Source organism: Providencia sp. 6390 (genome assembly GCF_058148425.1).
In genome coordinates, this window is sequence record NZ_JBYVYL010000002.1 from 284997 (window position 1) to 342667 (window position 57671).

A 57671-nucleotide genomic window follows, 5' to 3' on the forward strand; every position below is an offset into this window, starting at 1 on the left:
AGAAAACGGCGGGGATCTGATCCCCGCCACCTACGGAGGTGAATATGTTTTTTTCAGTGGGTGTAGAAATACCACAAGATGAAAACACGGCATTTGGTATGGTTGTTCCTGCATTTGAAGCCTATGGTTATGGCTGCTTTTCAGCAGCGGATAGCCAAAAAGAGATCCCATCGATAGTACGTGAGGCCATTCTATTGACTGTCGAAGATATGGTTATTAATGGGAAAGCTTTGGTGGAACAAATAGAAGATGCAGGATATTTAACCTATTCAGCCAACCCTGACTACTCAGATTTTACTAGCTGGTTTGTCATTGATATTGATTTGTCTGACTTTGAGGGAAAACAGCAAAGGATCAATATTGCATTACCAGACACATTGATAAAAAGAATTGATATTCAGGTCAAAGGGCATCCATCAAAATACCGTGATCGTAGCCACTTTCTAGCTCAAGCCGCACGACATGAGTTGGTAGCAGAGTAATTTGCTGTACGCGGGGAACGATACCGTTCCCCTAACTCAATTAGTTATTAGCTAATTTTAAACTGGTATTCCTTGCTTTTAGCGCAATCACACAACCTAATAGCATCAAAACCGCCAATGCCCATTTTGCAGGTAGCATTGAATAAATCGCTAGCAAACTTAATGCAGCTCCCACCGCCATTTGAATAAAGCCGACTAATGCAGAAGCGGTTCCTGCTTCCTTTTCAAAAGGTTCTAAAGCATAACTGGTTGCCGTTCCCATCATAAATGCAAGGCCAGTGCAGGCACAAGCGACAGGTAAAATATAGGCTAGCCAGTGATTTTGTAGTGAAGCAGGCAATAAGGTTAAACCGAATAATAACCCTAAGCACCCCAGCCCCATAAAAATACTGCCTGCTTTTAAGCAGTTTGGGCGACCAATCTTAGGAATGAAATAATTCGCTACATAACTGGCAAACATGATCCAAAAACCATTTGCGCCAAATGCTAAAGAAAACTGTAATGGTGTGAGACCTGAATCCCCCATTAATACTACGGGAGAAAAGGAAACATAGGTCAATACCATCCCCATACTGCCTGCATTGACTAACGCAAATATCAGGAAGTTTTTATGGCGTAAGATATGCAGGTAATGATTCAGTTGCAGTTTTTTAACGTCTTTTAAACTTTCAGGGCGGGTTTCAGGTAAAAATGCCACTACCAATACTAAAATAAGTAACGCGTATAGCGCTAAGAACCAAAAAGGTGCTCGCCATCCCCAATATTCAGCAAGAAATCCACCCAAAAGTGGTGCTAACGCTGGAACAATATTCAATGTACCGTTTAAGAAACCGAATGCACGAGCCGCTTCAGTGCCATTTAATCGGTCACGTACGCCACTAAAGGCCACCACACCAGTACAACAAACAGCAACGCCTTGTAGTACCCTTGCAGCAATAAAAATCTCTGCCGTCGTTGATAACGCAGCAACAGATGAGCCAATGATATAAATTAAAATACCAATTACTGCGATAGGTTTACGACCATAACGATCAATCAATGGCCCTGAAATTAACTGTCCTAACCCAAAAATTAAAATAAACAGTGCAATGGTTGATTGGATCAGTGACTCAGGAGACCCTAATGCGATGGCAATCGCAGGGATTGTCGGTAAGTATAGATCAATCGCTAGCGGACTAAGCAGTACCAGCAACAATAAGAGAACAAGAAATTTCCGCATAGGCATCTACAAAAAATAATTTAAGTGTATTTTAACTACCTATAAATAGAGGGTGCTGTATTAATTAACAGCACCCTCTATCACTGTTTAATATCACAGTAATACTTTAAATATTACTCCATCCACTCAGTGTGGAATACGCCATCTTTATCGGTGCGCTTATAAGTGTGAGCACCAAAGTAGTCACGCTGTGCTTGGATCAAGTTAGCAGGCAATACCGCCGCACGATAGCTATCATAGTAAGAAATCGCCGCAGAGAACGTCGGTGTTGGGATCCCATTTTGCACGCCATAGCACACCACATCACGCAGAGCTTGCTGATATTCATCAGCGATTTGCTTGAAGTAAGGCGCTAACAACAGGTTCGCAATTTGCGCATTGTCGTTGTAAGCATCAGTGATTTTTTGCAGGAACTGAGCACGAATGATACAGCCTGCACGGAAGATTTTAGCAATCTCACCGTAGTTTAGATCCCAATTGTATTCATCTGATGCCGCTTTCAGCTGTTGGAAGCCTTGTGCGTAAGAAACAATTTTACCTAAGTACAGAGCGCGACGAACCTTCTCAATAAATTGTTTTTTATCGCCTTCAACAGGTTTCAACACTGGGCCAGTGAGTACTTTAGATGCCGCAACGCGTTGGTCTTTCAGGAAAGAGATATAACGTGCGAATACAGATTCAGTGATCAGGGTCACTGGGATACCTAAATCCAATGAACTTTGGCTAGTCCATTTACCTGTACCTTTGTTTGCTGCTTCATCTAAAATCACATCAACCAAATATTTTCCATCTTCATCTTTTTTCTTGAAGATGTCAGCGGTGATTTCGATCAGGTAGCTACTCAGCTCACCTTGGTTCCAATCAGCAAAAATTTCTGCCAATTCTTCATTGCTGAGGTTTAAAGAGCCTTTCAGTAATGAATAAGCTTCTGCGATCAGCTGCATATCGCCGTATTCGATACCATTGTGAACCATTTTCACATAGTGGCCTGCGCCATCTGGACCGATATAGGTTACGCAAGGCTCGCCTTCCGCTTTTGCAGCAATTTCTTTCAAAATTGGCGCGACTAGCTCGTAAGCTTCTTTTTGACCACCCGGCATGATAGATGGGCCTTTCAGAGCGCCTTCTTCACCACCAGAAACACCGGTACCAATAAAATTGAAGCCTTGTTCAGACAATTCACGGTTACGACGAATAGTATCTTTGTACAGCGTGTTGCCGCCATCAATCAGGATATCACCTTTGTCTAAATGCGGAGTCAATGCAGCAATCGTTTTATCCGTTGCTTCACCCGCTTTCACCATCAACAGGATACGGCGTGGTTTTTCCAGAGAGTCGACAAACTCTTCAATTGTGTAGCTGGGAACTAATTTTTTCCCTGGATTTTCGGCAATAACTTCATCCGTTTTATCTTTTGAACGGTTGAAAATAGAGACTGAATAACCACGGCTTTCAATATTCAGCGCTAAGTTGCGCCCCATGACAGCCATACCGACAACGCCAATCTGTTGCTTTGACATGAAAAACTCCTGTCTGATTAAGACCTACGCCAACAATCTTATTGCTGACAATTCTGTTAACAGGATCACATGTTAACTCAGGTTTGTTCCTCTGGGTAGTTATTGATGCAATCGTTGGCGCAAACGAAACATAATTTGTAGATTATCGTCTCTTCAGCGTGAATTCTTATTGAAATTTGCGACAACAAACCGCATTATTCACCAGTCGGTATAAGCCGTCATATTAGAAGGTAAAACAAACTGTATGGAATGGATCGCAGATCCTTCGATTTGGGCGGGGCTTGCCACCCTAATCGTTCTAGAAATCGTTCTTGGTATTGATAACCTCGTTTTTATCGCCATTTTGGCCGATAAGCTACCGCAAAAGCTGCGTGATCGCGCCCGCGTAACGGGTCTGATGCTTGCACTGATTATGCGTGTCATCTTGTTATTTAGCTTGTCTTGGCTCATCACGCTCACCAAGCCATTAATTACACTCTTTGATCACCCATTTAGCGCCCGAGATCTTATCATGCTAGTCGGGGGGCTATTCTTGCTGTTTAAAGCCACAATGGAGTTAAACGAACGGCTAGAGGGTGCGGACGAACACACCAATACCCAACGAAAAACATCGAATTTCTGGGCTGTGGTTGCACAAATCATTGTCCTAGATGCGGTATTCTCTCTTGATTCCGTTATTACTGCTGTCGGTATGGTTGACCATATAGGTGTTATGGTTGCAGCTGTCACCATCGCAATGGCTCTAATGATTTGGGCAAGTAAGCCGTTAACTAGCTTTGTAAACAATCACCCGACCATCGTTATATTGTGTCTTAGCTTCTTACTGATGATCGGCTTTAGCTTGGTGGCTGAAGGTTTCGGTTACGCTATACCGAAAGGCTACCTGTACGCAGCAATTGGTTTCTCAATTATGATTGAGGTACTGAACCAATTTGCCCAGTTCAATCGCCGTAAATTCTTAAAAGGCAGCCGCCCACTACGTGAACGTACCGCTGAAGCAGTATTGCGTATTTTGAGTGGTAAACATGAAAGTGCCGAGTTGGATGCACGTACTTCAAGCTTAATTGCTGACAACCAATCTGTATTTGATCCGCAAGAGCGCCAAATGATTGCCCGTGTTTTAGGGATGGCGCAGCGTAACGTTGAAAGTATCATGACCTCTCGTCACGATGTGGAATATTTAGACATCAATAAATCTGCTAGTGATTTATTGCAATTAATGGAAAAAAATCCGCATTCACGTTTTGTGGTGATTGATGAAACGATCAGTGATGAACCTGTTGGTGTCGTTCATATCCTTGATTTGGTTAAGCAGCAGCTAAGCGGAAAACCATTGAACTTACGTGCACTGATTTCACAGCCACTGATCTTCCCTGAAGGCTTATCACTGCTAAAAGCCCTTGAACAGTTCCGTAAGGCACAAACTCACTTTGCGTTTGTGGTTGATGAGTTTGGTACCGTTGAAGGTGTGGTGACATTGACCGACGTAATGGAAACTATCGCAGGTAACCTACCTGAGGGCTCGGAAGACAACGACTCACGCCACGATATTCAAAAATTGGAAGATGGCAATTGGGTTGCTAATGGCTTTATGCCATTAGAAGACCTTATTTTGTTTGTGCCAATTCACTTAGAAGACAAACGTGAGTATGAAACGATTGCGGGCCTATTGATGGAACACCTTCAGCGTATCCCTGAAGAAGGTGAAAAAATTGAAATCAATGGCTGTATTTTCCAAGCGTTGGAAGTCAATAGCCACCGTATTAGCAAAGTACTGATTATTCCACCCAAAAGACATACTGACGATGAAGAATAATCATTGTTGATGATGTACTCATAACATACACAATACCGGTCAATTGGCCGGTATTTTTTTGCTGTTTTATTGGTCGATTTGTATTTATTGATAAAATATTCAGCCAATATTGATAAGCTGAAGGCGTTTTTTGAAAGAGTTTATTATTGGGATATTCAATAATTTGGGCAACTTAATAATGTTATTCGAGGTTAGAATGGTTCAGTCAGTCAATAATTCCCAATTAAATAAAGTCAATTCGTTGCAATATGCACAAAACACAGCTAAGAACTCAGGTATCACTGGAGGCATAAAAAGTGCATCAAATAGCTCTTCATCAAATCCAGTAATAAGTCAGCAAAATACTAACAAAGTTGACAGTGGAATATTTAAGCTTAAAGAATTAAAAGGAATAGAAAAAGATGTCAACTCTATTTTAAAAAGTATGAGCAGCTTGCTAAATAGTATAAATAATGAACATGGGGCTATAGATGGGGAAAAAAATGAAAATCAGTTTAAACAGCTGTCAGCTCAATTAAATGATTTACAAGAAAAAACATCCAATTATAAAAAAAGATTAGATGATGTAGGTTACAAAAGCGACTCTAAAAAACGAGAAACCCTTACAAAATTTGAACAAAAATTAAATAGCGCAGACGGCGTTAAAAATAAGATTGAAGCCAAAAAAGGTTATCAAGATAACCAAGCTATAAAAGAAGCAGCTAAAAAAGTAGATGCTAACAGACCTCAATATCAACACGCACCTAACGTACTCTAATAAGCTTATGCAAATAAATGGCATCTTGTGCTGATGATGCCATTTATTAATGAAAAGCTTACAACGCATTCAATAAATCACTGAGCCCTTGTTTCTCTTCTTTTTTCAAGAAATTACCAATGGCTTCTTTAGCCTGACTTCTTAGCTCATTACGCAGCAGTTTTTCAACATTCAGTTGATATTGCAGATTATTCCATCCGCCATAAATACGTAACGGAATGGTCATCGCTTGCAATTGTTGGATAAAGCGTGAATCGCCCCCCCACCCCTTAGTAATTTGTACACCTAAGTTAACATCTAAGCTTTCCGCTGGCACATTAGCCCAACCTTGGCCTGAAATTGAAATCAACGGTGAAGTCGCTTGCATCGAAGCAATATTAATAATGCCTTTATTTAAGCGGCCATTAACCGTAAATAATTCTACTTCGGTATAATTACCGGTATTCACAGGAGCATTAATTTTATTAGTCACTCGTGAAATCGATTGTTGGATCAATAATGGAATATTCAGACCCGCTAAGCGTGCATTACGCAGGCTAAAATTAACGGGGCCTTGCCATAAGTTCTTCACCGCATGGTCATCATAGCCCGGCCCAGACAAATCGGCGTTAATAGTGACAATACCGCTCAGTTTCTCAGGCATATTAAAGGCTTTTAATAACGGCGTGAGATCGATATTTTGAATATTCGGTTTAGCTGTTAATTGTGCAGGAACATTAGCATAATCAATAGTGACAGGAAGTGAGAACTGCCCACCAAACGCCTTACCTTCAAGCTGTGAAATCACTAGTTGTGGTGCTTGATTTTGTGCTGCAAATTTGACGGCATTGACCGCCATTCCGCGGTACACCAAATTATCGATATTCAAGTTAATATTGGCAGTAAATGATTTCAAATTCGATAAATCATATTTTTTCACTTGTTTGCCAGATATAACGGGTTTCACACCAACTCGTGCGGGGTTCTCTGTTTCATTCGTTGCATTAGTGTTAGTGCTGCTATTCGTATTATCTTGTGCATGCGGAGCACCTAGCAGCTTATCAAGGTTCAATGTGGTTGAGGAAAGCTGCACATTGACATCAGGAATATTTCCCAACTTGGCATCAATTTTACCTGTTAGTTCGCTATCATTCGCTTTGATCACAATATTACTTAAACTGGCTGCGGCAATATCATCTTTAATATAGGCAAAGTCAGCGGTAAATTGCCCCGTAATACCACCTTCAGGCAAATCAACACCCGTAAAAGTATAATCAAATTGGCTTAATTGTCCGCTAATTTGATGCGATAGCTGCGAAAGATCTAACTCAGCTTGTGCATCAAAGCGCAACTCTTGCTGGTTCTTATTTAAGTTACCACTAAATTTAGCTTTAATTTTACGCTCATCACCTTTTTTTAGTGAGAGATCAATATTGCGTAAATTGTATTCGTCGTTTTTAGTTTTCCAAATCACCAAGCTATTCGATACTTCAACTTGATTAATATCGAGCAACCATTGGCTTTTTTCTGTGGAGGTTGGTGTACGTTGATGCCCTTCAGGCGCTATTGGCGAGTTAGCATTGATTTGCGGTTCACTTTCAGGGGTTTGGCGAATAACAGCGCCGTCTAAAACGATTTGTTCAACGGATAAGCGATGAGAAAGCAAAGGCCATAGTTCCACATCAAGGCGCATATTCTCCGCACTTAAAACAGGTTGGCTGGCATTTGGTGCAGTTACCGAGACAGGGCCAGTAATAATGCTGAGTGTCGGCCAAACATGCCAACGCATATCACCTTTGAAATCGAGCTGATAGCCGCTCTTTTTCTCCACTTTTTCGACCAAATATTGCCTGAAGTCATTTGGATTAACGAGCATCACTAACGCGGTTAGCCCTACTACAACCACAACCAATAAAATGACCAGTGTCGTCAGAAACCGTTTCATTCTTCCCTCGCTTAAATTATGTCTGCTACGCCAAAAAAGGCCTGTCCCTGCAATTTACGGATTTACGATAAGTATATATATAGTAAATCCGTCATACATCTTTAGTCTTCGCTAATGCGACTACCTACCGCCCCTTGCTGATTTTTATATTTAGCATCTTGTCGGCTATTATAAGGGCGATCTGCACTACCTGATAATGGCTCAAAGCTTAACGCTCCGATCACCATACCCGGACGCAGGGCTAATGGCAATTTACCTGAGTTATAGAACTCTAGCACAATTTGCCCACACCAACCGGGATCAATTCTATGCGCTGTGACATGCACCATTAAACCTAACCGTGCTAATGATGAACGCCCATCCAACCACCCAACCACGTTATCAGGCAGGGTAACGGACTCAAGAGTGACTGCAAGTGCCAATTCGCCTGGGTGAAGGAAAAATGGCTCATCATCTTTAAGAATAATTTCATCACTCATCACGCGATCTAATGCCGCGTTAACTTCATCTTTTGGGCCACTTAAGTCAATAAACGCAGCGGTATGCCCTCGGAAAACACGAAACTGATTTCCCAGGCACACATCAGCAGTAGCGCCATTGATCCTTTCAATTGGTGGGCGTGGGTTGATGACTAATTTTCCTTCATCCAACCATTGAATAATATCGCGGTCACAGAGACGCATGACGGTATCCCCCTTCTTCATTTTTCATCGCCTTAAAGCCTCTGGGCTAGTCTTGGCAAAATTCGCCGATTTTCGCTTTTAAGATATCAATGGCAACGCGGTTCTTACCACCGCGTGGAACAATAATATCGGCGTATTGCTTAGACGGCTCAATAAATTGTAAGAACATAGGACGAACAGTTTTATTATATTGTTCAATAACTGAGTCTAATGTTCTACCTCTCTCATTTACATCACGTTTTATCCGGCGCATCAAGCAAATATCGAGCGGAGTATCCACAAAAATTGAAAAGTCCATCTCTTCACGCAAGCGTTTATCAGTTAACAACAAGATCCCTTCGATAATAATCACTTTTTTAGGTCTGAAGTGGATAGTGGTGTCTTTACGGGTATGAGCGACATAGTCATATTGGGGAATTTCAACGGATTGGCCGTTTTTTAGAGCTTTGAGGTGTTGATAGAGCAGACTGTGATCCATTGAATTTGGGTGGTCGTAATTCACTTTTAACCGTTCTTCCATGGGGATATCAGTTTGGTCTTTATAATAACAATCTTCTGGTATAACACCGATATTGTGATCACCGACCTTTTCCCTGAGTTCCCGATATAGGGTACTCGCGATAAGGCTTTTTCCGGATGCAGAAGCTCCCGATATACCTACAATGGTACAGTGATGCGCTATGTCAGTCATAAAATGGTAACCTGGTTAAATGAAAATCTGAAATGAAATGCATAACTTCATAAAGTTACGGTTGCCGAATTATAGAAGCTAATGGCGCAGGGTTCCAGCGCCACAAAGCAAACAAGCTAAAAAAAACGCCAGATATCAACAAAAATTCACTTAAGAGGTATGTATACTCTAAATAATTCGAGGTGCAGCTAGGCGACAAATGAGCGAGTCGCAAGGAGCATAGATGACTATGTGACTGGCGCGAGTGAGTGTAGTCAACAACGCTGCAACTTGAAGTATGACGAGTATATATTTAAAACTTCTTACGTCCTTCTAATGCCGCAATACGATTTTCAATTGAAGGATGCGTTGAAAATACCGAATCCCCTTTATTAAAAATATAAGCGGCACTACGATAAGCATCACCAGTACTGGAATGGTCATACTCTGTTTTTTCATGTTTCCCTGAAATCTTTCTCAGTGCACTGATCATCGCTTGGTTATCTGTGGTTAAATCAACCGCCGCCGCATCTGCCATATATTCGCGGGTTCGTGAAAGGTAAAAATAAAGAATTTGCGTGATCCACGGCAACACAAAATTGAGCGCTAATAAAATAATTTGCGCCTTATTTGAGGCACTATTGCGGCTCCGCCCAGCAGTACGAATAAATAACTGGCTAAATATATTAGTGATAGTGAGAATGACATTCGCCAAAATTCCCACATACAGGGTCAACTTAGAATCACCATGAATAATATGACCGACTTCATGTGCCATAACGGCTTGGACTTCTTGGCGATTCAACGTCTCTAATAAGCCACGAGTGACACCGACTAATGCATTTTTTGATGTCCAACCGGCAGCAAAAGCATTTGGCTCATCACTTTCTAAAATATATAAACGGGGAACATAGCGTAAAGTAGCACTTAAACTGAGTTCTTCTAATATATTACATAGCTGCCTTTCTTCAGGGGTGCTAGCATTTTCAGCAGTAATTTCTTTTGCATTCATACCCGCTAACATCATTTTATGACCACGATAATGAATATAAATTAGCCCTAAAAAGGTGAGCCCTAAAATAATTAAAGTCGCCACGGGTAGTTGTTGAAAAGTGACAAACATCAGTAGATTATCAAAAAAACCAATTCGCTCATCAGGGTGTGTTGCAGTATCTGCCAATAAACCAACAATAAGCATGATAAAAATATAGCTAATCACCACCAAACGGGTACGAATATTGTTTTTGCGTATGACGTCTCTAAAATCCATAAAATTCCCTGTATGACTAGCTCGCTTAGGGCAATATACCCTAAGCGACATATCAATAACGACGATATTTAATCAAAATTAATGCGGCGAGACTCTTCGCTTTTAATCGTTTCTTCATCAAGACGCCAATAATCTTTATCGATTTTTAGGCTAGGAATAATACCAACAATAAATACCGCTGGCATGGAGGCAATATAAGCTTTATAGGCTTCTAATGCACGGTTATAGCCACGCTTTGCAAATGAAAGTTTGTTTTCTGTTGAAACAATCTCTTCTTGCAGGTTCGCCATAATCGCATCAGATTTCAGCTCAGGGTAAGCTTCCACCGCAACGTTAATTGCTCCACTGCTCACCATTTTAGACAATGCATCTTCTGCTTCACGTGCCTGTGCACCTGTTGCGGTTTGTGCTTGTGTTCTCAGCTCAGTAATTTTGCTGAAAACTTCAGATTCGTGGCTTAAATACTTTTTGACCGTTGCCAGCAAACTATCAAATACTTTTCCGCGGCGATCTAATTGTACTGAAATCTCCGTTTCACTTGAGATAACAGCCTCACGCATTGCGACAATACGGTTATAAAAGTAAATAACAATCAGTACTAATACGACAATCAAAATTAAAAATTTCATAGTCACCTTTTAGGCTTCCGCCAAAAATAAAATCGAATACGCAACACTGGTATCGAGCTATTCTACGCTATCACAGTAAAATAACGAAACAAGCAGACGATAAATAAGAAAAGGCTGAAGAAAAAAGAATTTGAAAAGAAATGATAATTAAAGGATCTACTTAAGCAGATCCTTTAATATTACTGGGTTTTATACTGCACGGAATGAAATCTCGGTTGGGATTTTATCGCCTTCCCAATACATCAATGAAGAGATGTTGGAAGCAATTTCACGATAAATATCAGCAAACTCGCCTTCAGGATCACGCATTACAGTAGGTTGACCACGGTCTAAATCTTCACGCAATGAAATATGCAGTGGGATTTGCCCTAACAGCTGAGTATTGTATTTTTCAGCCAGCTTTTCAGCACCACCAGTACCAAAAATAGGCTCAACATGACCGCAGTTACTACAAATATGCGCACTCATGTTTTCAACAATACCAAGTACAGGAACGTTAACCTTCTTGAACATTACGATCCCTTTCATCGCATCAACCAATGCAATATCTTGTGGCGTTGTTACCACAACAGCTCCTGTAACAGGGATATTTTGTGAAAGGGTTAATTGAATATCACCTGTTCCCGGTGGCATATCGATCACCAGATAATCCAAGTCAGGCCATAAGGTGTCTTGCAGCATTTGCATCAACGCCTTACTTGCCATAGGGCCACGCCATACCATCGCATTGTCATCAGTGACTAAGTAACCAATTGAGTTAGTTGCAAGACCATAGGCCATAATCGGTGCCATGTGCTGACCATCTGGAGAAGTTGGTCGCTCCATGGTGGTACCCAACATGTTTGGAATCGATGGGCCATAAATATCAGCATCAAGAATACCGACTTTCGCCCCTTCTTGTGCCAAAGCCAACGCTAAGTTGACAGAGGTACTGGATTTACCCACACCACCTTTACCTGAGCTCACCGCTAAAATATTACGAACACCGTTAATGCCCGCTAAATCATTAGCACGTTTTAGTGTCGTGATATCATGGCGTAGTTTCCACTCAACTGCATGAGCACCAGTGATTTTTTTCAGTTCTGCTGTTTTTTCGTTGATCAGTGCCTGAAATGGCCCTTTCCAAACAAACGGCATCACTAATTCGACATGCAACACATTGTCCAACATTGCACAATGATGTAATGCTTTGATAGAAATCAGATTACGTTTCAGTGTTGGGTGTGTAAATGAAGCCAAAACAGTGGAGACTTTTTCAGTCAGCAGTTCTGGATTGTTCTGCTCGGGGGATTTATCGTTCATCCCGGCTCCTTTATTTTATATTTTTAACACTATGGTACTTTGACTATTATTCATCATACCAGAAACCACCAAAATAGTGAGCGCCTTACCAATTAAAAGACACTCAACAGCAAAAAAATGCTTTTTTGCCTGATTTGGCAATTAATATCCTATTACCCTAGCAGCGAAAGTTGTGATCGGGTAACATCAAAGTCCCTTTTTAATAATGGAAGTAAGATCATTACTATGTCTCAAGTCGCGAATAAACTATTGGTAACCTGTGCGTTACCGTATGCTAACGGTTCAATCCATCTCGGTCATATTCTGGAGCACATTCAGGCTGATATTTGGGTCCGTTATCAGCGAATGCGCGGCAAAGAGGTTCATTTTATCTGTGCAGATGATGCACACGGCACACCAATCATGTTGAAAGCTCAACAGTTGGGGATTTCACCTGAAGAAATGATTGCTGCAATGAACCTAGAGCATCAGGAAGATTTTGCGGGTTTTGCTATCAGTTACGATAACTATCACTCGACTCACAGTGAAGAAAACAAACAGTTATCAGAGCTTATCTACAGCAAATTAAAAAATAACGGTTTTATTAAAAACCGTACTATTTCACAACTGTACGATCCTGAAAAAGGCATGTTCTTACCAGATCGCTTTGTCAAAGGCACTTGTCCTACCTGTAAAGCAGAAGATCAGTATGGTGATAACTGTGAAGTGTGCGGCGCAACTTATAGCCCAACAGAACTGATTAACCCGCGTTCGGTCGTTTCTGGCGCAACCCCAGTAATGCGTGAAACGGAACACTTTTTCTTCGATCTGCCTGCATTTAGCGACATGCTACAAGCGTGGACTCGTTCCGGTGCTCTGCAAGAGCAAGTAGCGAATAAAATGCAAGAGTGGTTCGAATCAGGTTTACAGCAGTGGGATATTACTCGTGATGCACCGTATTTCGGTTTCGAGATCCCTGATGCACCGGGTAAATACTTCTATGTCTGGCTAGACGCACCTATTGGTTACATGGGCTCATTTAAAAACCTGTGTGATAAACGTGGCAACCTCAACTTTGATGAATTTTGGAATAAAGATTCAAAAACCGATCTGTATCACTTTATCGGTAAAGATATTGTTTACTTCCACAGCTTGTTCTGGCCTGCAATGCTTGAAGGCAGCGAATACCGCAAGCCAACCAATCTGTTTGTTCATGGTTATGTCACCGTGAATGGTGCAAAAATGTCTAAATCACGCGGTACTTTTATTACTGCTCGCTCCTATTTAGATCATCTTGATGCAGATTGCTTACGTTACTATTATGCTGCTAAGCTTTCATCACGCATCGATGATATCGACTTGAATTTAGAAGATTTTGTTCAACGCGTAAACAGCGATATTGTCAATAAAGTGGTTAACTTAGCATCACGCAATGCTGGTTTTATCGCTAAGCGTTTTGGCGGTAAATTATCCGCGACCTTAGCTGATCCTAAGCTGTACCAGCAATTTATTGATGCTGCACAATCAATTGGTGACGCCTATACAAGCCGCGAATATGGTAAAGCTGTCCGTGAAATTATGGCATTAGCTGATATTGCTAACCGCTATGTCGATGAAAAAGCACCGTGGGTTGTTGCAAAGCAAGAAGGCAAAGACCAAGAGCTACAAGATATCTGCTCAATGGGTATCAATCTGTTCCGTGTGTTAATGACTTACTTGAAACCTATTCTACCGGGTCTTGCACAACGTACTGAAGCATTCTTAAATGTCGAACTGGCATGGAACTCAATCGCAACACCATTAACTAACCATGAAGTCGCACCATTTAAAGCGTTGTTCTCACGCATTGAAATGGCAAAAGTTGATGCGATGGTTGAAGCCTCTAAAGAAAGTATCAAACCTGCGAAAGTCTTAACTGGTCCACTTGCAGATGATCCTCTCCAAGAAACCATCAGCTTTGATGATTTTGCAAAGGTTGATCTGCGCATCGCGTTGATCAAACAAGCTGATTTTGTTGAGGGTTCTGACAAATTGCTAAAACTGCAATTAGATATTGGTGGTGAAACTCGCCAAGTTTTCTCAGGTATTCGTAGCGCCTATCCAGATCCAAAAGCACTTGAAGGCCGCTTAACGGTGATGGTCGCAAACTTGGCTCCTCGCAAAATGCGTTTTGGTATGTCAGAAGGCATGGTGATGGCTGCGGGCCCTGGCGGAAAAGATATTTTCTTGCTTAGCCCAGACAGCGGTGCTCAACCGGGTATGCAAGTAAAATAAAATAGCCCATCCAATAAAAGCTATTTATAAATCGACCAGCGGGGATCATAGATCACCCGCTTGAGCAGAGGATCTTTGGTCCTCTGCTTTTTTTTCATTCTTTTAACTGTGATCTCTAGCACAATAATAAAGTTAATTGTATGATGAATGCACTTAGCGTAATAGGACGAGTCTCATGTCATTAAAACATGTGCTGATAACCGGATGGCAGTATTTACGCGCTTTTGCGATCCTTTACCTCTGCCTGATCATTGGGAACCTGTTATCAACACTTCTGCCATTTTCTGTTCCCGGTAGTATCATTGGTATGCTCATACTGTTTGTACTACTTGCTCTACAAATTGTGCCAGCACATTGGGCACAACCCGGCTGTTCGATACTATTAAAAAATATGACGTTATTATTCGTCCCTATTGGTATCGGCATTATGAATTATTATAGCCAATTGAGTGAGCAGTTGGTTCCGATCCTCGTTGCCTGCTTTATCAGTACGTTAGTTGTGATGGTAGTGGTTGCTTTCAGTTCAAACTACATCCACAAAGAACGCCAAATCGTCGGAGTCAAACCCGATGAGGTTCCCCTTCCTCCTGAAGAGCCAACCAATATACCAACTGATAATCAGCAAGATAAAGGGGATGATAAATGTTAGAGCATATTTGGTGGTCACTACCATTGACCATTGCTGTTTTTTATCTAGCACGTTTTTTGTCGGTAAAATTAAAACTACCACTATTAAATCCATTGTTAGTGGCGATCGCGATTATTGTGCCATTACTGATTTTTACTAACACGCCTTATGAACACTACTTTGCAGGCAGTAAAATTCTAAATGATCTGCTACAACCTGCCGTTGTCGCGCTCGCCTTTCCTCTCTACGAGCAAATGCATCAAATTCGTGCACAATGGAAATCGCTATTTAGTATCTGTTTAGCAGGTAGCTTAGTTGCCATGTTTACAGGTACATCGATAGCTCTTTGGCTGGGTGCAACACCCGATATTGCAGCCTCTATCCTACCTAAATCAGTCACCACCCCCATTGCCATGGCGGTTGCTGATTCGATTGGTGGTGTTCCCGCAATTAGTGCTGCCTGTGTGATTTTTGTTGGCATGTTGGGTGCAATGTTTGGCCATTCATTGTTTGATGCTTTACGTATCCGAACTCACGCTTCAAGGGGTTTAGCAATGGGTACTGCATCTCACGCATTGGGTACAGCCCGTTGTGCAGAAGTCAACTACATCGAAGGTGCATATAGTTCATTAGCATTAATGACCTGCGGGATTATTACCTCTTTGCTCGCCCCGTTTATCTTCCCTGTCATACTTCATCTTTTCGGCTAGACTCAATATGATGAGGAGAGGCTTATCACCTCTCCTAAATTTGTTGGCGGAGCGGGATAAAACTTGAGATACATCTCTCAATTACATAACTTGTTTCATTTATTTCATAAAAAAAGAGACATTAATCACACATGAGGTGGTAATTTATTACATATACTCTAAACACTCGAGATGCAGCTAAGCGAGAAATCGCGAACAGTGTAGATACTTAGCTTCAATACAAAGCGCTACAATTGAGTATAGAGAAATGTCAGTAAGTCACTAGGAGAGCAACTCATGCATTCAAGATTTAAGTCCGCTTGGTCTCAACTTCCCGAAAAGTTACAAGCTGCGCTCAGACCCATTATTGATATACCTGATTTCCAAGCAATGCTGAGTGCCGAACAAGTTAATCAAATCAAAACTGATTGTGGTTATAGTGACAGCGAGCTAGCATTTTTACTATTACCCTTTGCCGCAGCCTATGCGGTCACGCCAATTTCACACTTTAACGTAGGCGCAATCGCCCGTGGTGTGAGTGGTAATCTCTACTTTGGCGCTAATATGGAATTCAGCGGCGTGGCAATTGCTCAAACCATCCATGCTGAGCAATGTGCTGTAACTCATGCATGGTTGAAAGGCGAAAAACAGTTGGCTTCGATCACGGTAAACTATACGCCATGCGGTCACTGCCGACAGTTTATGAATGAGTTACGTGGCGGAGGCAAAATTGAAGTCCACCTTCCAGAACGCCAGCCAGCAACATTACATGATTATCTGCCTGATTCATTTGGTCCATCCGATTTAGAGATCACCACATTGCTGATGGATACGGTAGATCATGGCTATAGCACCGCAAGCCGTAGCCGTTTATTGTGCGCTGCGATCGAGGCTGCGAACCAATCACATGCACCTTATAGCCAATCCCACTCAGGTATCGCACTACAGTTGAAAGATGGCTCCTTATTTACTGGCCGTTATGCTGAAAACGCAGCTTTCAACCCAAGTCTGCCACCATTACAAGCCGCATTGATTATGATTAATCTAGCAGGTAAAGATATGCATTCTATCGAGCAAGCGGTATTAGTTGAAAAGCAAGATGCGATTGTAAAACAATGGTGTATTACTGAAAATACCTTGCAAGCACTTGGTTGCCAGCAAAAAGAAGTGACCTATTTAGATTAATTTGTTAAACATTTAATTGCCGCCCAATAATGGCGGCAATTTTTATTAAAATAATTGAGTATGAAGAAAAGAAACGTTTGATTTAGCGAAACTCAACTCTTCGTAAGGTAAGAGCTGCGGATTAAGCACACTCGTGCAAATATCAAATATTGATATTTGTTCAGCTAGTTGGCTGTCAATCTCACTTTTCGTCTCTATATTGCCTTCTTTTATAGATATTTTTTCAAATTCAGTAATATCGAATTCCAACGTTGAAGAGCAACTATCAAAACTCATATTTTTCAGCACACTATTGGACTCTGAACTATTCTTATCCTCTGAGATAACTCCATTTATTTTAATTAATAAATCTTCCATTTTAGGATGACTAAAAAATGACTGTAATCGTTGAGCACCGATAGAGCCTGAATCTATTTCGGATTTAATATCGATAATCCGTTGAAAGAAATATTGCGCGGATATTTTTTCTTCTGTTGTCCCCGTTTCAACGACACCAAGCATGGTTTCAATGAGTTCTATACTAAGGGAGGTTTCTTTCTCAACATCACCCATAACATCCAAGCTCTTCTGCCAAAAAGATTCTCGCTGTTCTTCAGGAAGTACAGAGAATACATTGTTAAACAGCCATGAATCAGCAGATAATTGATGACGACTAAATACATTCTGATGAATTTGTATTGCCTCTTGATGATTAATATTAATGTCAATCACCTCCTTGCCTGCCGCAGTAAATCGTTTTTCTAGCCATAAAAGATATTGCTCTGCCAAATCATAATAAATATTTTCATAATCCCTAAAAATCAATCCTAAATTATTCTCTTTTGCAGCGCTCGCTAAATAATTAGCGGTAAAAGAACCAAGAGTTGCATTTCTGTTCAGAAATCTTTTGGCATAAACAGCATAGCGTTCACCTTTAGTAATCAAATAGTCATATATTTGCTCAATATTTTTATATTCTTTCAAATTACTATAGAGTTCTTCCCATTGTTGATAGGTTAATTCAACATTATTACTGTTAATTTTAGTACTCATAATTATCTTCACATACCAGTTATTAATAAACTATTAACATTCATTCCGTTGGCTTATATACGTCTAAAAAATTAAAAATATAAACTTATTCATTATAGAAAAAAGGTTAAACATTATTAGGCTATGCAAAATAAAAACTTAGTGCAATATATAGTAAACTATAAAACTAAATAACCAGTTCTCGAAGATTATTTTTAGTCGTCTCAACTTAACGATGAGGTTCATAATAGCTTCCTACCGCATGGCAGCTAATCCCCTTAGTTGTAGAGCACTTTCAAGTAGTACAACTTCTATCTTGATATAAATTATCTATTATGTTGTTTATTATACAAATAATATTATTTAACATTTATTTTAACTCTTTGCAGCAATAATCACTGTACATATTTTTTGTATGCCTTAGGATCTATCCCGACTGTTGTTTTTTAATCGTCCGAAGAGTGATATTTCATGGAACATGAATACGAAACAAAACGCCCTCTGTACATTCCTTATGCAGGCCCTATCCTGCTCGAATTTCCGTTATTAAATAAAGGCAGTGCCTTTAGCGAAGAAGAACGCGCAAATTTCAACCTGTATGGCCTGTTGCCAGAGCAAGTTGAAACTATCGAAGAACAAGTAGAGCGCGCTTATCGCCAGTTAGTCGATTTCAAAACCGATATCGATAAACACATTTATTTAAGAAATATTCAAGACACCAACGAAACCCTATTCTATCGTCTGATTGATGCACACCTCACTGAAGTGATGCCAATTATTTATACCCCGACAGTCGGTGAAGCGTGTGAACACTTCTCTGATATCTATCGTCGTGCTCGTGGTCTATTCATTTCTTATCCAAACCGTGAATATATCGACGATATGCTGCAAAACGCCACTAAGCAAAACGTTAAAGTGATCGTAGTCACTGATGGTGAGCGTATCTTAGGCCTTGGTGACCAAGGTATCGGCGGTATGGGTATTCCTATCGGTAAGCTTTCTTTATATACCGCTTGTGGCGGCATCAGCCCCGCTTATACTTTGCCAATTGTCATTGACGTGGGAACTAATAATCCACAACGTCTGAATGACCCTCTGTATATGGGATGGCGTCATCCACGTATTACGGGTGAAGAATACGATCAATTTATTGATGAGTTTATTCAAGCCGTAAAACGCCGTTGGCCAAACGTTCTGTTGCAGTTCGAAGACTTTGCTCAAAAAAATGCGATGCCATTGTTAAACCGTTATCGCGATGAGCTGTGCTGCTTTAACGACGACATTCAAGGTACTGCATCAGTCACATTAGGTAGTTTGATCGCCGCGAGCCATGCCGCAGGTAGTAAGCTGAGTGACCAACGTGTCACTTTCTTAGGTGCTGGCTCCGCAGGTTGTGGTATTGCAGAACAAATTGTTGCTCAAATGAAATCTGAAGGCTTGAGCGATGAACAAGCACGTTCACGCATTTATATGGTTGACCGTTTTGGTTTGTTAACCGATAAATTGCCTAACTTGTTAGATTTCCAAAGCAAATTAACGCAAAATAGCAACAATTTAGCTCACTGGGATGTTAACAGCGATTCGATTTCTTTATTAGATGTGGTGCGTAATGCTAAGCCAACCATCCTAATTGGTGTTTCCGGCCAAGCTGGTTTGTTCACTGAAGAAATCATTAAAGAGATGCACAAGCACTGTGAACGCCCAATTGTGATGCCACTGTCTAACCCAACATCACGTGTTGAGGCGCGTCCAGAAGATATTATTAATTGGACCGATGGCAAAGCATTAGTCGCAACAGGTAGCCCGTTCTCACCGGTTTCCTATAAAGATAAAATCTACCCTATCGCCCAGTGTAATAACTCCTATATCTTCCCAGGTATTGGTTTAGGAGTCATTGCTTCAGGAGCCAAACGGGTCACTGAAAACATGCTAATGGCAGCAAGTCGTGCGTTAGCTGAGTGCTCACCACTGGCTAAAGCAGGAGATGGGTCATTACTGCCACCACTGTCTGATATCCAACAAGTTTCGCGTTTTATCGCCAAACAAGTTGCCAAGGAAGCACAAGTGCAAGGCGTTGCTACCGTGACCTCTGACAGTGCATTGGAGGAAGCGATTGAGCGCAACTTCTGGAAACCTGAATATCGTACCTATAAACGGACGTCATTCTAACTTACAAACAGAATACGTTTGTTAGCAGTCTGAAGGCGCTATTTAGTTAGCGCCTGAGGTTGTTGACGAAGCGGGATAAAGCGTGGTTTTTCCCGCTCCGTGTTATCAGCCGAAAATCAATAAATTGATTTTCCTAGTTTATTTCAAAAACCTTAACGACCGCAGACAAACAAAATACGTTTGTCAGCAGTCTGAGGCGCTATTTAGCTAGCGCCTTTTTTATTGTTAACTCCATTTTTCAGATATTAGGTATAAATTAAAATTTTGTTACATTTTATACTCTAAACAACTCGAAGCGCGGCTAAGCGACAAATGAACATAATCTAGCAGCGTCATAACTTGAATTATGATAAGTATAAATATTTTATAATGACAAGGACTTAATATGTCTGAACAAGCACACACTACACCACCTGCCCAAAAACCGCATATCTCGTTAAAAGCCATGGCGTTAACGTTGATCCTTGTATTATTAAATATCGCTGTTTATTTCTATCAAATCGCCTTTGCATCACCACTTGAATCGCGCGAAAGCAACCTATTATTGTTTGGTGCAAATGTCTATCAACTGTCATTGACCGGTGATTGGTGGCGCTATCCAATTAGTATGATTTTGCATTCAGATGCAATGCATATTGGTTTTAATAGTCTTGCCCTATTAGTGATTGGTATTGAGTGCGAGCGGGTTTACGGTAAATTTAAATTATTATCTATTTATATTATTTCTGGAATTGGTGCCGCGTTATTCAGCGCCTATTGGCAATACCAAGAATCGCTCAAAGTCGTTGATTCATTCAGTATATACATGCCAATGAATAATACGGTTTATATTACTATCGGTGTGGGTGCATCCGGTGCCATTATGGGGCTAGCCGCAGCATCAGTGATCTATCTGCTGAAAAATATCAATTCACCCGATGTTCCTGATCTCGAAAATGCCAAACTAAAACGCCAGCTATACAATATTATTGCCATGATTGCGTTAACCTTAATTAATGGCATGCAGTCAGGTGTGGATAATGCAGCACATGTGGGCGGTGCTGTGATTGGCGCATTAGTTAGCTTAGGCTATGTCATTACAGCGAAAAAATCATACCTTGTTGACTTATGCATTACAGCAATAGCCGCGGGTTTACTGGCCTTTGCTATCTATAGCATCTCTTTCTCAACAGATGAAGACTTGCTGTATGAACGTGCGTTTATTTATCAAGAAATCCAAAAAGAAGTGACTGGAACAAATCAATAATTAATAACCCCTTGGTTAATTTATAGAATAACCGAGGGGAGTTAACTTATGGCATAACCACTTTTAGTGTCATCATGACGGCACTACATAAAATCAATAACAGTGTAATGTATTGGAAAGCCCGTTCTGATAATGTCACTAGTAAGTATTTCGCCAATGGCATCACCAGTAATGCCCCTGCACATAAAATTAATGCCAATTTTAAATCCGTATGGCCATCCTGCGCATAGGCTAATGCAGATGATCCCGATAATACGGTCGTAACAACAATTGATGTCCCAATAGCTTGCTTAATATTTAAATGCATATAGCGCAGCAGCATCGGTAATACCACGACGCCACCACCAACCCCTGTCGCCCCTAATACAATACCCGCAATAACCGCAGGGAGTGCCATCGCACGTAATTGATTATCTTTAACTTGAGGCTTTTTAATTGGATTGGCAAAAAACATGCGATGAATAAATAAGTACAATGAAAAAATAATCGCTGCCGCAACCAATAAGTTAATACCCCATTCAACTTGTTTCTCATATTCAGGAATACTTCCTAACCAAGTGACAAATAAGCTAGATAAAAAGGTACTTGGCAACATAATTGCCAATACCATTAATGCTCCTTTAAATGGAATATTACCTAACCGAAAATGCATGTATGAAGAAGAAATTTTCATCAACATGGATAAGAAATTTGCAGTTGCCACTGCCGCTAATGCATTTAATCCAAAAAAATAGGTCAGTATAGGTAAAACAATAACACCACCACCGACACCTGTGGTGCTAATAATTAAGCCAATCAATGCTCCGATGGCTAACTCTGTTAAAATCATTGTGCTTTATCCTGCCTGGGTAACGGCTTGTCGTGCTTTGTGTAATGCAATATCTGCATCTTCATTGGCGAGGGTTAAATATTTAAAGAATAACGTATCAAAGATGACCATTTGCAATACTTGCGGAGTGATCACCCCCAATTGGGAGTGCTGCTCATCATAGAAATAAGGCAAGGTAAAATCAGCGAGACGTGCGGCCTCATCTTGCCCAAAGCGAGTTAACGCAACTGTCGTACAGCCATTCTCATGGGCTGATTTCAGCATACGATTGACATCAGAAGTATTGCCCCTTGCAGTCACGGCAATGGCTAAATCACTTTCATTTAAGTTTGCCGAATAGCCAAGCTGTACATGCAGATCAGGGCTAAATAACGCATGTTTATTCACGCGGATCAATTTAAGAAAAATATCATTAGCCACTATTGCCGAAGAGCCGATCCCAAATAGGACAACTCGTTTTGCTTCAACAATCTTCTGGGCAATGGCATCCACAGTGATGGGTTCGAGCAATTCCACTGATTTTTCAATCGCGGTAATAAACATTTGCTGTGATTTAGCAATAATCTGAGCCGTGTCATCATTGCGGCTCAGATTGCCATACAAACTTTCCGCTTTGTGCTGCTTTTCATCGGATAAGTAGTCAACTTTAAATTCAGGATAACCACGATAACCCATCTGGCGAGAAAAGCGAATGACTGAAGCACTGCTCACCCCAGCGGCTTGAGCAAGCTCAGCCGCATTCATGGAAACAAGGCTATCACGACTTTCTAGCAAAAAACTGGCGATACGTTGCTCGGTGCCTTTGCCTCTGGTCAATAAACTTTCCAATTTTACCGTCAGTGTTGACATGGCTATTCCTTCTTATTATTTTTCTGGATCATTGAAGCCTATTATCATACTGGCAATGAAACCGACAATCCATGCGCCAGCTACCGCAATCAGAAAATCAAGAATTTGCCCATCTCCAACTAATGGAATTAATGATAAGCCCGCGGTACCAAACGGAATAATGATCCCCACATGGAAGAATGCCATTAATGCACCACCCGCTGCTCCCCCAATACAACCTGCAATAAAGGGTTTACCTAATGGTAATGACACGCCGAATAATAGTGGTTCGCCAACACCAAAGATCCCCACAGGTAAAGCACCAACTAAGGTTTTTTTCAGGCGTTGATTTTTAGTTTTCAGGAACACCCAGAAACAAGAGCCTACTTGCCCCATTCCGCCCATGGCTAAAATTGGGAACAAATAATTCAAACCAAATGTTTGTAGAATTTCAGCATGAATTGGGATCAGGCCTTGATGTAAACCTGTCAGCAATAAGAACAGGAAGCTACCACCTAAGATCCCTCCCGTTGCCACTGCGCCACCACCACTGTTAAGCAGTGCCACAGAAACGCCCTGTGCCAATACTTGGTTGAGATAATGACCCGCAGGTTGGAAAACAATTAAAGCCACCATAGCTGACACTAAAATAGTGACAAAAGGCGTCACGATAAGATCAAGGCTCTCTTTAATAATACTTCTAAACCACACTTCAAATTTAGAAGAGAACACCACTACCATGAGTACAGCAAAGATCCCACCGCTGTTTGGCTGTAATTTTTCACCGAACAGAGTGATATCTGCCAAGCCAGGCATTGCCAGTAGCCCCGCCATAACCGCACCAATTGAGGTCGATGCCCCTAATTCTTTTGCGGTATTCACACCAATCATAATAGATAGATAGGTAAAAACAGCACTACCGATCAATTTCAATAATTTAAAAAGTTCAGGAAACTGCTCAACCACACCCGGTGCAACTAAGCGCACAATATTAATCAGCCCCATAATGAGACCACAACCAATCAGTGCAGGAATAGTGGGTACAAAAATGGCAGCAAGTGTGTTTAACATGCGGCGAATTGAAAAAGATTTTTTCTCAGTCGCTGTTACGCTACTTTCATTCGTTAGGCCGCTACCTTGCATTCTTTTATTCATCACTGAAAAGACTTTCGCCGCGGTGCCCATACCCACAATCACTTGTTGCTGTTCACCATTAAACACAACCCCTTTAACGCCTTCGACTTGTTTCAGCGCCTCCGCATTAAATTTGCTGTTATCTTTTAAAACCAAACGAATACGTGTCATACAATGAGTTAACGTCGCCACGTTTTCGAATCCACCCGCCTGTTTTTCTATTTCTTTGGCGAGTACTTCCAGATGTTCTATCTTGTTAGCCATATTATTTCCCCAGTATTGACGTTACTCGCGGTGACTCGTCAGCATCAGATCCAAACTGGTATTTGGATTTTTCTGAACAATATCGGTCGCTTGCTGTGCATTAATATTAAGTTCATACATTAAAATTGCGCGTCGTGGATGATAATCAACCTGCTTTAACAGTTCTGCGGCTGCTTGCATGTCAATGTGGCACACTTCCCCAACAATTCTTTCAGCACGGCGCAGTAATTTGATGTTACTTGCCACTACATCCACCATTAAATTAGTATGAATGCGCCCCAATCGTGCCATCACACAGGTACTGAGCATGCCTAAAATCATTTTTTGTGCCGTACCACTTTTCATGCGAGTTGAGCCAGACAGCACTTCAGCGCCGACATCCGGTGCAATCGCATATTGTGCAAGATCGCTTAACTGACTATGACCACGTGTTGTGATCGCCACTGTCAGTGCGCCTATTTGATTGCCATATTCAATCGCTGCTAAAGTAAAAGGTGTTCGCCCGCTGGCTGCAATGCCAATAATCACATCTTTAGTTGTTGCGCCACGCTGTTTGAGTTCATCTACCGAAGCTTCAACAGAATCTTCAATATTTTCAACTGCCTTGAGCATGGCAGCATGTCCGCCAGCAATGATTGATTGTACCAACTCAGGCGATGTACCAAATGTTGGCGGGCACTCAGCGCTGTCTAGGACAGCAAGTCGCCCACTGGTTCCCGCTCCCACATAAAATATCCGTCCCCCCTGCTTTAAGCGCTCAGCAATCACATCAACGACATGCGCTATTTCAGGTAGCACTTGCTTTAGAGCGGCAGCTACGGTGCTATCTGCTTGATTAATCTCTGTTAGCATGGATAAGGTGTCTAAACGCGAAAACTGCAACGTGTCCTGATTGAGTTCATTTTGCAAACAATCACTGAGTGTATTTTCGGTTACTGACATTATATCACCTCAATTGAAATCAAATTTCATTAAAAAATACTATTTATGAATTTTTATTTCAATTCAAATCATGACAAGAACATCACTTGTGTCACCTTACGTGATCCGTTTCACATCATTGAATGAATAACCGGTGGTGAACGACCACCGGTGAGCGTTATTTAACGAGTTTGCAGCTACCAAAAGCTGAAGGAATATGAAAATCAGGTTTGACTGAATCAGGCTTAATCCAACTGATCCATTTGCGCACTTGCTTCGGCTCGCCTGCGCTAAACTCACCGCGAAGGATTGCACACATCAAGGTTTTGTTATCGCTATCCTGCCACAAATTCAGCTGGGTAAATTCATCGAGATCAATTTTACCCGTTACTATATAACCTTCTGGTGTTATCTGGCCGACCGTTTTTAATGTTTGCCAATTCCAACTTGGGTCAACTTCACGATAAAAGTTAGCTTTTGCGTCGAATATGCGCCCTTTTGGATCCATTTCAGCGGTGTAATAAGGTTTCAATTCAGGACTCGTCGCAAAGAATAACTCCACGCGATCTGAGTCTAATACTGCCTGATCTTTGTCTGGATCATCACCTAGTTGAATGTCTTTATCATCGGCGATAAATCGGAAATATAAAGCATTATTACTCCATAATGCACGAAAATCTGTTTTTGGTGGTGCTTCTTTTTCCCATGGATAAGTGAAGTCCGTTAATACTTCAGCCTGCTCCCAAACCGCCGCTTTTTGTGCATCAGCCAAGGAGTTGATCTGTTCGGTATGATGAATTTGATATTCTTTTGCTGCAACACTCGCTGTCATTAACATCGTTGCTGCTGCTAGTAGGGTTGTTAATTTCATGCCTTGCCTCACCTTATTTGATTTTATCGTTTCTATATAAAGGGATTTTCATCGTTAGTTAAGAAATAAAATTTCATAACATATAACGAATATAGAATTAAAATTTCACAAACTACAAGCTCTGCTATTGAAAAACCATCACTCTGTGAGAAGGCTCACTGTATCTCCCATCATTTTTTGTACTTATCCAAAATTTTCATCTGGAGATGTTTGCGATCTCAGTCACGAGTTATTAACAATTTGTTAATTTTTTTGTGATCGAAGCGCTTTTTCCTTTCTTTTCTGTCACAACTGATTTGCTTAACCAAAAAATCTCATCTATTAATACAATTCATATCAACTAACGATACAAATTAATAACGCGCTTATTTTGCAGCCTAAAAAATTAAATTTAGATAATCAGGCTGTGGTTAATAACACTGGAGAAACAGTTATGTTGAGTATCCTAGGCATTATTCTTTCCCTACTGATGTTGATGTATTTCGCATATCGGGGTGTGAGTGTATTGATTTTAGCGCCAATACTGGCCTTGTTTGCCGTGATGATGAGCGGTGAAGTGTCTCAGCTATTTGGTGTCTACACACAAGTTTTCATGACTGGCCTTGGTGGCTACGTCGTAAAATATTTCCCCTTGTTTTTACTAGGTGCCGTCTTCGGAAAATTGATGGATGACTCAGGCTCAGCCCAATCAATCGCTTATTCACTGGTTAGAAAGTTGGGAGGACATCGCGCCCTGCTAGCAGTGGTGATCACTTGTAGTATTTTAACTTATGGTGGCGTATCACTGTTTGTGGTTGGTTTTACCATTTTCCCTATTGCTGCCGCGATTTTCCATGCTGCTGCCATTCCTAAACGTTTGATCCCCGGCGCCATTGCACTCGGTTCGCTCAGTTTTACCATGACAGCATTGCCGGGCACGCCAGCCATTCAAAATACCATCCCCATGCCTTTCTTTGGTACCGATGCCTTTGCCGCTCCCGGTTTGGGTTTGATTGGCTCCGCTGTGATGTTTGCCGCAGGTTATGGCTGGCTAAGCTATCGGGTACGCAAAGCAAAACATGCCGCAGAGGGTTATGGCGATACTTACCATGCTCCTGAAAAACACACCGATGATGAACATCGCCATTTACCTGCGCTCTGGAAGGCGATGCTGCCAATTGTGTTAGTGGTCTCTTGTAACTACTTGCTCAGTAAAGTCATTCCATTAATGGACACCGCCTACCTTTCAGAGGACAAATATGGCAACACTGCCCTCAATAGTGTTTTAGGTTTATGGGCCATCATTGGCGCGTTAGTTCTGTCCTGCGCCACCATCATTATTTTAAATTGGTCTCGTTGGAAAAACCTCAAAGAAACCATGAACAAAGGAGTGATGGGGTCTTTATTACCTATCTTTAATACCGCATCCGAAGTCGGCTACGGAGCGGTAATTGCCTCTCTCGCAGCTTTCGCCGTGATCAGTAATTATTTACTTAGCATTTCGGCAGGTAATGTTCTGATTTCTGAATCGATTGTGATCAGCATGTTAGTAGGTACGACAGGCTCTGCTTCTGGTGGTCTGAGTATCGCGCTAAGCATGATGGGCGAACACTTCTTACAAATGGCACAAGCAGCAGGTATCTCACCTGAATTATTGCATCGGGTTGCTGCAATGGCTTCAGGTGGTTTGGATACCCTGCCACATAACGGTGCCGTGATTTCATTACTGGCGATTTGTGGCCTGACTCACAAACGTTCTTACTTCGATATTTTTATGGTGACCGTTGTTGGCAGTGTGCTGGGGCTCATTGTCGTTATCAGCCTCGGATCACTATTCGGCTCATTCTAAAAGGAAATCATTATGTCTACGATTGTGCTACCCAGAACACTGGAAATTGGCCATGATTCAATCAAACGTTTACCGAATGTTTTACATGGCCTCAACAGCAAAAAACCATTAATTGTCACAGACAGCATGATGGTTAAACTGGGTTATCTCAATAATGTACAAACTATTTTGTCTCAAGCAGGCATTGAAAGTGACGTTTATTCAGATACCGTTCCTGAACCCACCGCTGAGTCAATTCAAGCAGGTATTGATAAAGTCAGAAGTGCTGATTTCGACTCCGTCATCGCATTAGGTGGCGGTAGCCCAATTGATAGCGCGAAAGCCATTGCAGTGATTGGTAAACTAGGCGGAGTGATCAATGAATACCGTTTCCCACGCCAAGTCGAAGAACAAGGTCTACCCATTATTGCCATCCCAACAACAGCGGGAACAGGCTCTGAATGTACACGTGTCACTATTATTACTGATGAAAAAACTGACGAAAAATTAATGTGCATGGGTACAGGTTTTATGCCAACTGCCGCGATCGTTGATTACAATTTAACGCTCAGTGTGCCAGCAAGAACCACGGCAGATACCGGTATTGACGCCATGACACACGCCATTGAAGCCTATGTGAGCCGTAAAGCCAACCTCTATTCAGACAGCCAAGCCTTGTGTGCCATGAAATTGATCGGACCAAACCTACGTAAGGTTTATCATGATGGCAATGATAAAGAAGCGCGCGAAGCGATGATGCTAGGCTCCACCCTTGCTGGAGTGGCGTTTTCTAATGCTTCAGTGGCTTTAGTTCATGGCATGAGCCGCCCAATTGGTGCATTTTTCCACGTTCCACATGGTTTATCGAATGCCATGTTGCTCCCTGCGGTAACGCGTTTTTCATTAAAGTCAGCCAAAGCACGATACGCAGTCTGCGCTCGCACCCTAACATTTGCACAAGAAACAGACAGTGACGATGTAGCTTGTGAAAAACTAATCAACACCCTTGTCGAACTCAATCGCGAACTTTCCGTGCCAACACCAGCTGAGTTCGGCATTGATAAACAGCAATTTTTCTCGGTGATCGAGACCATGGCAAAACAGGCGGAAGCGTCTGGCTCTCCTAACAATAACCCACGGATCCCGACCATTGAAGAGATGGTTGCCATCTATACCCAACTTTGGAATTAATCAGGAGATACACAATGAGTATTGTTGGACACTTTATTAATGGTGCAAGCAATGAAACACATTCACGCTTACAGGATATCTATAACCCAGCAACGGGTGAAGTCAGTCGTCAAGTTGCCATCGCACCAAAAACAACCGTAGAAGAAGCGATTGGTGCAGCACATGCCGCATTCCCTCAATGGCGTGATACACCACCGATGAAACGTGCACGCATTATGTTTCGCTATAAACAATTACTGGAAGAGCGAGCCGATGAAATTTGTCGTTTAATCGGTCAAGAGCATGGAAAAATTGTTCATGATGCGGCGGGAGAATTACAACGCGGTATTGAAAATGTCGAGTACGCCTGTAGCGCACCTGAAATCTTAAAAGGCGAATTCAGTAAAAATGTTGGTCCCGGTATCAACTCATGGAGTGATTTCCAACCATTAGGTGTGGTTGCGGGGATCACACCATTTAACTTTCCAGCCATGGTGCCACTTTGGATGTACCCACTCGCCTTAGTGTGTGGCAATACCTTTGTGCTCAAGCCATCGGAGCGTGACCCTAGTGCAACTCTCTATATCGGTCAGCTATTAAAAGAGGCAGGTTTGCCTGATGGCGTGTTTAATATTGTCAATGGTGATAAAGAAGCCGTAGATACCTTATTAACCGATAAACGCGTTAAAGCAGTCAGCTTTGTTGGTTCGACCCCTGTTGCTCAATACATTTACGCGACGGCAACCGCTAACGGTAAACGTTGCCAAGCACTTGGTGGTGCGAAAAACCACGCAATTGTGATGCCTGATGCAGATATGGAAAACGTGGTTAACTCCCTATTAGGTGCTGCTTTTGGCTCTTCTGGCGAACGTTGTATGGCACTCTCGGTTGCCGTCGCTATCGGTGATGAAATTGCTGACGAACTGGTCAGCAAGCTACAAAGCAAAATGTCATCACTAAAAATGGGTATTTACAGCGATAAAAATAATGATTTCGGCCCTGTTATCACCCGTGAACACCAACAAAAAGTATTTGGTCATATCACCAGTGCAGAACAGCAAGGAGCCACAATTGTGGTTGATGGCCGCAAAACACAAGTCAGTGGCTATGAAAATGGCTTCTTTGTTGGTGCAACGCTTATCGACAACGTGACAACACAGATGGATAGCTACCAAGCCGAAATTTTTGGCCCAGTACTGCAAGTGATCCGTGCAAAATCAATGCAAGAAGCGATGGATATCATTGATGAACATGAATACGGTAACGGTACCTGCATTTATACACGCGACGGTGAGGCAGCAAATTACTTTGCTGATTACATTCAGGTCGGTATGGTTGGTATCAATATTCCACTACCGGTTCCAGTGTCTTATCACAGCTTTGGAGGCTGGAAAAACTCACTATTTGGTGATTTACATGCCTACGGCCCTGATGGTGTTCGTTTCTACACTCGCCGCAAAACCATAACTCAGCGTTGGCCTTCTGCTAACCTGCGTGAAGGCGCTGAGTTCGCTATGCCAACCATGAAGTAACTTGTCTGCGCTTCTCACTGAACAAGGGAAGCGCGCTCACTTCCCACAATATTCCAATCCCTCTTGATTCGCGCCTGCGATAATGCCAACATGGCAACAAATTTATGTTAAGAGAAACAGCATATTGAATACGCAGCATGATAAAAGCTCAGCCGTAACACGGGTTTTGGCGATCCTTGAACATATTGCCAAATCAGAAAACCCTCTTTCACCTGCTGATATTGCCCATGATTTGGCGATCCCAAAACCCACCGTTCACCGTCTGCTTGCTCAATTGAAACAAGATGGTTATCTGCAAATGAATTTGCGCGGGCTTTGGGAACCAGGGAACCGTTTTTTTCAAATATCACAAGGGGTTTGGAACAGTGTTCGCTTTAAATCTGCACGCCAAGTCATTCTCAGAACACTGGCGAATGAAATTAACGAAACCTGTGGGATCTCCGTGCCCAATGGGTTAGAAATGCTGTACTACGAAAGAATTCAAGCTAATTGGCCGTTACAGATTAATCTACCTGAAGGTAGTCGCACCCCTTTATGGTGTACCGCCAGTGGCAAACTGTATCTCGCCAGCCTCAGCGAATCAAAACGGCAGAGCCTATTAAAAGCACTTCCTATTCATCAGATGACTCGTAATACGTTGATTGATATATTTGAGTTGAATGCGCAAATTGATAAGATTGCACATACTCAAATCAGTACTGATAATGAAGAGTTTATTGATGGTATGGTCGCTTGTGCCGTCCCCGTTAAAGATGAAAAAAATCGATTGATTGCTTGTATTTATACTCATGCGCCAGCAATCCGCACACCGCTCGAATCACTGCTAGAATTCGTGCCCATGATGCAAAAATCAGCACAAGCGCTCAGCCAACTCGAACATTGTTAATTCATTGACAGGAATTTACGTTGCTCGACTTGCTTCGCCAATTTAAGTCAAGTAGCCTTACAATTACGACTATTAAAATTAAAGGCTAGGACAATGCGGAAACGTCTGCTTTATGGTCTGATCATCATTTTAGGGATAGCGTTAGCAACGATTGTTTTACTTGACCGCTGGATGGCTTGGGATACCGCTCCGTATATTTATGAAAATATCGAAGAGCTCCCCGCTCGCGACGTCGGGATGGTATTAGGCACCTCTAAATATTATGCATCTGGCGCAAAAAACTTATATTACAGCTACCGGATCCAAGGTGCTGCGGATGCTTATCACAGTGGCAAAGTAAAATACCTTCTGCTCAGCGGTGATAATGGCGCTCATAGCTACAATGAACCCATCACTATGCGTAAAGACTTAATTAACGCAGGAGTTCCTGCATCCAAAATTGTGCTCGATTTTGCTGGGTTTAGGACATTGGATTCCGTGGTTCGTACCAAAAAAGTGTTTGATACTGATAACTTTACTATCATCACCCAACGCTTCCATTGTGAGCGAGCATTGTTTATTGCGAAACACAAAGGGATCGATGCACAATGCCTAGCGGTTCCGACACCAAAAGCGATGTTTAAAGTGAGGGTACGTGAAGTGTTTGCACGTTTAGGCGCATTGGCCGATCTCTATATTTTAAATCGAGAGCCTAAATTCTTAGGGGAACAAGAGTCGATCCCCGCGCCAATCAAAATGCCTGATGGCATAAAAGGTTACCCAGCAGTCTCTCCGGATGAGATAAGCAAAAACTTTTAATTTTTTTCAGGGTAGCCAACATAATTTGGCTACCTTATTTAACTCAAAAAAACATACAAACGGTCGGTTAACTTGCGCCATAACCACTCTATCGGCCCTTGATTAAAGAACCGCAACCAACAGTAAGAAAATAGCATATTCACAAACCAAATTGGCACAATAAACCACAGTAATTCAAGCCGTGAAAAAGTATTGAAATAGCCAAATTGATAAAAAATAGTAGTGCAAATCAGCGTTTGCAATAAGTAATTGGTAAGCGCCATTCGACCAATAGATTGCAGTATTTTTGCCAATAAACTACACTCAATCACTCCCCAAATACCATAAACTAACGCAATGTAACCTAAAGATTGCAACGGTATCATCAATTCATTAATGATATAACCCACTATTGATGTTGCAAAATAGCTCCAGCCAAATCGGCTCTGTAAGTAAAGAGAGACTAGCTGCACCAATAAAGCAGGTAAAATTAATATCAGCGCCATGCGTCGGTAGTGCTGAGCACTAAATTGGCCTTGTAGCCAACCATTACGTAACAGTAGAAACCCTGCGATCATCAGCCCTAGCAATTGCCAGCCGTACTGAATGAATAACATTTCAATCATATTTAAGACAGATTGCGCACGATGGGCTAGGCTGACTGTACCGCCCACGGTTTTTTGTATAAGCTCTGACAATGCTTGCTCATCAGAAACAATCCAAAAATCACTGGGATCCACTAAACTGCCCAACACAAATAAGATCGCCAGTCCAATCACATAGATAGTACAGGCTATCTTAAGCAGGCTTTCATCACTTTTTTGGTTAAACAGCAATAATGCCACCAGCCCCGTCAAAGCATAGGCCAGTAAAATATCACCTTCCCAAAAACCAACACCGTGAATAATACCGAAGATGGCAAGTATCACGAGGCGGCAGGCATTCCAGCGTTGCCCTCGTCGATGCAGCAACGCCAGTGTGGCACCAAATAAAATCGAGAAAATTGCTAGAAATTTACCTTGAACCAATAAATTAAAAATCGCCCAAATAGCGATATCGGATGGCTCAATAGATGGTGTGTAGGCTGGGTTCATGTATGCCATTTGCGGCAAGGCAAATCCAAAAATATTCATTAATAGAATACCGAGAATTGCAATGCCGCGAACTGCATCGAGACAATCAATACGCCCTTGAGACTCGGACGCTGGTGTTGCTGCCATCATAAGTTATTGATGACGTACCGCGCGCAAAAACTCTTGGCGAGTATTTTGGCTCGATTTAAACAACCCACCTAAAGAGGTGGTGGTAGTTGCACTGGTTGCATCGCGAATACCACGTGCTTTCACACAATAGTGCACCGCATCAATACATACTGCGACATTATTAGTATCCAATAAGGTTTGTAGTGCCACTAAAATTTGTTGCGTCAGTCGCTCTTGTACCTGCGGACGCTGTGAGAAAAACTGTACGATACGGTTGATCTTCGACAAACCAATCACCTTATCCTTTGGAATGTATGCAACCGTCGCTTTGCCGTCAATGGTGACAAAATGGTGTTCACAGGTACTGGTTAAGGTAATATCACGCACAGTGACCATTTCATCAACTTTCATTTTGTTTTCAATGACGGTGATTTTAGGAAAATTAGCGTAATCCAAACCTGAAAATATTTCATCAACGTACATTTTAGCGATACGTTTTGGGGTATCCGCTAGACTATCGTCCGTTAAGTCTAAATTCAGTAACTTCATGATCTCTGTCATGTGCCCTTCAATCAGTTGCTTACGTTCTGTTCCTGATTTAGGTTGAATGCGTAATGGGGTTTCTAGCCCTCTAGCTTCCAACGCAGCATGGACCAGTTCGGCTTCTTTACTCAGAGATGACATTCGATTCTCCACAAACGATATAACGATTCTTATAAAAATAAAATTGCAGGCGTGCGCGTACTCTAAAACAGCAAGTTTAGATAATCCAGCGTTACATCTGTCGATCGTATGAAATATTTGCATGCACAAATATTCATTTCTTCACGATACGCTTTTGCTACCGCTACGGATATATCATCATTTAACTATTGTTAATAATATAATTATGCTTTTGCTAAAAAATCACAACATTTTAGCAATATAACATTGCATAACACATTGAAAGTACGATTTTGTCATTCTCATCACCTAAAAGTGAACCGCCCATCAAAGTTAGTTACCACAAGTCTATACTCAATGAGCCGTTCATTAAAAAGCGTCATATCACAACTTATCTGATAAAATTATTCACTGATAAGCCCTTCAGTAAGCAATGCTTTTCTGACTGAACTCTTGCTTTTCATGCGTAAATACCAGTCTCGTAAATGAGTAAATTTATCAAAATTGATATCAGCATTATAAGTTGGAACAAGCCACTCTGCTTTTCCCCACTGAGTTAGTGCAAACAAATAAGCATCAGCAACTGAAAATTCCCCCATCAGATAATCTTTATCCGCAAGCTCATCATTTATCCATGAATAACGCTGCTCTAGTTTAGGTTTTGCTGTTTCTATACCGTACTTGCCTGATAATTCAGGCTTGAGAAGAGGAATAAACCCCTTGTGTATTTCTGAAGACAAGAAGTTAAGCCATTCTTGTAATTTGTATCTTTCAATGGCACCACTAGCGGGTATCATTTTTTTACTTGGTTTTAAATCAGCTAAATACTGAATGATAACAGCGCCTTCTTTTAATGTTGTCCCATCATCAAGTTCTAAAAGTGGTATATATCCCAATGGATTAATAGAGAAGTAATTTTCACCTTTTTCCGTCATATGTGTCTTACTATCAACTTTGATCAGCTCCACATCCAAGCCAAGTTCATTAGCGATGATATGAGGAGAAAGGGAACAAGCTGCAGGCATATAATAGAGTTTCATAAATATTTATCACCTTTTTGTATTAAGTAATGACACCCTATCAAATAAAGGATATAAAAGTAAGAAGGCATAAAAATGTCATATAGGTACAAAAAATATACCTAAAATAGAGATAAAACTTATGAAAGAGAGCATCAGTGGTTGTCCTGTGGAAGAATCAATGCGTTTATTAGGTGGGCGTTGGCGGTTATTAATTGCCTATTTTCTTCTTAAAGGTCCAAAACGATTCAACGAATTGCGTAAAAATATGCCTGCTATATCTCAAAGGATGTTGACCCTTGAACTCAGAGCATTAGAAGAAGCGGGTTTTGTAAAGCGCGAAGTTTATCCAACCTCCCCTATAAAAGTAGAGTACTCACTCACAAAAGATGGGTTAAAGTTAAAACAAATTATTGAGATAATGTCAGAATTCGGAGAATGGTTAATACAAAGAGAAACATAATTTTTTTAGCTCGCTTTAATCAAAACATACAAGTAATGACGAGCAAAACTTAACATTAGTATTATCTAAATCACTAAAATCTATTCATTCACCCTGTACAATATCTCTGACATAATAAGCAGCAAAACACGATTTAAGCCTCAATGGCAAAGCAAATTATAGGGGTAATATAATAATGGACATGTGTCATACCGCAGGGTTAATTTCACTAGAACAGGCGCTAGAAAAACTCTTTTCTCAAACACAAACCATCACCTGTTCAGAAACGATTTCACTCACTGACTCGACACAACGCATCACCGCAACCGATATTATCTCCCCAATCAATGTTCCACCATTTGATAATTCAGCAATGGATGGCTATGGGCTACGTTTTAACGAATGGGATGGCAAAACACCCATGCCAGTTGCGGGGAAATCCTTCGCAGGACAGCCTATGCAAGGTGAACTTCCTCAAGGTAGCTGCGTGCGTATTATGACTGGCGCCCCTATCCCACATGGGGTTGATACCGTGATCATGCAAGAAGAAACCGAAGAAACAGTACAAGGGATCTTATTTACAGGAACAGTCAAGCGAGGCAGTAATATCCGTCGCGCAGGTGAAGATATTGCCAAAGGCAGTAGCGTGCTCCCTGCTGGAACATTGCTTTCTACCGCACAATTACCGCTAATTGCTTCATTAGGTATTTCCACTGTTGAAGTTTATCGTCGCTTAAAAGTCGCCGTGTTTTCAACCGGTGATGAACTGCAAGCCGTTGGATCTCCACTAAAAGAAGGCCAAATCTATGATACCAATAGGTTTACTGTTCGCTTAATGCTTGAAAAACTAAACTGTGAAATTATTGACCTTGGCGTGATCCCCGACTCCCCCGAAAAGTTAAAGCAAACTTTCATTGAGGCTGATAAGCAAGCCGATTTAGTGATCAGCAGCGGTGGTGTTTCTGTCGGCGAAGCTGATTACACCAAACAAATCTTAGATGAACTCGGCCAAATTGGCTTTTGGAAATTGGCGATCAAACCGGGTAAGCCATTTGCATTCGGTAAGCTAAGTTCTGCATGGTTCTGTGGGCTACCAGGAAACCCTGTTTCCGCTGCATTAACCTTCTATCAATTAGTGCAACCTTTGATTGCTCGCCTTGCAGGACACAGTCAATGGAAAGCTCCTATGCGATTTAAAGTCCCAGTGACAACACCATTAAAGAAAAGCCCCGGTCGCCTTGATTTCCAACGCGGAGTGCTCAGTGTCGATGATAATGGTCAGCTACAGGTTGCAACAACGGGTCATCAAGGCTCTCATGTCTTTAGTTCATTTAGCCAAGCCAACTGTTTCATTGTATTGGAAAGAGAGCGTGGGCGTGTTAGCGCGGGTGAAACAGTTGATGTTGAAATGTTCAATTACTTACTCAAAAGTGAATAGTCATTGTGCAAGAGCTAACAGATGCAGAAATGCTGCGCTATAACCGACAAATTATTTTGCGTGGTTTTGATTTTGACGGGCAAGAAAAACTCAAGGCCAGCAAAGTGCTGGTCATTGGTTTAGGTGGTTTAGGTTGCGCAGCAACGCAATATCTTGCCGCTGCGGGGGTTGGTCAATTAACCCTCGTAGACTTTGATACCGTTTCTTTATCCAATTTACAGCGGCAGACGTTGCATCGTGATGCAACGATTGGTCAGCCTAAAGTAGACTCCGCCAAAGCACAGCTTACTGCAATCAACCCTCATATCCATATCACCACGGTGAATGCCCAACTTGATGATCAGCAACTCGAAAAACTTATCAAAAACCATCAAGTAGTACTCGATTGCACTGATAATGTTGCCATTCGTGAACAACTAAACCGCTTGTGTTTTCAACGTAAAATTCCATTGGTTTCTGGTGCGGCGATCCGTATGGAAGGGCAATTATCTGTTTTTACCTATCACGATGACCAACCTTGTTACCACTGTTTAAGCCGTCTATTCGGTGAAAATAGCCTAACCTGCGTAGAAGCAGGGGTAATGGCACCATTGGTTGGAACGATCGGTACTTTAGAAGCCATGGAAACCATAAAGTTATTGACTCAGTATGGCAAAGTGAATGTAGGCAAAGTGCTATTCTTTGATGCCATGACGATGGAGTTTCGCCAATTTAAGCTGATGAAAGACGCTCATTGCGAAGTTTGTTCCCAATGAAACAATATTAAGAATATTCCTAAAAACTGGATTGTTTTTGCTTTAACCTTATACTATCCCCTTTCGTGGTGACTCAAGTAGCCTTTAGTCACCCTTTTACCTTTTTAGATAAGTAACTGAGAGTATTTAATATGCAATTCCCTCCTTGCCCAAAATGTCAGTCTGAATACACCTATACTGATAATGATATGTATATTTGCCCTGAGTGTGCGCATGAATGGAATGATGCCGAACCCGCTGTAGAAAGCGATGAATTAATCGTGAAAGATGCTAATGGAAATCTACTGGTTGATGGCGATACCGTAACTGTCATCAAAGACCTAAAAGTAAAAGGCAGCTCATCAATGTTGAAAATTGGTACTCGCGTGAAAGGGATCCGCTTGGTCGAAGGCGATCACAATATCGATTGTAAAATCGATGGTTTCGGCCAAATGAAATTGAAATCTGAGTTTGTTAAAAAGAACTAATTCACATTCTTTTTAAACAAAAAGACCTAGCCGATGGCTAGGTCTCTGATCATAAATAAGTTTCAATACAACTTATTCTACTACACCTTGGCTCTTCAGATATTCATCATAAGTACCTTTGAAATCAATCACTTTATCTTCTTTGATTTCTAAGATACGGCTGGCTAATGAACTAACAAATTCACGGTCATGTGAAACGAAAATCAACGTACCTTTATACAGTTCAAGCGCTAAGTTTAAGGACTCGATCGATTCCATATCCAAGTGGTTGGTGGGCTCATCCATAATCAGAATATTTGGCTGTTGCATCATCAACTTACCAAATAGCATGCGCCCTTGCTCACCACCAGAAAGTACAGAAACCTTTTTCTTGATGTCATCTTGAGAGAATAACAAGCGCCCTAAAATACTACGTACCGCTTGCTCATCATCACCTTCGCTTTTCCACTGACTCATCCAGTCAAAAACATTCAGGTCAGTTTCAAAATCTTCTGCATGATCTTGAGCATAGTAACCAATAGAACTATTTTCAGACCACTTCACTGTGCCGCTTTTTGGTGGCACTTCACCCACCAGCGTTTTCAAAAATGTGGTTTTACCGATACCGTTAGCACCAATCACCGCCATTTTCTCACCCACTTCAAGCAGTAAGTTTAGATTTTTAAACAGTGGCGCTTGGTCATAACCATTAGTGACACCTTCTAGCTCCAATGCATTACGGAATAGCTTTTTCTCTTGCTCAAAACGAATGAATGGGTTTTGGCGGCTAGATGCTTTAACTTCATCAAGCTGAATTTTATCAATTTGGCGTGCACGAGAAGTCGCTTGTTTTGACTTTGATGCGTTAGCGCTGAAACGGCTAACAAAAGATTGCAATTCAGCAATTTGCGCTTTCTTCTTCGCGTTATCTGAAATGAGACGCTCTCTTGCTTGAGTCGCTGCAATCATATATTCATCATAATTGCCTGGGAACAGGCGTAGCTCACCGTAATCTAAGTCTGCCATATGTGTGCAAACCGTATTGAGGAAGTGCCTATCATGGGAAATGATGATCATGGTGCAGTTACGATCATTCAAAACTTGCTCTAACCAACGAATTGTATCGATATCAAGGTTGTTGGTTGGCTCATCAAGTAACAAAATATCTGGATCTGAGAAAAGTGCTTGTGCTAATAATACACGCAATTTCCAACCCGGAGCGACTTCGCTCATTGGGCCATAATGCTGCTCAACAGGGATGCCAACACCAAGTAATAATTCACCTGCACGAGCTTCAGCACTGTAACCATCCATTTCACCATAAGCAACTTCGAGATCAGCCACACGGTAACCGTCTTCTTCACTCATTTCAGGAAGTGCATAGATGCGATCACGCTCTTGCTTCACATTCCATAGCTCAATATGCCCCATAATCACAGTATCCAGTACCGTGTACTCTTCGAAGGCAAATTGATCCTGACGCAGCTTACCAAGCCGTTCATTAGGGTCAGTTGTATTGACATTACCTGAAGTCGGCGTGAGATCTCCGCCTAAGATCTTCATAAATGTTGATTTACCGGCGCCATTTGCACCGATCAATCCGTAACGGTTCCCTGTCCCGAATTTAACTGAAATATTTTCAAACAGTGGCTTACTGCCAAACTGCATAGTGATATTGTTTGTCTGTAACACTTCTATGCCTTTAAATTTACGATGTCGAGATGCCCCACCAAATAGCGGCGCATTATGCCACAATCGGGCGATGAGATCTTGTGCTGTTTGCGCAGCCCCCATAATAACATAGGCGCTTTTCTGCATTGACGCCATGCAAATGACGATTGAGGGAAGATTGAAAAAATGAATAGTGGCTTAATAGATATAAGCCACACTGATTTATTTAGTTTATTTTAATGCCCATCGTGCGTGTAATTTCGGTTAAGCCTTCTCTTTCATAAAATTTAATGGCTTTATTATTTTGCGCTAATACCGAAAGTTCTAAATGGCTTAAATTATTCTCTTTTGCCCAAATTTTCATTTGCTCAATAAATTGATGTCCCGTTTTTTGCCCTCTTAATTCAGGCACAACCACCAGATCAAAAATATAAGCAAAATCACGATCAACCATACAATTATAAGGGGCTGCCGATTGCTTCTGTGCAAAACAAAAACCTTTAACCTCCCCATTATGTTCCGCAACTAATAAATGAAATTTATCATCTGTAATCGCATTTTCTACAAACTCGGTGGCTTGCTTGGCTGGTTGCATCCTTTCAGGATCAAGTGCTGCCATTTCTGAAAATAACAGCTCATACAACGATAGTACTGCTTCAAGATCTTGCTTAACTGCAGATCGGATCATAGATACCTCATTAATCGTAAGTTTTCACTGATGGCGCAACATAAGTTTCAAAACGATCTAGCAGTGCTGCTGGCGAAGTTTCAACAATAGCCATATGACGGTATTTTTCCTGTAAAAAAGCTTCATCGGCCATTTTGTTCGTCATATCGATCAGGGGCTGCCAATAATCGTTAATGTTAAATAGTCCACAAGGTTTGGTATGTAGGCCAATTTGGCTCCACGTAAACACTTCACTGAACTCTTCAAGGGTGCCATATCCCCCCGGTAAAGCAACAAAACCATCTGCCAACTCGATCATTTTGCTTTTGCGTTGGTGCATTGTTTCCACTTTATATAATTCAGTTAAGTTTTTATGAGAAATTTCACGTTCTTCTAAGAGCGATGGGATCACCCCAATGGCTTTGCCGCCAAGTGATAGAATTGTGTCGGCAACCGTGCCCATAATACCCACACTCGCCCCACCATAAACTAATGTAATATCACGCTTAACCATTTCTTCGGCAAATTTGATTGCTTGTTGTTTATATATTTCACTCGATCCCATGCTTGAGCCACAATACACCGCAATACTGTTAATTTTTCTCATTTTTCCCTCGTTGTTATCGTGCTTTTTTTAATGAAAAATGATTATACGTCACACCAAAATAAGCTCAACACTAGAAGTGCGGCGTGCAAGTACTCTAAATAATTCGAGGTGTGGCTAGGAGCGGCTAATGCGAATGAACGAAGCTCAACAATCCTGCAACTTGAAGTATGACGAGTAGATAGTGCTCTAGATCTCATAAACCCATACTATATAAAATGAATTTATGCCATAATTACGGCAACACCGTGCTGGTTGGCGGTATTCACTGAATATTATGCACTTTCTTTCGTAGCAAATTATTTATTAAAAAATGACGAGTCTTTTTACTGACCTATACTCTATATAATTCAACATGTAGCAAAGCGGCTGCATTTGATCTGTAATGAGTATATTACGCATTTCTGGGGTTTAACTATATCATGTCTGCCGACACCAAAAAGAGCGCCTTTCCTTTATTACCTGTAGGGTTGCTTTTACTCGCAATGACTTCAATTCAGGGCGGCGCCTCTCTAGCAAAAACACTTTTTCCTGTTATTGGTGCACCAGGTGTAACTGGATTGCGCCTCTTACTCGCGACCATTATTTTATTTATTATTTTTAAACCTTGGCGTTTAAAATTTAGACGTAGTTCTCTCGTTCCGCTATTAACTTATGGTCTTTCGCTGGGAACCATGAATTATCTGTTCTACTTATCACTTGAGCGGATCCCACTTGGGATAGCGGTTGCATTAGAATTCACGGGCCCATTAGCCGTTGCTATGTTTTCATCACGCAGACCAATTGACTTTCTGTGGATCGCTTTAGTTATTGTTGGGTTACTGTTTTTATTACCGATTAGAGGCGATATCGGCGAACTCGATCTAGTGGGCGCTTTATATGCACTTGGTGCAGGTGTCTGTTGGGGCATTTATATTATTTTCGGTCAACGGGCTGGTGCTGGCTATGGTGCTGCAACTGTGGCAATAGGATCTTTTATTTCAGCAATGATATTTTTCCCTATAGGATTAATGCAAACAGGCGTCGAAGTGATGTTTGACCCTGCAATTCTCCCTGTTGCACTTGCTGTAGCGATCCTTTCGACAGCATTTCCTTATACCTTAGAAATGATTGCGTTAACACGCCTTCCAGCAAAAACATTCGGTACACTGATGAGTCTTGAGCCTTGCATGGGCGCATTTATGGGAATTATTTTCCTTCAAGAACATTTAACTGTAACTCAGTGGTTAGCATTATTATGTATTGTTTGTGCCTCTATTGGCTCAACATCCACAGCACGACCTAAAACAAAAATAGAAGAAGTTTCTTAAATCAGTAAATTAAAAGAATATTAAATTAAGGTTAATAAAACATATTTTTATTAACCTTAATTTCTTGTAAAGTTTATTTCATATTATTGAAATATTAATTTATTAATTCTATTCTATATTTAGTTAACATTTAATTTAACCAATCCTTAATATCGAATATACCTATTAAAGCAATAGAATATTCCACTATGACAAATTAAGCCTATTACTCTATATTAGTTAACAGAAACAGAGATTAAACAATTCACAAAGCATTATACTCTAAATAATTCGAAGTTCAGTTCAACACTGTAACTTGAAATATAACGAGCATATAAGGGGATAAATTATGAGTACCGCTAAACTCGTCACCGCACCTCAAACAAACCTTTTATATACACGCAACGATGTTGAAGATAGCGTTAAATTAGAAACCATTGATATGCTGAACGTTATGGTCGTACATTTTACCGACCTTTCGTTGATGACCAAACAAGCCCACTGGAATATGCGTGGCCGTAATTTTATCGCAGTACATGAAATGCTTGATGGTTTTCGTACTAGTTTAGTTGAGCATCTTGATGAGTTTGCTGAACGTGCTGTTCAACTCGGAGGCATCGCAGTTGGTACTACTCAGCAAGTGAATAAGTTTACTTCACTTGAAGCTTACCCAATTGATATACATGATGTACAAGATCACCTAAAAGCTTTAGCAGACCGCTATGCTGTCGTTGCAAATGATATCCGTAAAGCGATCGATGAAGTGGAAGATGAAGATACTGCAGATATGTTTACTGCCGCCTCTCGTGATCTTGATAAGTTCTTATGGTTCTTAGAAGCCAATATTGAGTAATGTCGATAAAAATAGTCAACGTTGATTGACCAAAGGGCTCCATAAATGTGGAGCCCTGAGGTTGTTGACGAAGCGGGATAAAAGCGTGGTTTTTCCCGCTCCGTGTTATCAGCCGAAAATCAATAAATTGATTTTCCTCGTTGATTTCAAAAACCTTAACGACCGCAGACAAACAAAATACGTTTGTCAGCAGTCTGAGGGCTCCATAAATGTGGAGCCCTTATTTTTTATCTTTAGTGTTTGGCATGATTGGGCGCTCAATAGGAAAAACCGGTAGTGAATTCAGTAACCGCTTACCATAGTTTTTAGTGATCAAACGTTTATCATAAATAATGATTTCGCCATAACACTCATGGCTACGGATCAAGCGCCCAGCCTGCTGAATGAGGTTAAAAGATGCGCTCGGTAAGCTTTGCACCTCAAATGGGTAACGTTTTAGTGATTTCAACCATTCCCCTTCCGTAATAATTACAGGGTTAGTCACGGGTGGAAAAGCAATTTTATGAATATGGACTTGCGTCAGATACTCACCTTTTAAATCAAGCCCTTCAGCAAAAGATTGCAAACCAATTAATGCACTCGCTAATCCTTTATTAATTCGCTCGCAATGGGTCTCAACCAAACGATAGCGTGGCTGATCACCTTGAACTAACAGCTGCAAACGCAAATCTTTTACATGCTCTAAAAAGCCTTCCATCGCTCGCTGGCTACTAAATAGTACCAACATTCCACGATGAGTTCCCTTTTCAAGTTCACCACGAAAGTAGGTCGCCATTTCAGCCAAATGTGCGGCTTCATTCACCATAGTCGGCTCGTTTTCCATTTGTGGAATAATCAGCTTTCCTTGGTCAATATGATTAAAAGGCGATGACAAAGTGACAAAACGGTCATCACTTTTTTCCGACAAACCACTCAACTCTTGGAAGCGTGAATAGCTATTGAGCGAACGTAGTGTTGCCGATGTGATCACAATGTGCGGCACATTACGCCATAACAGCTGTTGTAGCTGCTCACTAACGCGGATCCCCGCACAATGCATGAATAATCGAGATTGATTCTTTTCATAACGGCGGCTAAGCCATTTAGAAACCGGTGCCCCTGATGCTTGATCTAGGGCAGCTAAGCGCCATAACTTAGCCATATTTTCAAAATACCCCATCGCCCTACTGGTCAACAAAATTGAACGATGTAAACGCACAATGTCCTGTTTAGCGGTCTGTTCTGTTAAATCATTTAAGATCGACTCGGCTAGCCCTTTGAGCGCATCGGTTAATTTAAATAGATCCTGACAGCACAGCTGCATGGCTTCGGGCAACTGCCCCATTGGAAATAAGTACTCACTTTCTTTCGATGTTTCAGGCAACAATGCATTAGTTAACAATGAAAAATCACGAAATGCTGATCTTAATTTTTCCGCATGTTGCTGTAAACGTTCTGGGTTTGCTAATTTTGGTGGTTTAGCTGGCCTAAACTGAGCGACATATTGCCCAACATGATGGATAAAGTTATCAACTTGCGCAGTGAGCTGAACAAGAGTTATTTCCCCTTCCACTTCCAGGGCATCCCTTGCAACATCAGGGACATGGTGCCCTTCATCGAGTACCAAAAGAAGCTTTTTGGGATCAGGCAATACAGATTCACTTTCCATTGCTGCCATGACTAAAGCATGATTAGCAACAACCACATCAGCATCTTCAATTTCACGACGAGCAATAAAAAATGGACAACGCTGATAAAATTGACAATTGCGCCCTAAGCAATTCATTTTATCTGTACTCACTTTGCGCCATAAACTATCACTGAAAGAACGTTTATGATGATCTCGCAAACCATCCCATGCAAAGCTATGAAAATCATTACGCAACTGCTGGCATTGTGCCCTTTCTTCACTATTAGCAATTTCAGTCTTATCTTCAACTAATAGCATTAAATCAATTTGTTCACCCTCAGCGGCACAGATAGCTTCAAGATTTCGAGGACATACATAGCGTGCACGCCCAAACGCGCCTGTAAATTTAAGATCTGGAATAATTTTACTGAGTAGTGGCAAATCTTTACTAAAAATTTGATCCTGTAACGCAACATTAGCAGTACTAACAACCAATGTTTTACCTTCTTCACGAGCAACAGCAATCCCAGGGATCAAATAAGATAAGGTTTTTCCTACCCCTGTAGGAGCTTCAATGACCAGATGGCGACCTTCTTCATCGGCTAAATTTTTTGCGACCTCAGCTATCATTTGGCGCTGAGGAGCGCGGGAAACGAACCCGTCAATTTGTAGTGATAACCCTTTATACCATTGAGTTATGTGTTCTTTGATTTTGTTTGACAGGGACATAGGACTCGCTGTTATTTAAATAAGAAAATGCATACATGCTATGCTTCAAGCCTTGGCTTGATGTTAAAAAATTGCAGATATCGCTTACGCGTGTACGCCGTTCAAGCGATTTAATAACTTATTTCTCAACCCTATTTCACATGTAAAATAAGCCAAGTAGGCCAATAGTCTGCAATCTGCAATGATGTAATTGCAAAGCGCTTCGCAAAAACCACTGTTTAAAAACCCATTATGCCATAAAATTGGGAACAGGTTGGCAAATTACCAACTGATCAGCACAAAAAAGAGTATTTAACTTGTCTGCAACAAGCATCAGGTTATACTTTAATTCTCTTTTTTTACTTAAGCTATAAATGGGCTATAAAAATGAAAATGGTTGTTATCGCGCTTTTTGCGCTCTGTGCATTCGGTTCTGTTGGCGGGATTGTTCTAGCTGGTATGAATATTTATACACGCTCAACCACACCTATTGAGCAAAATCAGTCACAGCAACCTTCAATTCTGCCATCAGTGGAACAAGCTCAGTAACATTTAAATCAGGATGAAGACTATTTATGTATGACACGTACTTTGTTACCCCAAAATGGCTACATGATCATTTATCAGATCCTAACCTTATCGTACTAGATGCTTCATCTCCACCACCCACTGCGCCTTATGATTGCCGACAACGTTGGCGAGAAGAACACATCCCAAATGCGCAGTTCTTTAATCAAGACGAAGTCGCTGATACAAGTATTGATTTGCCACATATGCTACCAGATGCAAACACCTTTAATCATGCAGTCGGCAAAATGGGCATCAACAACGATACCCAAGTCATTATTTACGCTCAAAATAATCTATTTTCTGCACCACGTGCATGGTGGACATTTACCACGATGGGCCACAAAAATGTGAAAATTCTTGCTGGCGGCATCGATGCATGGAAGGCAGCCGGTTTTGAGACTGAATCAGGTGAAGTCACACCACCAGCGGCTCAAAATTATACGGCAAACCGCCATGATGCAAATGTGTTGAATCAAGCTCAAGTACTTGAATTAGTTGAACAAGGGAAAATTCAAATTATTGATGCACGCGCTGCCGCACGTTTCTTAGCACAAGCGCCTGAGCCACGCCCAGGTTTGCGAATGGGTCATATCCCTAATAGTAAAAACATGCCATGGGATCTCTTAGTTGAGAATGGCGAATTTAAATCCCCTGAACAAATTAAAGCTCTGTTTGCAGAGCAAGGTATTGATACTCACGCACCTTCAGTCACAACCTGTGGCTCAGGTATGACAGCTGCCGTTGTGCTTATGGCTTTAACATTACTAGGCAATAATAATGTTAGGTTATATGACGGCTCTTGGGCAGAATGGGGTCAAGATAATGGGCTACCTATTGAAGTGTAATTAAACAAGCCTAAAAAAATAAACCACAGCATAGCTGTGGTTTATAAAAATTCATTTTTTCTGTGCAATAATAGATATATTACTTAACAAAAACACCCGCTAAAAATAGCACGACAATGGCACCGATCACAGCGACAACAAAACTACCGAAGTTGAAGCCGTCCACTCTACCTTTACCAAAGAATGTACTGATATACCCACCCACAACAGCACCGACGATCCCAAGTACGGTAGTCATCACAAAACCGATGTGGTAGGTTCCCGGCATGATCCATTTAGCCAAAATACCAGCAATAAGACCAAATATAACCCAAGAAATAACACCCATCATAGACCTCCATACATAATTGAATAAGGTAAAATAAAGTTTAACTCAATTAAATTGCCATAGGATGACATTCGACTTAAACCCAATTTTCATCACTTAAAAGTAAATTAACAGTTTAAGTAAAGATCTAATATGCTATTTTGGCAACAAAGAAGCCATTGATTGACCAAAAAATAATCAAACCACTTGATTATTGACTTCTTTTTCTATTATCTCAGCAATATCACCTGCACTCTTTAAAGCTCGAATATGTGAAAATAGTTCGTCAGCCTGTGTATATTCTTTACGTAAATAACCTAACCACTGTTTAATGCGCGCTGCGTGGTAATGTCCTGTATCTCCAAGTTTTTCCAGCTCTGTGTATTTTAAAAGCAATTGACCAACTTGCTCCCAAGACATTTTAGGCTGATTTTTTTTCACTACATGGCTAAGATTTGGTGTATTGAGCGCACCTCGCCCAATCATGATTGCATCACAACCGGTGATCTCTAAACAACGTTGTGCACTTTCGTAATCCCAAATTTCACCATTTGCAATGACTGGAATTGAAAGACGCCGCCGAATGTCACCAATCGCTTGCCAGTTGATCTTTTCTGCTCGATAGCCATCTTCTTTGGTTCGGCCATGTACAGTCAACTCACTAGCTCCAGCTTGTTCGGCTGCATCAGCGATCTCATGGCAAAATTGGCTATCATCCCACCCCAATCTAATTTTTACCGAAACCGGTAATTCTTTTGGAACAGCCTCTCGCATCGCTTTTGCTGCTCGATAAATCAGATCAGGCTGTTTTAATAATGTCGCACCGCCCCCATGGCCATTCACTGTTTTGGAAGGGCATCCACAATTGAGATCAACCCCCCAAGAACCTAATTGGACCGCACGGTTAGCATTTTCAGCCAACCATTCAGGGTGCTGCCCTAACAGCTGTACCCGCACTAACGTCCCCGATGGGGTTTTGCTACCATGATGCAGCTCAGGGCAAAGCCGATAAAATGTTTTAGCTGGCAACAAGGTATCAACAACCCGCACAAACTCAGTAATACAGAGGTCATAATCATTGACCTCACTAAGCAAAGAGCGGACTAATGGATCCAGAACACCTTCCATGGGGGCAAGCAATACTCGCATTAACCTTCACCGTGGCTCTGACGCACTTTCTTTTGTGCACTTTTCCATGGAGAAGCAGAAGCTGGTTTACCTTTTGATGCATTAGCTCCTTCACGGCGTGGCTTTGCTGGTGCCTTATTATTAAAACGTGTAGTTCGTTTTTCACTACCACCACGGCGTTCATTATTGCGTTGAGGCCCTTTTTGAATAGGCTCAGCTTTAATAGATGGATCAGGTTCATAGCCATCAATTGCCATGATAGGAATTGATTTCTTCAATAATTTCTCAATGTCTTTTAAAAGTTTTAGCTCATCGACACAAACTAAAGAAATCGCTTTACCTGTTGCTTCTGCTCGCCCTGTACGGCCGATACGGTGAACATAATCCTCTGCAACATTAGGCAGTTCAAAATTAACGACATATGGTAATTGTTCAATATCCAGCCCACGTGCCGCAATATCAGTTGCCACTAAAACACGAATATCACCTGATTTGAAATCAGCTAATGCACGAGTTCGTGCGCCTTGGCTTTTATTGCCATGAATGGCTGCCGCTTTAACACCATCTTTATTTAAGTGCTCTGCAAGACGGTTTGCACCATGTTTGGTTCTAGTAAAAACGAGGACTTGCTGCCAGTTTTCACGCCCAATCATATGCGATAACAATTCAGCCTTACGTTTTTTATCGACATGATGTACGTATTGAGTCACTTGCTCAGAGGCTGAATTACGTGGAGCAACTTCAATTGTTACTGGGTTATTCAATAATTTGTTGGCTAACTGCTTAATTTCATCTGAAAACGTTGCAGAAAACAGTAAATTTTGGCGTTTCTTCGGTAATTTATTGATTACACGACGGATATCATGAATGAAGCCCATATCCAACATCCGATCAGCTTCATCAAGCACAAACACTTCAACTTGTGATAAATCCACTGCATTTTGATGTTCTAAATCGAGTAAACGACCCGGAGTCGCGATCAAAATATCAACGCCACCGCGTAGTTTCATCATTTGCGGATTAATGCTCACGCCACCAAATACCACAAATGAGCGCACTCTTAAGTGACGGCTATATTCTTTAACGTTCTCAGCAACCTGCGCAGCAAGTTCTCGAGTTGGCGTTAAAATTAGTGCACGAATGGGTTTTCTGTCTTTCCCTACTCGTGGAGTAGAAATTAATTTTTGTAAAATAGGTAAAGTAAAACCTGCTGTTTTACCCGTTCCTGTTTGCGCACTCGCTAAGAGATCATTGCCTGCAAGCACCGCAGGGATAGCCTGCTGTTGAATTGGCGTAGGGGCTTCGTAGCCTAGCTCATTTATTGCAAGCAGGATTTCCTCGTTTAACGCGAGGTCAGAAAAACTAGTCAAATTAAATTACTCCAGGCTTCACCCCTCTGAGTCATCAGAGGCAGTTCGAGGGGAAGGATCATATCAGAGAAGAAAAAAGTGCAAACTGCCGTGCTATTGCTGAAAATTCTAACATTATTTAGGCCTAATAAGTATATTAATTTAGTTTGGAAAATAAATTAATATAAAATCACCTCGATATAGTATATATAACTATTAGACGCTAGAAGCTGTCGTTTTCTGTCACTGATTTACGCCAAAAGCCGTGTAGAGCTAGTTAAGGTGACATTTAATTTTGACTGTTAAGGAACTTGCATGATCATAAACACACCATCAACACATCGAGGAGAACACGCCAGAGTGCAGTTGTTATACGCAGCTGCTGATGTCTATGGTGAATTAGGCTTAGATGGAGCAACCACAAGAAAAATTGCTCAAGTATCAGGCCAAAACATTGCCGCCATTTCCTATTATTTTGGTTCAAAAGAAGGGCTATATTTAGCTGTTGCCCAATTGATTGCAGACACAGTAAAAGAGAATTTTTGCCAGACGTTAGCGGAGATTGATACTTATCTAGAGCAAACCGTCCCTGAGCCTGATAAGGCAATCACGCTGCTACAAAAAACACTGGTAGGCTATAACTATTTCCAATTGGAAAAAAAGAATCTAAGTTTCACACGGATCCTCGCAAGAGAACAGCTCAATCCGACCGAAGCTTATACCATTATCCATGAACAAGCGCTGGGTCCTATTTATACAAAACTTAATAGACTTATTGCAATTTATATAGGCTCTGATCCCAATAACCTAACAACACTGATACAAACCCATGCAATTCTTGGGGAAACCCTCTCTTTTCGTATTGCTAGAGAAACTCTTCTACGGCAAACGGGTTGGAAACACATTAATGAGGATGAATACAAAATCATTAATCAAGTACTTATCGAGCACACCAATATTTTATTAGAGGGATTGCGCCATCGCAAAGAAGCGGAAAAGTGATATGATTAATCTATAAAATAGTTATAGGTTATGGTCGCAGTTTGATAGCTAATGGATGTCACCATCAACACTGCGACTTAAAGCACGTATCACCAACTCAAATAAGGCGAATTATGAACAATAAACGTCGTTCTGTTTTTGTCATTCTTATTGTCATAGTCATCAGTTTAGTTGCAAGTGGTTATTATTGGTATCAATCACAGCAAGATAAAACATTAACGTTATATGGTAATGTTGATGTACGAACTGTAAACCTTGGTTTTCGAGTTGGTGGGAAACTCACTTCTTTAGCCGTTGATGAAGGTGCTCGAGTAACTCGTGGGCAATCATTAGGGCAACTTGATGAAGCCCCCTACATTAATGCATTAAATAAGGCCAAAGGGGTTAGGGACAGTGCTAAAGCCCAATTGGCCATGAAAGAAAAAGGCTATCGCACTCAAGAAATTGCTCAAGTCGAGTCAGAAGTTGCGCAAAAACAAGCCGCATGGCAATACGCAGAGAGTTTTTATCAGCGCCAACAAGGACTAGCAGCTTCTCATGTGATTTCAGCTAATGAATTAGATAATACCAAAACTAATCGCAACCAAGCTCTGGCTGCCTTGAAAGCCGCACAGGACAAACTCAATCAATACCAAAGTGGTTTTCGTCAAGAAGAAATAGAAGCTGCTCGAGGCGAATGGTTACAGGCAGAAGCAACTGTTGCACAAGCAGAATTAGATTTAACAGATACACAATTAATCGCTCCTAGTGATGGCACGATCCTCACTCGAGCAATCGAACCCGGTACAATTGTCGCCACAGGGAGCACTGTTTTTAGTGTCACATTGACTCATCCAGTTTGGGTACGTGCCTATGTGAATGAACCTAATTTAGGCTCAGCAGTACCCGGTAAAGAAGTTTTACTGTATACCGATAGCCGCCCGGACATACCTTATCACGGAACCATCGGTTTTGTTTCACCAACAGCGGAGTTTACCCCTAAAAGCGTACAGACCCCGGAATTACGCACCGATTTAGTTTATCGATTACGCATTATTGTTAATGATCCTGATGATGCATTACGTCAAGGTATGCCAGTAACCGTCCGCTTTGCTAATACAGAGCAATAGGGTTCATTATGAATGAGCCTGATTATTGCATTCGACTTCAAGGCGTTGAAAAAATATTTCAAGGCTTAAACTCCCCTGCCGTTGAAAGACTAACCACAGAAATCTACGGTGGCTCTGTTACAGGTTTGGTTGGGCCTGATGGTGCAGGGAAAACCACCTTAATGCGTATGTTAGCGGGTTTATTAAAACCTGATTCAGGCACAATCAGCCTAATGGGGCTAGATCCGATCAAGGACAGTGTTCAGGTGCATGCTAACTTAGGTTACATGCCACAAAAATTTGGTTTATATGAAGATTTGACGGTTCAAGAGAATCTCGACCTGTATGCTGATCTACGTGGCGTTTTAGGTGAAGAAAGAAAAAAAACCTACCAACAACTGCTCACATTTACCGATCTCACCAATTTTACTCAGAGACTGGCAGGTAAACTATCAGGTGGTATGAAACAAAAATTGGGGCTGGCCTGTACTCTACTAGGTAAACCCAAAGTATTGCTTTTAGATGAACCAGGGGTTGGTGTTGACCCTATTGCCCGCCGCGAACTGTGGCAGATGGTACACACTTTGGCTGATGAAGGTATGTTGATCCTTTGGAGCACATCTTATCTGGATGAAGCGCAGCAATGTAAAGAGGTACTATTACTTAATCAAGGAAAATTGCTTTATTCAGGTCAACCACAAAACTTGACCCAAAAAATGGTAGGACGCTCATTTTTATTAGAGGTTCCCGCCACAAATAAGCGTACTACACTACAAAATGCCTTGGTATTACCGGAAACAACGGATGGAGTGATCCAAGGCCGCTATGTACGACTTATTTTAAAACCTAATGCATCACAAGACTCGCTATTGCATGGTTTAAATATGCCTGATGGTAAGCTGATTAAAGCAGAGCCTCGCTTTGAAGATGCCTTCATTGACCTACTCGGTGGGGGACCATCACATCGCTCAGAGCTAGCCGCCATCATGCCACAAATCCCTGCCAATCCAAGCGAAACTGTCATTGAAGCACGTAATTTGACGAAAAAATTTGGTGACTTCGCAGCAACAGATACCGTTAATTTCCAAGTAAAACGCGGTGAAATTTTTGGTTTACTTGGTCCAAACGGCGCGGGCAAATCAACCACCTTTAAAATGATGTGTGGTTTGATGAAACCGACTGAAGGCCAAGCCTTAGTACTCGGTATGGATTTAAAAACCAGTTCTGATAAAGCACGGCAACACCTCGGTTATATGGCACAAAAATTTTCGCTTTATAGCAATTTGAAAGTTGGACAAAATCTTAAGTTCTTCTCAGGCGTCTATGGTCTTCATGGTAAGCACCAAAACCAAAAAATCGCTGAAATGGTTGAAGCGTTTAATTTTACGCCAATCATTCATCAAGAAACCGAATCATTGCCACTGGGATTCAAGCAACGCCTTGCCCTAGCCTGTTCATTAATGCATGAACCCGATATTTTGTTTCTCGATGAACCCACATCAGGGGTTGACCCCCTGACCCGTCGTGAATTTTGGCTACATATAAATGGCATGGTGGATAGAGGTGTGACCGTTATGGTGACCACCCATTTTATGGATGAAGCTGAATATTGCGATCGGATCGGGCTAGTGTATCACGGTAAAATCATCGCGGCAGGCACGCCTGATGATCTAAAGCAACAAGTCGCTACTGAAAATAATCCCAATCCATCAATGGAAGATGCTTTTATCAATCTAATCCTCAATTACGATATGCAGCAGGAGGAACAATGAGCGCCTCTACCGCATCCCATTTTTCTTGGCGCAGGCTGAAAGCCTTGTGTATTAAAGAAAGCAAACAGATAATCCGTGATCCAAGTAGCGCCTTAATTGCTGTCGTGATCCCGTTAATGTTGTTATTTATTTTTGGCTACGGGATTAATTTAGATTCAAGCCAATTACGTGTTGGTGTGCTCATGGATCAGCAGAGCCATGAAGCCAGAGAGCTAGTCGATACTTTTACAGGCTCTCCATTTATTGATGCAACGGTCAGTGATAACCGTCAAGCGCTGATTGATAAAATGCAGGCCGGCGAACTTCGAGGAATTGTCGTCATCCCTGTTAATTTTTCAGAGCAACTTTTGCGCCCCGATGGCCATGCTTCGATACAGGTAATCACCGATGGTAGCGAGCCTAATACTGCTAATTTTGTCCAAGCTTATACTAAAGGTGTTTGGCATACATGGCTGATACAACAAGGGGAAAATAAAGGTTACCCAACCGCTCCTCTCATTGAGCTGAATATGCGCTATTGGTTCAATGAAGCAGCAATTAGTCAGCATTTTATTATTCCAGGTGCAATAAGTATCATCATGACGGTGGTTGGTGCCATTTTAACATCACTGGTGGTTGCACGTGAATGGGAACGCGGCACCATGGAGGCACTACTCTCTACACAAATCACTCGAACTGAATTGTTACTATCTAAATTATTACCGTATCAAGTACTTGGTACTTTTGTGATGCTCCTGTGTATGGTGGTCACCACTGGTGTTCTCGGTGTACCTTATCGAGGCTCACTGTTAGTGCTCTTTTTAATCACTAGCCTTTACTTAGCAACTGCGCTTGGAATGGGGTTATTGATTTCAACCATTACACGTAACCAATTTAATGCAGCCATGGTGGCATTGAATGCCGCGTTTTTACCTGCGATCATGCTTTCGGGGTTTATTTTTGAAATATCCAGCATGCCCATTTTCATTCAGATAGTGACGTATTTTATTCCTGCGCGCTATTTTGTTAGCAGTCTGCAAACGCTATTTCTAGCCGGTGATATTTATGTCGTACTGCTGACTGATCTGCTGTTACTCATCGCATCAGCCATACTATTTATTGGCTTAACTGCATGGAAAACACGTCGTCGGCTTGATTGATAAGGACTGGATATGTTTTATCGCTTATATACCTTGATCATGAAAGAGTTACAGTCCTTATTGCAAGAGAAGCAGACTCGGATCATTTTGATCATGCCTGTCATTTTCCAAATGATCTTATTCCCTCTGGCTGCAACACTCGAAGTAACAAATACAACTATCGCCATTTTTGATCAGGATGGCGGGCAACATTCCATTGAATTAACTCAACGGCTCGCCAAAGCAAAAGCCTTCTCTACCGTGTTGTTACTCAAAAATGAACATGAAATCCGCGAAACACTAGATAACCGTAAAAGCTTACTGATTGTAAGATTTGGGCAAAATTTTAGTGCTGATATTGATAGCCAACATACTGCAAATATGATGTTGTTACTAGATGGACGTAATTCTAACAGTGCACAAATTGCTGCTAATTACATTGAACAAATAGTCTTGCAATACCAAAGTGAGCTTACCGCAGGTAAGCCTTTGGCAAATAACAGTGAGTTGGTTGTGCGTAATTGGTACAACCCAAACCTCGATTATAAATGGTTTATCGTGCCATCATTGGTTGCGTTGATCACTACCATCGGTGTGCTGATTGTGACTTCACTTTCGATTGCCCGTGAAGCTGAACAAGGCACTCTAGACCAATTGCTTGTATCACCATTAACCACTTGGCAAATTTTTATTGGTAAAGCGGTTCCTGCACTGATAATTGCAACCGCTCAGGCTACCTTGGTACTGGTGATTGGTATCTTCTGTTATCAAATACCTTTTGCAGGATCCTTGCTGCTGTTCTATGCCACTATGATTTTCTATGGCTTATCATTGGTTGGTTTTGGTTTATTAATTTCAGCGTTGTGCTCCACTCAGCAGCAAGCTTTTATTGGCGTATTTGTCTTTATGATGCCAGCCGTTTTACTGTCCGGTTATATTTCACCGGTTGAAAATATGCCCGTTTGGCTACAGGACATTACATGGATAAACCCTATTCGCCACTTTACTGAAATTACCAAACAAATTTATTTGAAAGATGCTCATTTCGATGTGGTGTGGCATAGCCTATGGCCACTACTGGTTATCTCTATTATAACCAGTTCATTTGCTTATTATCTATTCCGCAAAAAAACGGCATAAAAAACCCTTGCTAAAAAATAGCAAGGGTCTGTATTTGTTTGTCAATATTGGCGAATTATTAGCGACGGTCGCCAAAAATACGCAGCAACATCAGGAACAGGTTGATAAAGTCCAGATACAGGTTTAATGCACCTAAGATAGCGAATTTACGCATATTTTCTTTATCTTGCACGTCGATTTGTGCACCCATTTCTTTTAATTTTTGAGTGTCATATGCAGTTAGACCAGCAAAAATTAACACGCCTGCATAAGTGATAACCCAGTACATAGCTGAACTTTGCATCCAGATGTTAACTAATGATGCCACGATCAAACCAATCAGCGCCATGAACAGGAAGTTACCCATGCCACTCAAGCTACGTTTAGTGGTATAACCGTAGAAGCTCAACGCACCAAACATCACTGCGGTGATGATAAAGGTGCCCACAACAGACTCTTGTGTATATACGGCAAGGATCACCGAGAGTGTCACACCTGTCAGCATCGAGTAGAGCATAAACATACCCGTTGCCACCATGCCACTCATACGTGGTAATAAGAAAGACAAGCCCAATACTAGGCCAAATTGTACAACCACTAAACCGATAATAATACCTTGGCTTAGCTGTATTTTACCGCTCATTAATAGACCCAGCGTGTACCAAGCAACAAAAGCAGTCAGCAACAGGCCAACGGTCATCCAACCATACACCTGTGACATAAATGTCTGAATGCCGGCACTGCTGCGCTGGACAAGAGAATCATTACGTTGATCGAATCGATCCATGATGGTTACCCTTCATACATTAGTAAGAAACGACCACAGCAATGTGATGTGCCGTAGCCAGACAATATCCTACAAAGTTTATCACAATTTATTGACATTAACATTCAACAAACTCAAAACTACGAGGGGAATTCAGATGATTACCAACGCTTTGCAGAAGCCTCATCGCTGTCTTTTGCTTCGACCCAACGTTCATTATCAGGCAGTGTTTCTTTCTTCCAAAATGGGGCTTTGGTTTTTAAATAATCCATAATAAATTCAGCAGCCTGAAATGCTGCGCCACGGTGAGCACTGGTTACCCCTACAAACACAATTTCCTCGCCGGGCTGTAAGGTACCAATTCTATGGATCACACTAACTCGCTGTAGTTCCCAACGTTGGCGTGATTCTATCACAATATTCGATAATGCTTTTTCGGTCATACCAGGGTAATGTTCAAGGGTTAATGCAGCAACACTATCCCCTAAATTATGATTTCTGACCTTCCCCGTAAATGTCACCACTGCACCGTCACTGTCACATTGTGCTAGCCACTGGTATTGCTCACCCACACTAAAATTTTCAGTTTGAACTGCAATATGGGTATTTTCCATCATTAGCCCCCTGTAACAGGCGGGAAAAAAGCCACTTCATCACCATCAACTAATGGATGATCAGTCGCAACGAAAGATTGGTTGACTGCGGCCAATAACTTGCCATCTTCTAAAGCTAGCGCCCAGCGTTCCCCTTTATCAGCCAGTGCCTGACG

Annotated in this window: 55 protein-coding genes (2 of these 55 cut by a window edge); 28 read left to right on the forward strand and 27 right to left on the reverse strand. The window is 41.5% G+C overall.

All coding sequences use genetic code 11. The features are described from left to right. Together AC3Z9T_RS06500 and AC3Z9T_RS06505 are read left to right on the forward strand one after the other, a co-directional pair. Positions 1-20, forward strand: partial view of a type II toxin-antitoxin system HicA family toxin gene (locus tag AC3Z9T_RS06500; protein WP_490125396.1) — the end only. The gene continues 163 nt to the left of window position 1, outside the view; the window shows 20 of its 183 coding nt (coding positions 164-183); the start codon falls outside the window, past its left edge; its stop codon occupies positions 18-20. Positions 21-44: 24 nt separating this feature from the next. Beyond that, on the forward strand, positions 45-482 hold the full coding sequence (locus tag AC3Z9T_RS06505; RefSeq protein ID WP_490125397.1) for a type II toxin-antitoxin system HicB family antitoxin: 438 nt from the start codon (positions 45-47) through the stop codon (positions 480-482). 40 nt (positions 483-522) lie between these two features. Here AC3Z9T_RS06505 and AC3Z9T_RS06510 read toward each other — a convergent pair whose 3' ends face one another. Next, on the reverse strand, positions 523-1701 hold the full coding sequence (locus AC3Z9T_RS06510; RefSeq protein ID WP_490125398.1) for a multidrug effflux MFS transporter: 1179 nt from the start codon (positions 1699-1701) through the stop codon (positions 523-525). 113 nt (positions 1702-1814) lie between these two features. Continuing rightward, positions 1815-3221: an NADP-dependent phosphogluconate dehydrogenase gene (gene gndA / locus AC3Z9T_RS06515; protein WP_490125399.1), complete on the reverse strand. Its 1407-nt coding sequence runs from the start codon at positions 3219-3221 to the stop codon at positions 1815-1817. A 244-nt stretch (positions 3222-3465) separates the two neighbouring features. Here gndA and AC3Z9T_RS06520 point away from each other — a divergent pair, with 244 nt between their 5' ends. Together AC3Z9T_RS06520 and AC3Z9T_RS06525 are read left to right on the forward strand one after the other, a co-directional pair. Further along, entirely contained in the window at positions 3466-5037 is a 1572-nt protein-coding gene (locus tag AC3Z9T_RS06520) for a TerC family protein (RefSeq protein WP_490125400.1), read from the forward strand. A gap of 130 nt (positions 5038-5167) precedes the next feature. Beyond that, positions 5168-5794, forward strand: coding sequence for a hypothetical protein (locus AC3Z9T_RS06525; protein ID WP_490125401.1), 627 nt, complete (start codon positions 5168-5170; stop codon positions 5792-5794). A gap of 58 nt (positions 5795-5852) precedes the next feature. Here the strand turns inward: AC3Z9T_RS06525 and asmA are convergent, their stop codons facing one another. From asmA to apbC, 6 genes are all read right to left on the reverse strand, one after another. Beyond that, entirely contained in the window at positions 5853-7718 is a 1866-nt protein-coding gene (gene asmA, locus AC3Z9T_RS06530) for an outer membrane assembly protein AsmA (protein ID WP_490125402.1), read from the reverse strand. A 101-nt stretch (positions 7719-7819) separates the two neighbouring features. After that, on the reverse strand, positions 7820-8401 hold the full coding sequence (dcd, locus tag AC3Z9T_RS06535; RefSeq protein WP_490125553.1) for a dCTP deaminase: 582 nt from the start codon (positions 8399-8401) through the stop codon (positions 7820-7822). Positions 8402-8447: 46 nt separating this feature from the next. After that, complete coding sequence (gene udk, locus AC3Z9T_RS06540; protein ID WP_490125403.1) at positions 8448-9092, reverse strand: uridine kinase; 645 nt, start codon at positions 9090-9092, stop codon at positions 8448-8450. Positions 9093-9384: 292 nt separating this feature from the next. Next, positions 9385-10341 (reverse strand): zinc metalloprotease HtpX, encoded by a 957-nt coding sequence (gene htpX / locus AC3Z9T_RS06545; protein ID WP_490125404.1) that lies wholly within the window; start codon positions 10339-10341, stop codon positions 9385-9387. A 68-nt stretch (positions 10342-10409) separates the two neighbouring features. Beyond that, the gene (locus AC3Z9T_RS06550) at positions 10410-10970 is read right to left on the reverse strand and encodes a LemA family protein (protein WP_490125405.1); all 561 of its coding nucleotides are present in this window, start codon (positions 10968-10970) and stop codon (positions 10410-10412) included. A gap of 189 nt (positions 10971-11159) precedes the next feature. Then, positions 11160-12272: an iron-sulfur cluster carrier protein ApbC gene (gene apbC / locus AC3Z9T_RS06555; RefSeq protein ID WP_490125406.1), complete on the reverse strand. Its 1113-nt coding sequence runs from the start codon at positions 12270-12272 to the stop codon at positions 11160-11162. Between the two features lie 225 nt (positions 12273-12497). Here apbC and metG point away from each other — a divergent pair, with 225 nt between their 5' ends. The 4 genes from metG (at position 12498) to cdd (ending at position 17027) form a co-directional block, all read left to right on the forward strand. Beyond that, on the forward strand, positions 12498-14525 hold the full coding sequence (gene metG, locus AC3Z9T_RS06560; protein ID WP_490125407.1) for a methionine--tRNA ligase: 2028 nt from the start codon (positions 12498-12500) through the stop codon (positions 14523-14525). A gap of 175 nt (positions 14526-14700) precedes the next feature. Further along, positions 14701-15174 carry a CidA/LrgA family protein gene (locus tag AC3Z9T_RS06565; RefSeq protein ID WP_490125408.1) on the forward strand — a complete coding sequence of 158 codons (474 nt, stop codon included), beginning with the start codon at positions 14701-14703 and terminating at the stop codon, positions 15172-15174. Next, positions 15168-15863: a CidB/LrgB family autolysis modulator gene (locus AC3Z9T_RS06570; protein ID WP_490125409.1), complete on the forward strand. Its 696-nt coding sequence runs from the start codon at positions 15168-15170 to the stop codon at positions 15861-15863. Before AC3Z9T_RS06565 ends, AC3Z9T_RS06570 begins: the two co-directional genes overlap by 7 nt. A gap of 276 nt (positions 15864-16139) precedes the next feature. Beyond that, complete coding sequence (gene cdd, locus AC3Z9T_RS06575; RefSeq protein WP_490125410.1) at positions 16140-17027, forward strand: cytidine deaminase; 888 nt, start codon at positions 16140-16142, stop codon at positions 17025-17027. Between the two features lie 45 nt (positions 17028-17072). Here the strand turns inward: cdd and AC3Z9T_RS06580 are convergent, their stop codons facing one another. Beyond that, positions 17073-18059, reverse strand: a complete 987-nt coding sequence (locus AC3Z9T_RS06580; protein ID WP_490125411.1) for a PDZ domain-containing protein — start codon at positions 18057-18059, stop codon at positions 17073-17075. A 450-nt stretch (positions 18060-18509) separates the two neighbouring features. Between AC3Z9T_RS06580 and AC3Z9T_RS06585 the strand changes: the two genes are divergently transcribed. Together AC3Z9T_RS06585 and AC3Z9T_RS06590 are read left to right on the forward strand one after the other, a co-directional pair. Continuing rightward, positions 18510-20207 carry an NAD-dependent malic enzyme gene (locus AC3Z9T_RS06585; RefSeq protein WP_490125412.1) on the forward strand — a complete coding sequence of 566 codons (1698 nt, stop codon included), beginning with the start codon at positions 18510-18512 and terminating at the stop codon, positions 20205-20207. 385 nt (positions 20208-20592) lie between these two features. Continuing rightward, positions 20593-21453 (forward strand): rhomboid family intramembrane serine protease, encoded by an 861-nt coding sequence (locus tag AC3Z9T_RS06590; protein WP_490125413.1) that lies wholly within the window; start codon positions 20593-20595, stop codon positions 21451-21453. A gap of 46 nt (positions 21454-21499) precedes the next feature. Here AC3Z9T_RS06590 and AC3Z9T_RS06595 read toward each other — a convergent pair whose 3' ends face one another. The 5 genes from AC3Z9T_RS06595 to AC3Z9T_RS06615 all read right to left on the reverse strand — a co-directional run bounded on the left by AC3Z9T_RS06595 (position 21500) and on the right by AC3Z9T_RS06615 (position 26300). Beyond that, entirely contained in the window at positions 21500-22282 is a 783-nt protein-coding gene (locus tag AC3Z9T_RS06595; RefSeq protein WP_490125414.1) for a sulfite exporter TauE/SafE family protein, read from the reverse strand. A gap of 6 nt (positions 22283-22288) precedes the next feature. Next, on the reverse strand, positions 22289-23131 hold the full coding sequence (locus AC3Z9T_RS06600; RefSeq protein ID WP_490125415.1) for a MurR/RpiR family transcriptional regulator: 843 nt from the start codon (positions 23129-23131) through the stop codon (positions 22289-22291). Between the two features lie 15 nt (positions 23132-23146). Further along, a complete protein-coding gene (locus tag AC3Z9T_RS06605; protein ID WP_490125416.1) occupies positions 23147-24508 on the reverse strand; it encodes a PTS transporter subunit EIIC in 1362 nt (453 codons plus the stop codon). 21 nt (positions 24509-24529) lie between these two features. Further along, entirely contained in the window at positions 24530-25450 is a 921-nt protein-coding gene (murQ, locus tag AC3Z9T_RS06610; protein WP_490125417.1) for an N-acetylmuramic acid 6-phosphate etherase, read from the reverse strand. 157 nt (positions 25451-25607) lie between these two features. Beyond that, positions 25608-26300 carry a carbohydrate-binding family 9-like protein gene (locus tag AC3Z9T_RS06615; protein WP_490125418.1) on the reverse strand — a complete coding sequence of 231 codons (693 nt, stop codon included), beginning with the start codon at positions 26298-26300 and terminating at the stop codon, positions 25608-25610. A gap of 433 nt (positions 26301-26733) precedes the next feature. Between AC3Z9T_RS06615 and AC3Z9T_RS06620 the strand changes: the two genes are divergently transcribed. The 5 genes from AC3Z9T_RS06620 (at position 26734) to sanA (ending at position 32493) form a co-directional block, all read left to right on the forward strand. Continuing rightward, positions 26734-28128 (forward strand): GntP family permease, encoded by a 1395-nt coding sequence (locus AC3Z9T_RS06620; RefSeq protein ID WP_490125419.1) that lies wholly within the window; start codon positions 26734-26736, stop codon positions 28126-28128. Positions 28129-28140: 12 nt separating this feature from the next. Next, entirely contained in the window at positions 28141-29298 is a 1158-nt protein-coding gene (locus AC3Z9T_RS06625; protein ID WP_490125420.1) for an iron-containing alcohol dehydrogenase, read from the forward strand. A gap of 14 nt (positions 29299-29312) precedes the next feature. Beyond that, positions 29313-30809, forward strand: coding sequence for a CoA-acylating methylmalonate-semialdehyde dehydrogenase (locus tag AC3Z9T_RS06630; protein WP_490125421.1), 1497 nt, complete (start codon positions 29313-29315; stop codon positions 30807-30809). 124 nt (positions 30810-30933) lie between these two features. After that, positions 30934-31695, forward strand: coding sequence for an IclR family transcriptional regulator (locus tag AC3Z9T_RS06635; protein WP_490125422.1), 762 nt, complete (start codon positions 30934-30936; stop codon positions 31693-31695). 93 nt (positions 31696-31788) lie between these two features. Beyond that, entirely contained in the window at positions 31789-32493 is a 705-nt protein-coding gene (gene sanA, locus AC3Z9T_RS06640; protein WP_490125423.1) for an outer membrane permeability protein SanA, read from the forward strand. A 38-nt stretch (positions 32494-32531) separates the two neighbouring features. Here sanA and yeiB read toward each other — a convergent pair whose 3' ends face one another. The 3 genes from yeiB to gstA all read right to left on the reverse strand — a co-directional run bounded on the left by yeiB (position 32532) and on the right by gstA (position 35377). Continuing rightward, complete coding sequence (yeiB, locus tag AC3Z9T_RS06645) at positions 32532-33692, reverse strand: DUF418 domain-containing protein YeiB (protein WP_490125554.1); 1161 nt, start codon at positions 33690-33692, stop codon at positions 32532-32534. Between the two features lie 6 nt (positions 33693-33698). Next, on the reverse strand, positions 33699-34358 hold the full coding sequence (gene folE / locus AC3Z9T_RS06650) for a GTP cyclohydrolase I FolE (protein WP_488425151.1): 660 nt from the start codon (positions 34356-34358) through the stop codon (positions 33699-33701). 383 nt (positions 34359-34741) lie between these two features. Then, on the reverse strand, positions 34742-35377 hold the full coding sequence (gstA, locus tag AC3Z9T_RS06655) for a glutathione transferase GstA (protein ID WP_490125424.1): 636 nt from the start codon (positions 35375-35377) through the stop codon (positions 34742-34744). 121 nt (positions 35378-35498) lie between these two features. Between gstA and AC3Z9T_RS06660 the strand changes: the two genes are divergently transcribed. From AC3Z9T_RS06660 to AC3Z9T_RS06675, 4 genes are all read left to right on the forward strand, one after another. Continuing rightward, positions 35499-35819: a winged helix-turn-helix transcriptional regulator gene (locus AC3Z9T_RS06660; protein WP_490125425.1), complete on the forward strand. Its 321-nt coding sequence runs from the start codon at positions 35499-35501 to the stop codon at positions 35817-35819. Positions 35820-35994: 175 nt separating this feature from the next. Further along, complete coding sequence (gene moeA, locus AC3Z9T_RS06665; RefSeq protein ID WP_490125426.1) at positions 35995-37236, forward strand: molybdopterin molybdotransferase MoeA; 1242 nt, start codon at positions 35995-35997, stop codon at positions 37234-37236. A gap of 5 nt (positions 37237-37241) precedes the next feature. After that, the gene (moeB, locus tag AC3Z9T_RS06670; RefSeq protein WP_490125427.1) at positions 37242-37991 is read left to right on the forward strand and encodes a molybdopterin-synthase adenylyltransferase MoeB; all 750 of its coding nucleotides are present in this window, start codon (positions 37242-37244) and stop codon (positions 37989-37991) included. Between the two features lie 131 nt (positions 37992-38122). Beyond that, on the forward strand, positions 38123-38458 hold the full coding sequence (locus AC3Z9T_RS06675; RefSeq protein ID WP_490125428.1) for a zinc ribbon domain-containing protein YjdM: 336 nt from the start codon (positions 38123-38125) through the stop codon (positions 38456-38458). Positions 38459-38530: 72 nt separating this feature from the next. On the opposite strand, the gene AC3Z9T_RS06680 is transcribed toward AC3Z9T_RS06675, so the two are convergent. The 3 genes from AC3Z9T_RS06680 to AC3Z9T_RS06690 all read right to left on the reverse strand — a co-directional run bounded on the left by AC3Z9T_RS06680 (position 38531) and on the right by AC3Z9T_RS06690 (position 41382). Continuing rightward, complete coding sequence (locus tag AC3Z9T_RS06680) at positions 38531-40129, reverse strand: ABC-F family ATPase (protein WP_490125555.1); 1599 nt, start codon at positions 40127-40129, stop codon at positions 38531-38533. 205 nt (positions 40130-40334) lie between these two features. Next, positions 40335-40796 carry a GNAT family N-acetyltransferase gene (locus AC3Z9T_RS06685; RefSeq protein WP_490125429.1) on the reverse strand — a complete coding sequence of 154 codons (462 nt, stop codon included), beginning with the start codon at positions 40794-40796 and terminating at the stop codon, positions 40335-40337. Positions 40797-40806: 10 nt separating this feature from the next. Continuing rightward, complete coding sequence (locus AC3Z9T_RS06690; RefSeq protein WP_490125430.1) at positions 40807-41382, reverse strand: LOG family protein; 576 nt, start codon at positions 41380-41382, stop codon at positions 40807-40809. Positions 41383-41801: 419 nt separating this feature from the next. Between AC3Z9T_RS06690 and rhtA the strand changes: the two genes are divergently transcribed. Both rhtA and dps read left to right on the forward strand, forming a co-directional pair. Continuing rightward, positions 41802-42689 (forward strand): threonine/homoserine exporter RhtA, encoded by an 888-nt coding sequence (gene rhtA / locus AC3Z9T_RS06695; RefSeq protein WP_490125431.1) that lies wholly within the window; start codon positions 41802-41804, stop codon positions 42687-42689. A gap of 328 nt (positions 42690-43017) precedes the next feature. After that, entirely contained in the window at positions 43018-43521 is a 504-nt protein-coding gene (gene dps, locus AC3Z9T_RS06700; protein WP_490125432.1) for a DNA starvation/stationary phase protection protein Dps, read from the forward strand. A 220-nt stretch (positions 43522-43741) separates the two neighbouring features. On the opposite strand, the gene dinG is transcribed toward dps, so the two are convergent. Continuing rightward, a complete protein-coding gene (gene dinG, locus AC3Z9T_RS06705; protein WP_490125433.1) occupies positions 43742-45859 on the reverse strand; it encodes an ATP-dependent DNA helicase DinG in 2118 nt (705 codons plus the stop codon). 366 nt (positions 45860-46225) lie between these two features. Between dinG and AC3Z9T_RS06710 the strand changes: the two genes are divergently transcribed. Together AC3Z9T_RS06710 and sseA are read left to right on the forward strand one after the other, a co-directional pair. Continuing rightward, positions 46226-46387, forward strand: coding sequence for a hypothetical protein (locus tag AC3Z9T_RS06710; protein ID WP_490125434.1), 162 nt, complete (start codon positions 46226-46228; stop codon positions 46385-46387). Positions 46388-46413: 26 nt separating this feature from the next. After that, positions 46414-47253, forward strand: coding sequence for a 3-mercaptopyruvate sulfurtransferase (sseA, locus tag AC3Z9T_RS06715; protein ID WP_490125435.1), 840 nt, complete (start codon positions 46414-46416; stop codon positions 47251-47253). Positions 47254-47332: 79 nt separating this feature from the next. On the opposite strand, the gene AC3Z9T_RS06720 is transcribed toward sseA, so the two are convergent. The 3 genes from AC3Z9T_RS06720 to rhlE all read right to left on the reverse strand — a co-directional run bounded on the left by AC3Z9T_RS06720 (position 47333) and on the right by rhlE (position 50058). Next, the gene (locus AC3Z9T_RS06720; protein ID WP_490125556.1) at positions 47333-47581 is read right to left on the reverse strand and encodes a GlsB/YeaQ/YmgE family stress response membrane protein; all 249 of its coding nucleotides are present in this window, start codon (positions 47579-47581) and stop codon (positions 47333-47335) included. 177 nt (positions 47582-47758) lie between these two features. Continuing rightward, complete coding sequence (dusC, locus tag AC3Z9T_RS06725) at positions 47759-48709, reverse strand: tRNA dihydrouridine(16) synthase DusC (protein ID WP_490125436.1); 951 nt, start codon at positions 48707-48709, stop codon at positions 47759-47761. Continuing rightward, positions 48709-50058, reverse strand: coding sequence for an ATP-dependent RNA helicase RhlE (gene rhlE, locus AC3Z9T_RS06730; RefSeq protein WP_490125437.1), 1350 nt, complete (start codon positions 50056-50058; stop codon positions 48709-48711). The genes dusC and rhlE overlap by 1 nt, the downstream gene beginning before the upstream one ends. A gap of 294 nt (positions 50059-50352) precedes the next feature. Here rhlE and AC3Z9T_RS06735 point away from each other — a divergent pair, with 294 nt between their 5' ends. From AC3Z9T_RS06735 to AC3Z9T_RS06755, 5 genes are all read left to right on the forward strand, one after another. Beyond that, positions 50353-51039, forward strand: coding sequence for a CerR family C-terminal domain-containing protein (locus AC3Z9T_RS06735; protein WP_490125438.1), 687 nt, complete (start codon positions 50353-50355; stop codon positions 51037-51039). Positions 51040-51152: 113 nt separating this feature from the next. Further along, positions 51153-52148, forward strand: coding sequence for a secretion protein HlyD (hlyD, locus tag AC3Z9T_RS06740; RefSeq protein WP_490125439.1), 996 nt, complete (start codon positions 51153-51155; stop codon positions 52146-52148). Between the two features lie 8 nt (positions 52149-52156). Then, complete coding sequence (locus AC3Z9T_RS06745; RefSeq protein ID WP_490125440.1) at positions 52157-53899, forward strand: ATP-binding cassette domain-containing protein; 1743 nt, start codon at positions 52157-52159, stop codon at positions 53897-53899. After that, positions 53896-55038 (forward strand): ABC transporter permease, encoded by a 1143-nt coding sequence (locus tag AC3Z9T_RS06750; RefSeq protein ID WP_490125441.1) that lies wholly within the window; start codon positions 53896-53898, stop codon positions 55036-55038. Before AC3Z9T_RS06745 ends, AC3Z9T_RS06750 begins: the two co-directional genes overlap by 4 nt. Positions 55039-55050: 12 nt before the next feature. Further along, on the forward strand, positions 55051-56157 hold the full coding sequence (locus AC3Z9T_RS06755) for an ABC transporter permease (protein ID WP_490125442.1): 1107 nt from the start codon (positions 55051-55053) through the stop codon (positions 56155-56157). A gap of 58 nt (positions 56158-56215) precedes the next feature. Here the strand turns inward: AC3Z9T_RS06755 and AC3Z9T_RS06760 are convergent, their stop codons facing one another. The 3 genes from AC3Z9T_RS06760 to moaD all read right to left on the reverse strand — a co-directional run. Then, positions 56216-56923, reverse strand: coding sequence for a Bax inhibitor-1/YccA family protein (locus AC3Z9T_RS06760; RefSeq protein WP_490125443.1), 708 nt, complete (start codon positions 56921-56923; stop codon positions 56216-56218). A 140-nt stretch (positions 56924-57063) separates the two neighbouring features. Next, positions 57064-57516, reverse strand: a complete 453-nt coding sequence (gene moaE / locus AC3Z9T_RS06765; protein WP_490125557.1) for a molybdopterin synthase catalytic subunit MoaE — start codon at positions 57514-57516, stop codon at positions 57064-57066. 2 nt (positions 57517-57518) lie between these two features. Beyond that, positions 57519-57671, reverse strand: the 3' portion of a protein-coding gene (moaD, locus tag AC3Z9T_RS06770; RefSeq protein WP_490125444.1) for a molybdopterin synthase sulfur carrier subunit. It continues 93 nt past the right edge of the window; the window shows 153 of its 246 coding nt (coding positions 94-246); its start codon lies off the right edge, out of view — the gene reads right to left on this strand; the stop codon is at positions 57519-57521.

Excerpts from the sequence above, each read along its gene's own strand:
- AC3Z9T_RS06505 (WP_490125397.1), top strand. The coding sequence starts at position 45 with ATGTTTTTTTCAGTGGGTGTAGAAATACCACAAGATGAAAACACGGCA.
- AC3Z9T_RS06510 (WP_490125398.1), bottom strand. The coding sequence starts at position 1,701 with ATGCGGAAATTTCTTGTTCTCTTATTGTTGCTGGTACTGCTTAGTCCG.
- gndA (WP_490125399.1), bottom strand. The coding sequence starts at position 3,221 with ATGTCAAAGCAACAGATTGGCGTTGTCGGTATGGCTGTCATGGGGCGC.
- AC3Z9T_RS06520 (WP_490125400.1), top strand. The coding sequence starts at position 3,466 with ATGGAATGGATCGCAGATCCTTCGATTTGGGCGGGGCTTGCCACCCTA.
- asmA (WP_490125402.1), bottom strand. The coding sequence starts at position 7,718 with ATGAAACGGTTTCTGACGACACTGGTCATTTTATTGGTTGTGGTTGTA.
- dcd (WP_490125553.1), bottom strand. The coding sequence starts at position 8,401 with ATGCGTCTCTGTGACCGCGATATTATTCAATGGTTGGATGAAGGAAAA.
- udk (WP_490125403.1), bottom strand. The coding sequence starts at position 9,092 with ATGACTGACATAGCGCATCACTGTACCATTGTAGGTATATCGGGAGCT.
- htpX (WP_490125404.1), bottom strand. The coding sequence starts at position 10,341 with ATGGATTTTAGAGACGTCATACGCAAAAACAATATTCGTACCCGTTTG.
- AC3Z9T_RS06550 (WP_490125405.1), bottom strand. The coding sequence starts at position 10,970 with ATGAAATTTTTAATTTTGATTGTCGTATTAGTACTGATTGTTATTTAC.
- apbC (WP_490125406.1), bottom strand. The coding sequence starts at position 12,272 with ATGAACGATAAATCCCCCGAGCAGAACAATCCAGAACTGCTGACTGAA.
- metG (WP_490125407.1), top strand. The coding sequence starts at position 12,498 with ATGTCTCAAGTCGCGAATAAACTATTGGTAACCTGTGCGTTACCGTAT.
- AC3Z9T_RS06565 (WP_490125408.1), top strand. The coding sequence starts at position 14,701 with ATGTCATTAAAACATGTGCTGATAACCGGATGGCAGTATTTACGCGCT.
- AC3Z9T_RS06570 (WP_490125409.1), top strand. The coding sequence starts at position 15,168 with ATGTTAGAGCATATTTGGTGGTCACTACCATTGACCATTGCTGTTTTT.
- cdd (WP_490125410.1), top strand. The coding sequence starts at position 16,140 with ATGCATTCAAGATTTAAGTCCGCTTGGTCTCAACTTCCCGAAAAGTTA.
- AC3Z9T_RS06580 (WP_490125411.1), bottom strand. The coding sequence starts at position 18,059 with ATGAGTACTAAAATTAACAGTAATAATGTTGAATTAACCTATCAACAA.
- AC3Z9T_RS06585 (WP_490125412.1), top strand. The coding sequence starts at position 18,510 with ATGGAACATGAATACGAAACAAAACGCCCTCTGTACATTCCTTATGCA.
- AC3Z9T_RS06590 (WP_490125413.1), top strand. The coding sequence starts at position 20,593 with ATGTCTGAACAAGCACACACTACACCACCTGCCCAAAAACCGCATATC.
- AC3Z9T_RS06595 (WP_490125414.1), bottom strand. The coding sequence starts at position 22,282 with ATGATTTTAACAGAGTTAGCCATCGGAGCATTGATTGGCTTAATTATT.
- AC3Z9T_RS06600 (WP_490125415.1), bottom strand. The coding sequence starts at position 23,131 with ATGTCAACACTGACGGTAAAATTGGAAAGTTTATTGACCAGAGGCAAA.
- AC3Z9T_RS06605 (WP_490125416.1), bottom strand. The coding sequence starts at position 24,508 with ATGGCTAACAAGATAGAACATCTGGAAGTACTCGCCAAAGAAATAGAA.
- murQ (WP_490125417.1), bottom strand. The coding sequence starts at position 25,450 with ATGTCAGTAACCGAAAATACACTCAGTGATTGTTTGCAAAATGAACTC.
- AC3Z9T_RS06615 (WP_490125418.1), bottom strand. The coding sequence starts at position 26,300 with ATGAAATTAACAACCCTACTAGCAGCAGCAACGATGTTAATGACAGCG.
- AC3Z9T_RS06620 (WP_490125419.1), top strand. The coding sequence starts at position 26,734 with ATGTTGAGTATCCTAGGCATTATTCTTTCCCTACTGATGTTGATGTAT.
- AC3Z9T_RS06625 (WP_490125420.1), top strand. The coding sequence starts at position 28,141 with ATGTCTACGATTGTGCTACCCAGAACACTGGAAATTGGCCATGATTCA.
- AC3Z9T_RS06630 (WP_490125421.1), top strand. The coding sequence starts at position 29,313 with ATGAGTATTGTTGGACACTTTATTAATGGTGCAAGCAATGAAACACAT.
- sanA (WP_490125423.1), top strand. The coding sequence starts at position 31,789 with ATGCGGAAACGTCTGCTTTATGGTCTGATCATCATTTTAGGGATAGCG.
- yeiB (WP_490125554.1), bottom strand. The coding sequence starts at position 33,692 with ATGGCAGCAACACCAGCGTCCGAGTCTCAAGGGCGTATTGATTGTCTC.
- folE (WP_488425151.1), bottom strand. The coding sequence starts at position 34,358 with ATGTCATCTCTGAGTAAAGAAGCCGAACTGGTCCATGCTGCGTTGGAA.
- gstA (WP_490125424.1), bottom strand. The coding sequence starts at position 35,377 with ATGAAACTCTATTATATGCCTGCAGCTTGTTCCCTTTCTCCTCATATC.
- AC3Z9T_RS06660 (WP_490125425.1), top strand. The coding sequence starts at position 35,499 with ATGAAAGAGAGCATCAGTGGTTGTCCTGTGGAAGAATCAATGCGTTTA.
- moeA (WP_490125426.1), top strand. The coding sequence starts at position 35,995 with ATGGACATGTGTCATACCGCAGGGTTAATTTCACTAGAACAGGCGCTA.
- AC3Z9T_RS06675 (WP_490125428.1), top strand. The coding sequence starts at position 38,123 with ATGCAATTCCCTCCTTGCCCAAAATGTCAGTCTGAATACACCTATACT.
- AC3Z9T_RS06685 (WP_490125429.1), bottom strand. The coding sequence starts at position 40,796 with ATGATCCGATCTGCAGTTAAGCAAGATCTTGAAGCAGTACTATCGTTG.
- AC3Z9T_RS06690 (WP_490125430.1), bottom strand. The coding sequence starts at position 41,382 with ATGAGAAAAATTAACAGTATTGCGGTGTATTGTGGCTCAAGCATGGGA.
- rhtA (WP_490125431.1), top strand. The coding sequence starts at position 41,802 with ATGTCTGCCGACACCAAAAAGAGCGCCTTTCCTTTATTACCTGTAGGG.
- dps (WP_490125432.1), top strand. The coding sequence starts at position 43,018 with ATGAGTACCGCTAAACTCGTCACCGCACCTCAAACAAACCTTTTATAT.
- dinG (WP_490125433.1), bottom strand. The coding sequence starts at position 45,859 with ATGTCCCTGTCAAACAAAATCAAAGAACACATAACTCAATGGTATAAA.
- AC3Z9T_RS06710 (WP_490125434.1), top strand. The coding sequence starts at position 46,226 with ATGAAAATGGTTGTTATCGCGCTTTTTGCGCTCTGTGCATTCGGTTCT.
- sseA (WP_490125435.1), top strand. The coding sequence starts at position 46,414 with ATGTATGACACGTACTTTGTTACCCCAAAATGGCTACATGATCATTTA.
- AC3Z9T_RS06720 (WP_490125556.1), bottom strand. The coding sequence starts at position 47,581 with ATGGGTGTTATTTCTTGGGTTATATTTGGTCTTATTGCTGGTATTTTG.
- dusC (WP_490125436.1), bottom strand. The coding sequence starts at position 48,709 with ATGCGAGTATTGCTTGCCCCCATGGAAGGTGTTCTGGATCCATTAGTC.
- AC3Z9T_RS06735 (WP_490125438.1), top strand. The coding sequence starts at position 50,353 with ATGATCATAAACACACCATCAACACATCGAGGAGAACACGCCAGAGTG.
- hlyD (WP_490125439.1), top strand. The coding sequence starts at position 51,153 with ATGAACAATAAACGTCGTTCTGTTTTTGTCATTCTTATTGTCATAGTC.
- AC3Z9T_RS06745 (WP_490125440.1), top strand. The coding sequence starts at position 52,157 with ATGAATGAGCCTGATTATTGCATTCGACTTCAAGGCGTTGAAAAAATA.
- AC3Z9T_RS06750 (WP_490125441.1), top strand. The coding sequence starts at position 53,896 with ATGAGCGCCTCTACCGCATCCCATTTTTCTTGGCGCAGGCTGAAAGCC.
- AC3Z9T_RS06755 (WP_490125442.1), top strand. The coding sequence starts at position 55,051 with ATGTTTTATCGCTTATATACCTTGATCATGAAAGAGTTACAGTCCTTA.
- AC3Z9T_RS06760 (WP_490125443.1), bottom strand. The coding sequence starts at position 56,923 with ATGGATCGATTCGATCAACGTAATGATTCTCTTGTCCAGCGCAGCAGT.
- moaE (WP_490125557.1), bottom strand. The coding sequence starts at position 57,516 with ATGGAAAATACCCATATTGCAGTTCAAACTGAAAATTTTAGTGTGGGT.